Here is a 55,504-nt window from a genome sequence, read left to right as displayed (position 1 = left end):
CTGGAACACCGCCTGGACCGAGCGTCGGTAGTCGCGGCGGCCCGCCTTGTCGAGGCTGGCGAGGTCGCGGCCGGCGAACCGGATGCTGCCGCCACTCGGCTCCTCCAGGCCGAGCACCAGCTTGGCCGTGGTGGTCTTGCCGCAGCCCGATTCGCCGACCACGCCCAGGGTCTTACCCGGCTCGATCGCGAAGGAGATGCCGTCGACCGCACGCACGACGCCGCGGTCGCCGCCGAAAAATCCGCGGCGGGCGCGGAAATGCTTAGTGAGGTCGCAGGCTTGCAGGACAGCGGTCATGCGGCGCTGCTCCGAAGCGCGAGGGGTTCGGCGAGCCAGCAGCGCGCGCTGCGGCCGGGCTCAGTCTTGAACTCAGGCGGTGCCTCGGCGCGGCACCGTGTCATCACCGACGGGCAGCGCGGCGCGAAGGCGCAGCCGACCGGCAGGTTGGCGAGATCGGGCGGCTGGCCTTCGATCGCGGTCAGCCGCTCGCCGCCGTCGGTCATGCGCGGGATCGAGCCGAGCAGCGCCTTGGTATACGGGTGGGTCGGCGCGTTGAAGATGCGCGACACCGGCCCCTGCTCGACGACGCGGCCAGCATACATCACCGCGAGCTGGTCGCACATCTTGGCGACGATGCCGAGATTGTGGGTGATGAAGATCAGCGCCAGCCCGTGCTCGCGCTGCAGGTCGCGCAAGAGGTTGAGGTACTGCGCCTGGATGGTGAGGTCGAGGCTGGTGGTCGGCTCGTCGGCGATCAGCAGGCGCGGCTCGCAGGAGATGCCGATGGCGCCGACGATGCGCTGGCGCATGCCGCCCGACATCTCGTGCGGGAACTGCGAGACGCGGGTCTCGGGCGAGGCGATGCGCACCGACTTCAGGAGCTGCACGGCGCGCTGCCAGGCCGTGCGCGGCGAGGCGCCCTCGTGGACGCGGATCGGCTCGGCGACCTGGTTGCCGATCGAGAACAAGGGGTTCAGCGACGCCATCGGGTCCTGCAGGATCATGGCGATGCGCTTGCCGCGTACCCGGCGCATCTCCTCGTCGGATTTCTTCAGCAGGTCCTCGCCCTCGAACATCATGCGGCCGCTGACGATGTGGGCGGCCGGCGGCAGCAGGCGCATCATGGTGAGGGCGAGCGTGGTTTTCCCCGAACCCGATTCGCCCACGATGCCCAGCGTCTCGCCGGCGCCGAGGGCGAGCGTCACGTCGTCGACGGCGCGCACCACCCGCGTGCCCTGCTGCGACACGTAGTGGGTCGAAAGGTGCTCGAGCGAGAGCAGGGTTTGCCCGGCCATGGCTAGAGCTGCCGCAGTTGCGGGTCGAGCTTCACCCTGAGCCAGTCGCCCAGCAGGTTGGCCGACAGGACCATCAGCATGATGCAGAGGCCCGGCATCACGGTCAGCCACCAATACCCGACCAGCAGGCCCTTCTTGCCGTCGGCCATCATCAGGCCCCAGGCAGGCTTGGGCGGCGGCACGCCGACGCCGAGGAAGGACAGCGACGCCTCGGTGACGATCACCACGCCCAGCATCAGGGTGGCGAGCACGACCGCGGAGTTGATGACGTTGGGCAGGATGTGGCGCCACATGATGGTGCGGCTGGAGCAGCCGGCGACGATCGCGAGCCGCACGAACTCGCGCTGCTTCAGCGACAGCACCTCGCCGCGGATCACGCGGGCGTAGCGCGTCCAGTAGACCAGGCCGAGGATCAGGATGATGTTGAGCTCGCTGGGGCCGACGATGGCGGCGAGGAAGATGGCGAAGGTCAGCGCCGGCAGGGCGAGCCAGGTGTCGGTGAGCCGCATCACCACCTGGTCGGCCCAGCCGCCGAGATAGCCCGACAGGATGCCGAGCAGGGTGCCGATGCCGCCGGCGACCAGCACGGCGGTGATGCCGACGACCATCGACACCCGGGCGCCGTAGATCAGGCGGGACAGCACATCGCGCCCGACATGGTCGGTGCCCAGCAGGTAGGCCATGCTGCCGCCCTCCTGCCAGAACGGCGGGCGGAAGCGGCGCGCCAGGCTGCCGATCGTCGGATCATAGGGCGCCAGCACGTCGGCGAAGATCGCGACCAGGGCAATGAACACCAGGATCAGGACGGGGATCAGCGGGAAGCCCTTGAGGCGCCAGAAGGCGGTGGGCCGCGGCGTGCGGATCGCGGGGGCGATGGTGGTCTCGGGAGGGGTGATGACAGTCATCTGTCAGCTCTCCAGGCGGATGCGGGGGTCGATCAGGGCGTAGAGGATGTCGATCAGCAGGTTGACCAGGATGATCATGCTGCCGCCGATCACGACCACCGCCTGGACGACCGGGAAGTCGCGGAAGGTGACGCCCTCGTAGAGCAGCCGGCCGATGCCCGGCCAGGCGAACACCGTCTCGACGATCACGGCGACGTTGATCATCACGACGAGGTTGATGCCGGCCAGCGTGATCACCGGGATCAGCGCGTTCTTGAGCGCGTGCTTGCCGATCACCAGTGCCTCGGGCAGCCCCTTGAGGCGTGCGAGCTTGATGTACTCCGAGCCCAGGACCTCGAGCATCGAGGAGCGGGTCAGCCGCATGTGCGCGGCGGCGAAGTACCAGCCCAGGGTGAAGGCCGGCATCAACAGGTGCCAGACCGTGCCGGAGCCGGAGGAGGGCAGCCAGCCGAGCGACACCGAGAACACCAGGATCAGCACCAGCCCGACCCAGAACTGCGGCAGCGACAGGCCGAGCAGCGCGAACAGCTTGCCGGCGCTGTCCCAGAAGCCGTCGACCCGCACCGCCGCCAGGATGCCGCTCGGGATGCCGATCACCAGCGACAGGACCATCGCCACTGCCGCGAGCAGGAGCGAGTTGGGCAGGCGCTGGAAGTAGAGATCGAGGACGGGCGTGCGGTAGTAGAAGGACTGGCCGAAGTCGCCGGTGATGAAGCTCGCGACGAAGTGCCAGTACTGCACCCACAGCGGCTGATCGAGGCCGAACTGGCGGTGCATCGCCTCGATGTCCTCCTGGCTGGCGCCGGGCTCGGTCAGCAGGGCGACCGGATCGCCGGTGACGCGCACGAACAGGAAGATCGTCAGCGACAGCAGGAACAGCGACAGCAGCGAATAACCGATGCGGCGGAGGATGTACTGCTTCATGGCCGCTCCTACGCTTTGCCCTTGAGGGTGAGGTCTTCATAGGGCGCCGTGTAGGGGAAGCCCTCGATCAGCCCGAACCCCGATTCGCCGACCCGCGGGCCGACGCCCGAGATGAAGGCCTGCTGCCAGATCGGCGCGAAGATCGCCTTGTCGTGCACGAGCTGCTGCAGGCGGTGCAGGATCGCCTCGCGCTTGGCGCGATCGGTCTCCGCGGCCTGCTGGACGAACGCCGCGTCGATGTCCGGATAGCTGCCATGGACATAGGTGCCGCCCTTGACCACGAAGGCTTCGGCGCGGGTCGCGGCGTTGCCGAACGCGCCCGAGGCGCCCTGCACGACGTTCTTGAGCTTCTTCTCGGCGTAGGCCTTGAAGAAGGCGGCACGCTCGAGCGGCCGCAGCTTCATCCGGATGCCGACCTCGCGCAGGTTGTTGATCACGACCTCGCCGATGTTGGCGTAGGAGGCGTCGCAGTAGTAGTCGCCCGCCTCGAAGCCGCGGGGGTGGCCGGCCTCGGCCAGCAGCTTGCGGGCACGGGCCGGATCGTGCACCGGTGCGGGCGGCTGCCAGTAGAAGTCGAAATTCTCCGGGAACACGCTGTTCGTGAGGTGCGAATGGCCGAGTGTCAGCGCCTGGTTGATGGTCTTGTGGTCGATCGCCAGGCCGGTCGCCAGCCGCACGCGCTGGTCGTGCCACGGCGACAGGGCATCCCACTGGTCGGCGAAGTACAGCCAGAACGTGGCCGATCCCACCGCCGCCTTGACCGAGAGCCCGGGCGTGCGCGTCAGCTCGTCGGCCAGCTCGCCGCGGATCGAATAGGCGATGTCGATCTCGCCGCGCTGCAGCGCCGCCAGCCGGGTCGCCTCGTCGGGCACCACCTTGAAGACCAGCCGCTTGATCGCGGGCGGCTTGCGCCAGTAGCCCTCGAACGCCTCGCACACCAGCTCGACGCCGGGGTTGAAGGAGACGAACTTGTAGGGCCCGGCGCCGACCGGCGCCTTCTTGTGGCCGTCCTCGCGGACCTGCTGGACGTGTTTCCGGGGCACGATCCAGCCCGCACCGGTGGCGCTGGCATAGAAGGTCAGGAAGTCCGGCCACGGCACGTTGAGGCGGATCGTGAGCCGCTCGGCATCGTGGACATCGACGCAGGCCACGCGCTCCTTCAAGGTCTTGGCCGAGGCGCCGCGGTAGCGCTCGAGCGAGAACTTCACGTCATCTGCCGTCACCGGCTCACCGTTGTGGAACAGCACGCCCTTGCGCAGGGTGAAGGCGTAGCTCAGCCCGTCGGACGCGACGGTCCAGGCCTCGGCGAGGCATGGCGCCATCGGCTTGCCCGGCATCGCCTTCATCATCGCGTCGTGCAGGGCGTACAGCATCATGAAAGGCGTGATGATGCCGGCAGTTTCCGCCGGATCGAACCAGGTCGGCGCCAGCGAGACATGCGAGGCTATGGTGATCTGCCCGTCCGGCGCTGCCCGAGCCGTGTCCGGCACGATGCCCAGCGCGGCGGCGGCGGAGAAGCCGAGAACGCCGCGACGCGTGGGGCCGGGAGAGGGCGTCGCCATGGTCGTGTGCCCTGCTAGGCGCCGCCCTTCAGGCGGACGTCTTCGTAGGGCGCCGAGTAGGGATGACCGGCGATCAGGTTGAACGCCGCTTCCTCGACCCTGCGGCCCTGGCCGTTGAGGAAACCGAGCTGGAAGATCGGAGCGTAGACCGTGCGCTCGTGCACGAGCTGCTGCATGCGGTGCAGCAGCTCGGTACGCTTGGCGTTGTCGGCAGTCTGCGCCTGTTGGGCGAACAAGTCGTCGATGTCGGGATAGCTGCCGTAGACGTAGGTGCCGCCCTTGACGACGAAGGTCTCCATGCGGGTCGCGGCATTGCCGAAGGCACCGCTGCCGCCCTGGATCAGGTTGCGGTATTTCTTCTCACCGTACTCCTTGGTGAAAGCGGCGCGTTCCATCGGCCGCAGCCGCATCCTGATGCCGATCTCCGTGAGGCTGTTGATCGCCGCCTCGCCAAGATTGGAATAGGACCCATCGCAGAAGTACTCGCCGCCGTCGAAGCCGTTCTTGAAGCCGGCTTCCGCCAGAAGCTTCTTGGCTGCGGCCGGGTCGTACGGGATCTTCGGCGGCTGCCAGTAGCCTTCGTAGGCCTTGGGCACGATGCTGCCGGTGATCAGCGAATGGCCCAGGGTCAGCGCCTGGTTGATGCCGTCCCGGTCGAGAGCAAGGGTCACCGCCTTTCGCACCTTCTCGTTGGACCACGGCGATTTCGGGTCCCACTGGTCGGCGAAATAGACCCAGAACGGCGAGTTGATCACCACTGGCCTCAGCGTCAGGCCAGGCGTGCGCTGCAGCTCCTCGGCCAGCTCGCCGCGGATCGAGTAGGCGATGTCGACCTCGCCCCGCTTCAGGGCCGCCAGCCGGGTGGCCTCGTCGGGGATCACCTTCCAGATCAGTTTCTTCACGGTCGGCGTCTTGCGCCAGTAAGCGTCGAACGCCTCCATCACCAGCTCGACGCCGGGCGTGAAGGACACGAACTTGTAGGGGCCGGCCCCGATCGGCGCCTTCTTGAAGCCGTCCTCGCCGACGCTCTCGACGTATTTCTTCGGGACGATCCAGCCGGCGCCGGTGACGCTGGAATAGTAGAGCAGGAAATCGGGCCACGCCTGTTTCAGCCGGAACACGACCTTGCGCGGATCGGGCGTCTCGACCGCTGCGACGTGCTCTTTGATGAAGCCCGCCGCGTTGCCGCGATAGCGCTCGAACGAGAACTTCACGTCCTCGGCCGTCACCGGCGCGCCGTTGTGGAACTTGGCACCGGCGCGCAGCACGAAGGTGTGGGTCATGCCGTCGGCGGAGGGCGCATAGGATTCGGCGAGGCACGGGTCGGCCGGCTTGCCCGGCATCGGCTTCATCAGCCCGTCATGCAGGGCGTAGAGCAGCATGAACGGTGTGACGATACCCGGCGTCTCGGCCGGGTCGAACCAGGTCGGCGCCAGCGAGACGTGCGCGGCGTAGACGATCTTGTTGTCCGACCCGGCGCTGGCTGGTTTCGTTCCCAGGGCCACGACACCGAGCGCGGCAAGGCCCAGCATCTCGCGACGGGTGGCGTCATGTTGGCGCGGGAACGATCGCATGCGGGGACTCCCTGCTTGTTCAGCTCTTCTTGAGGGTCACGTCCTCATAGGGTGCGGAGTAGGCATGGCCCTTGATCAGGCCGAGGCCGGATTCAGCCACGCGCTTGCCCAGGCCGTTGAGGAAGGCGAGCTGCCAGATCGGCGCATAGACCGAGCGCTCGTGCAGGATCTGCTGGATCTTGTGCAGCATTGCCGTGCGCTTGTCCTTGTCGAGCTCGACTGCCTGCTCGGCGAACAGCGTGTCGATCTCCGGATAGTTGCCATAGGCGTAGGCGCCGCCCTTGACCGCGAAGGTCTCGAGCCGGGTCGCGGCGTTGCCGAACGCCCCCGACGAGCCCTGGATGATGTTCTTGAGTTTCTTGTCGGAGTAGGCGGCGAAGAAGGCGGCGCGCTCGAGCGGCCTGAGCTTCACGCGAATACCGGCCTCCTGCAGGTTGTTGATCACCGCCTCGGCTAAATTGGCGTAGGAGGAATCGCAGTAGTAGTCGCCGGCATCGAAGCCGTTGCGATGGCCGGCGTCGGCCAGCAGCTTCTTGGCCTTGGCGAGGTCGTACACCGGCGGCGGCGCCTTCCAGTAGAAGTCGAAGCTGTCGGGGATGATGTTGTTGGTGACCGGCGAATGGCCGAGCGTCAGCGCCTCGGAGATCGACTTGTAGTCGAGCGCCAGCCGCGCCGCCTCGCGCACGCGCTGGTCGTGCCACGGCGACTTGGGCTCCCACTGGTCGGGGAAGTACAGCCAGAAGGTGCCCTGGATGACCACGGGCTTGAGCGTCAGGCCCGGCGTCTTCTGCAGCTCCTCGGCGAGTTCGCCGCGGATCGAGTAGGCGATGTCGACCTCGCCGCGCTTCAGCGCCGCCAGCCGCGTCCCCTCCTCGGGAATCACCTTCATCACCAGCCGCTTCACCGCCGGCGGCTTGCGCCAGTAGCCGTCGAACGCCTCGAACACCAGCTCGACGCCGGGCGTGAAGGAGACGAACTTGTAGGGGCCGGCCCCGACAGGCGCCTTCTTGAAGCCCTCCTCGCCGACCTCCTGGACGTATTTCCTGGGCACGATCCAGCCGGCGCCGCTGGCCGAGGCATAGAAGGTCACGAAGTCGGGCCATGGTTTCTTCAGCACGAAGTGCACGGTGCGCTCGTCGGGCGTTTCGACGGCAGCCACGCGCTCCTTCATCAACGCCGCCGAGGTGCCGCGATAGCGCTCGAAGGAGAACTTCACGTCCTCGGCCGTCACCGGCGCGCCGTTGTGGAACTTCGCTCCCTGGCGCACGGTGAACTGGTAGCCGAGGCCGTCCGACGACATCTTCCAGGCCTCGGCCAGGCACGGCTCGGCGGCGTTGCCGGGCATCGGCTTCACCATCGCGTCGTGCAGCGCATAGAGCAGCAGGAAGGGCGTGATCATGCCCGGCGTCTCGGCCGGGTCGAACCAGGTGGGCGCCAGCGAGATATGCACGGCCCAGGTCAACTGACCGCCGGGGGCCTCGGCGAATGCCGCGCGAGGCGCGGCGAGTCCCAGCGCCGAAAGCGCCATCAAGGTGCGGCGGGTAAGCTCGGTACTCTGCGCCATGGTCTACTCCCGACTCTCTCGATCCGGGGGGCGCCGCAATACATGCGGAGAATACTCCGCCACTCCGGACGGCGCACGTCGTGCGCCCGGTTGCGCGAGTAAGCGTTGAGCTGAGCTACTGGTCCTTATCTAAGGCGATCGCTACTCCGTCTCCCGACCCGTGACCTTCCCGTTTCTATCGTCCGCTTCTGCGAACGGTGACCCATCGTGGGATCTTGCCGGCAACGTTAGGCGCAAGGCCGCGACCGGGCAACGAAATTCCGTCACCCGGTCTGAATCAAAGTTGCGAACGTGGGCGGTGTGTCAGGCGTCGAGGATAGGCGTGAAGCCGCCGTAGACCATGCGCTGGCCGTCGAACAAGGGCGGCTGGCTCTTGTCGGGCTGCATGCGCGGATCGGCCATCAGCTTGCCCCACGCCGCGTCGCGCACCGCCTTGGACGGCCATTCGACCCAGCCGTAGATCACGGTCTCGTCGTCCTTGGCCTTCACGGCGCGCTTGAAGTCGGTGACCTTGCCGTCGGGGATGTCGTCACCCCAACCGTCGAGCACGCGGGTGGCGCCATATTCCCGGAACAGCGCCGCCATCTTGGCCGCCCAGTCGCGGAACGCTTCCTTGTTGGCGATCGGCACCGGCATCAGCGTGCCGTCGACATAGCCGGGCTTGCCGCCCCCACCGTCATTGGGGCCGTCGTCGATCATGGCGTCGAAGCCGGCGAAGATCATGCGCTGGCCGTCGAACGGCATGTTCTTGCTCATCTCCTTCGTGTTCGGATCGTCCATCATCTTGGCGTTGGCGGCATCGCGCACCGCCTTGGACGGGTACTCGACCCACGAGAACAGCACGACCTCGTCGGACTTGGCCTGCACCGCGCCCTTGAAGTCGGTGACCTTGCCGTCCGGCACCTCGTCGCCCCAGGCCTCGACCATGCGGGTGACGCCGAGCCCCTTGAAGAGCTTCAGCGCGCCCTCGGCATGCTGGCGATAGATCTCCTTGTTGGCCGCCGGCACGGCGACGACGAAGCCTTCGATGTAACCCATGAGTCACTCCTGCCTTGACGATATGAGTTGATATCAACATAATTGTCGCGATGTCAAAAGGCAAATCCGTGTCCTTTGCCACGACCAAGCACGTGCACGATCATTGCTTGTGCTTCGCCGCCCAGCGCGCGGCGCGGGCGCTTGCGCGTCGCTTCGACGAGGCGCTGCGGCCGGTCGGGCTGACCAGCGGCCAGTTCTCGCTGCTGATGTCGCTCAACCGGCCCGAGCCGGCGACGGTCGGCGAGGTTGCGTCGCTGCTCGGCATGGACCGCACGACGCTGACCGCCAACCTCAAGCCGCTGGAGCGGGAAGGGCTGGTCGAGAGCATCGTCGATCCGGCCGACCGGCGCGGGCGATTGCTGGTGCTGACGGCAAAAGGAAAGACGAAGCTGAAAGCGGCGTTGCCGATCTGGCGGCATTCGCATGCGGAAGTCGATCGGCTGGTGCCGTCCGACATCGAGGGATTACGCGCGGGTTTGCGGGCTTTGTCCTAGTCCTGGTCCTGGTCCGTGTCGGGGTATTGCGCGGGTGCATCGCCCGAGGCGACGAGCAGTCGGGGGTAGCGCCGTCCTGGTGCCTTGCTGCCAAGCTTGAGCAACTCGACCTGGAAGCGCCACTCGTCGCCATAGTCGAACAAGAACAACATCTTCTTCCCGACCTTTGCGAATGCCCTCGACACCGGCGTCTGCGCCACACTGCCGGCGTCGCTGGTGCCACTCTCCATGTCGGCGAACAGCTCGTACTTCTGCGGCGACGAGTGATAGTTGCTATCGAGCTTGCTGTAGAAGCCGAACGCATGGTCGAAGTCGAACTCGAAGGCGGCGATGATCGCCTCGGCTAGGGCCGACAACGAGGCTGTACTGTCGATTTCGACGTCGCGATAGAGCTTAGGCTTCAGTGAGGCACGCAGGATGTGCGTCGTGCCGTCCGTCGTCGCGCCCGCTGATGGCGCGCCGACGGACGAAGCACTCCGGCGCGGCATGCTACTGCACGACCTCGAACAGGCCGGCGGCGCCCATGCCGCCGCCGATGCACATCGTCACCACGACGTTCTTGGCCTTGCGGCGGCGGCCCTCGATCAGGGCGTGGCCGGTGCAGCGCGCGCCGGTCATGCCGAAGGGATGGCCGATCGAGATTGAGCCGCCGTTGACGTTCAGCTTCTCGTTGGGGATGCCGAGCTTGTCGCGGCAGTACAGCACCTGGACGGCGAAGGCCTCGTTCAACTCCCACAGGTCGATGTCGTCCATCTTCAGCCCGAAGCGCTTCAAGAGCTTCGGCACGGCATAGACCGGGCCGATGCCCATCTCGTCGGGCTCGCATCCGGCGACGACCAGGCCCTTGTAGATGCCGAGCGGCTTGAGGCCGCGCTTGGCGGCTTCGGCGTCGCTCATCACCACCGCGGCCGAGGCGCCGTCGGAGAGCTGGCTGGCGTTGCCGGCGGTGATCCACTTGTCCGGGCCGCGCACCGGCTCGAGCTTGCTGAGGCCCGCCATGTTGGTGTCGGGACGGTTGCCTTCGTCCTTGGCGAGCTTGACCTTCTTGCGCGAGGTCTCGCCGGTCGCCTTGTCGGTGACGACCATCTCGGTCTCCATCGGCACGATCTCGTCGTCGAACTTGCCGGCCTGCTGGCCCGCCGCGGTGCGGAGCTGGCTCTGCACCGAGTATTCGTCCTGGTACTCGCGGCTGATCTTGTAGCGCTCGGCCACCGTGTCGGCTGTCTGGATCATGCTGTGGTAGATGCCGGGCACGTGCTCCTGCACCCACGGATTGACCAGGCGGTGCTTGTTGCCGCCCGGCGGCGACTGGATCAGCGAGACGGACTCGAGGCCGCCGGCCAGCATCACCGGCACCTTGTCGACCAGCACGCGCTGGGCGGCCATGGCGATGGTCTGCAGGCCCGACGAGCAGAAGCGGTTCACGGTCACGCCGGACACCGAGACCGGCGCGCCGGCGCGCATCGCCGCGACGCGCGCGAGGTTGGAGCCCTGGGTGCCCTCCGGCGCGGCGCAGCCCAGGATCACGTCCTCGATCTCGCCGAGCTCGACCTTGGCGCGCTCGGCGGCATGCTTGATGACGTGCGCGCCCATCTCGGCCGCATGCGTGTCGTTGAAGGCGCCTCGGAATGCCCTGCCGATCGGCGTGCGGGCGGTCGATACGATGACGGCGTCAGCCATTTTAACTTCCTCCTCAGAAAACTTTGTTGATGCCTTCCCCCTCCCGGCCTTCCCCGTCAGACGGGGGAGGTGGCCCGAAGGGGGAAAGCCCCACAGTTGATGTCAGACGCTAGAGAACTTCTTGCCGTCCTGCACCAGCTTCTTGAGCAGCGGTGCCGGCTCCCAGAACGGGTCGCCGGAGGCGTCGCGGTACTTCAGCAGGGCGTCGTGGATGGTCTTCAGCCCGACGACGTTGTCGGCCCACCACATCGGGCCGCCGCGATAGACCGGCCAGCCGTAGCCGTTGACCCAGATCACGTCGATGTCGAGCGCGCGCTGGGCCATGCCTTCCTCGAGGATCTTGGCGCCCTCGTTGACCATCGGGTAGAGCGCGCGCTCCAGGATCTCCTGGTCGGAGATGGCGCGGCGGGTGATGCCGAGCTTCTTCGAGGTCTCCTCGATGATCTTTTCGACCTCGGGATCGGGGATCGGCGTGCGGTCGGGCAGGTTGTACTTGTAGTAGCCCGCGCCGGTCTTCTGGCCGAAGCGGCCGAGCTCGCAGATCGCGTCGGCGACGTAGCCGGTGTAGCGCACGTTGCGCTTTTCCTTCTCCTTCTTGCCCTGGCGGATGCGCCAGCCGACGTCGTTGCCGGCGAGATCGCTCATCGCGAACGGGCCCATCGGGAAGCCGTAGTCGTAGACGACCTTGTCGATCTGCTGCGGCAGGGCGCCTTCCTCCATCATGTAGGCCGACTGCACGCCGCGCTGGCGCAGCATGCGGTTGCCGACGAAGCCCTCGCAGACACCGACCAGCACCGGGATCTTGCCGATCTTCTTGCTGAGCGACATCACGGTGGCGATGACGTCCTTCTCGGTCGCCTTGCCGCGCACGTTCTCGAGCAGCTTCATGACGTTGGCCGGCGAGAAGAAGTGCATGCCGATCACGTCGCCCGGCCGCTTGGTGTAAGCGGCGATCTGGTTGACGTCGAGGCCCGAGGTGTTGGTCGCCAGGACCGCGCCGGGCTTGGCGACGGCGTCGAGCTGCTTGAACACGCCTTCCTTCACTTCCATGGTCTCGAACACCGCCTCGATGATGACGTCGGCATCCTTGAGGTCGTCGTAGGAGAGGGTCGGCTTGATTAGCGCCATGCGCTTCTCGACGTCCTCGGCTTTCATGCCGCCACGCTTGGCGGTGTTCTCGTAGTTGGTGCGGATGGTCTTCAGCCCGCGGTCGAGCGCGTCCTGCTTCACTTCGAGGAGCGTCACCGGAATGCCGGCATTGGCGAAGTTCATGGCGATGCCGCCGCCCATCGTGCCAGCGCCGACGATGCCGGCCGTCTTGACCGGCCGCTGCGGCGTGTCGGCCGGCACGTCGAGCACCTTGGCCGCCTCGCGCTCGGCGAAGAAGTAATAGCGCTGCGCCGCCGACTCCTGCGAGGTCAGCAGCTCGACGAACAGCTCGCGCTCGCGCTTCATGCCCTCGTCGAACGGCAGCTCGACGGCGGCCTGCACGCACTTGATGATGCTCCACGGCGCCTTGAAGCCGCGGGCGCGGCGGGCGATCGCCTTCTCGGTCTCCTTGAACAGGTCGGGCGATTCCAGCGTCGCCGCGAGATCGCGCACGCGACGGCGCGGCGCGTTCTGCGCCACCAGCATCTGGGCGTGTGCCACGGCGCCGGCCAGCAGGTCGTCGCCCTCGACCAGCGCATCGATGATGCCCTTGCTCTTGGCCTCGGCCGCCGGGATGTGGCGGCCCGAGATGATGGCATCAAGCGCGTACTTCGCGCCCGTGAGGCGCGGCAGGCGCTGGGTGCCGCCGGCGCCCGGCAGGATGCCGAGATGGACCTCGGGCAGGCCGACACGCGTCGAGGGCAGGGCGACGCGATAGTGCGCGCCGAGCGCGGTCTCGAGGCCGCCGCCGAGCGGCGTGCCGTGCAGCGCTGCGACCACGATCTTGGGGCAGTTCTCCATCGTGGCGATGACGTCGTTCAGGTTGGCGCCCGACGGCGGCTTGCCGAACTCGCGGATGTCGGCGCCGGCGATGAAGGTGCGGCCGCCGCCGATCAGAACGATGGCATCGATGTTGGGATCGGCGCCGAACGCCTCGATACCTTCCTTGATGCCGTTACGCACGGCCGCCGCCAGCGCGTTCACCGGCGGATTGTTGACGGTGAGGATGCCGATGCGCCCCTGCGTGGAGCGAAGCACTGCGTCGGACATGACGTTTCTTCCCTTGATGATGACGGGCTTTGAAGCTGTCGGTCTTACCAATCCCGAGCGCCCCCGCCCAGCGACCGATGGTTTCGCTTTGCGGAGACGTGTGTATATGCACAGCCTAGCCGGCCCGGGATGCAGCCGCTATGCAGCGGCGCGCGAAAAGTTCTGGGGAGGACATGAGGATGTCGATCAAGCGTCGTGCGGTGCTGGGAGCCGGAATGGTCCTGGCGGCGCCGTCGATCGTGCGGGCACAGGGGACGTGGCCCAACAAGCCGATCACCATCGTCGTCAATTTCCCGGCCGGCGGCCTGACCGACGGCATCGCCCGCGCGTTCGGCCAGCACGTCCAGCAGGCGACCGGCCAGCAGGTCGTCATCGACAACAAGCCCGGCGCCTCGGGCAACATCGGCGCGGCGCTGGTCGCCCGCGCGCCGGCCGACGGCTACACCTTCCTGCATTCGGTCTCGAGCACGCTCGTCCAGAACCGGGTGATGTTCAAGCAGCTCGGCTTCGACCCGGACAAGGACTACACGATCGTGTCGGGCACCTCGTCGGGCGTGCTGCCGGTGGTCGTGCACAAGTCGACGCCGGAGGAGGTCAAGGACCTCAGGTCGTTCATCGCCTGGGCCAAGGGCCAGAAGATCAACTGGGGCTCGTGGGCGCTCGGCTCCTCGTCGCACATCTTCGCGCAGCGCCTCAACGAGAAATACGGGCTGTCGATCGAGGTCGTGACCTACAAGGGCGAGACGCCGATGTGGCAGGACATGGGCGCCGGCCAGCTCCAGGCCGCGATGGGCAGCCCGCAGGCGATGAACTCGCTGCTGGTCAAGCAGGAGGTGCGGCCGATCGTGGCGCCGTCCAAGGTGCGCTACGTCAAGCTGCCCGACGTTCCGACCTCGATGGAGCAGGGCTTCGACGACCCCGCGCTCACGGTGCGCGGCTGGCTGGCGCTGGGCGCGCCGGCGGCGACGCCGAAGGAGATCGTCAAGCGCATGTCCGACCTCTGGGTCGCGGCGGCCGATTCGGTGCCCGGCAAGAAGATGATGGAAAGCTTCGGCCTCACCGAGAAGCCGCTGAACCACGAAGAGGTGATGGCGGACTACGAGTACCTGAAGAGCGCCGTCATCCCGCTGATCGTCGCGCTCGGCATCAAGCCGGAATAGTCAGCGGCGGAACAGAGGCCAGCCGTCGGGGCTGCGGTGCTGCCGCCCCGGTCCGACGACGCGCGGCACGTGATAGAAGAGCGGCGGATAGATCGTCGGCTGATAGATCACGACCGGCTGCGGCGGCGGGACCGGAGGCTCGTACCACGGCGTCGGTGGCGCCGCGGTGCCGCGCAGGACCGTCACCTCTCCGGCGGACGCCGCGAAGGCCGGCGTGGCGGCGAGCAGCAGGAGCGCCAGCAGCCGCTTCATGACGACACCCGCTTGACCGTGTCGGCGAGCCAGCGGGCGATGCCGGTCATGCGTGCGTCCTCGTGCTGCTGGCCCATGACCTGCACGCCGACCGGCATGCCGCCGACGCTCATCAGCGGCACGGTGACCACCGGCGCGAACAGCATCGAGGACGGCGCGTTGAACACGAAGTCGCCGGTCGGCCGCGACGCCAGCGGCTGGCCGGGCTTGTCGCCCTCCCAGATCGGCGCGGGGCCGGGGCAGGCCAGCGTGATCGCGGCATCGGCGAGCGAAGCGACGGCGGCGTGGGTGGCCTGCGCCGCCTGACGGGCGAGCAGGTTGGTGCGGTACTGGTCGGGCGTCATCGCCTCGGCCCGGAGCAGGGTCGCCTTGGCGCGCTCGCTGAGGCCGTCGGGCGCGGCGTCGAGCATGCCGCGCTGGTACCAGCGGTTCTCCCAGCTCGTGATGCCGTTGCACACCGCGCGGGCGTTGGCGATGGCCTTCTCCAGCGCCTCGACGAACGGATGGTCGCCGCGACGGATCGGGGTAACGCCGGCTTCCTCGAGCCGGCCCAGCACCTTGGCGAAGCCCGCCTTGGTCGCGGCATCGACCTCGGGCCAGCCCTCGGTCTCGAGCACGATCAGCCGGTTGGGCCGGATCGCGGCCGGCAGCGTGTCGGGACCCATCAGGCCGAGCGCGCCGCGGTCGCCGCCGCAGCGCTTGGCGGCCTCGATCGCGACCTGCCACATATCCTCGAGGGAATTGGCGTGCGGGCCGTGTGTGCTCATGCTGGTCGCCAGCCGTTCGCCGCGATTGATGCCGCCCTGCGTCGGCTTGAGCGCGAAGTTGCCGCAATAGGCGGCGGGCCGGATGATCGAGCCGCCGACCTGCGTGCCGATCGCCGCCGGCACCATGTTGGCGCCGACCGCCGCCGCCGAGCCCGACGACGAGCCGCCCGGCGTGCGCTTGGAATCGAACGGGTTGGTGGTCGCCCCGGGATGCGAGCCGCCGAGCTCCGCCGTCACCGTCTTGGCGAGGATCACGGCGCCGGCCTGGCGCAGCGCCCATACCGCGGCGTTGTCGCGTTTGGGGAAGTTGCCCTTCATCGCCGCGCAGCCCATCTCGGTGGGCATGTCCTTGGTCTCGAGCAGGTCCTTGATCGCGATCGGCATGCCGTCGATCGACGACAGCGGCTTGCCGGCCTTCCAGCGCTCGGTGCTGGCGTCGGCGGTGGCGCGGGCGCCTGCTTCGTTCATCGCGGTGAAGGCCTTCACCACCGGCTCGCGTGCGGCGATGGTCTCGAGGCAGCGCTCGAGATAGGCGCGCGGGCTGTCGTTGCCGTCGGTGAAGCGGTGGGCGGCATCGTGGAAGGTCAGCGGCTTGTAGTCGGCGTACGGGATCATGTCTGGTAGCCTAAAGCATATTCCGTCCGGCTGTAATCAGCCGGACGGAATATGCCGTGTGTAGCCAGTATCACCCGTGCGCGCGTTTCCGGTCCGTTGGAAGCGCGAACGCTTCCAACGGACCGGAAACCGCTCTAGCAAGCATGAGGAGGGACGCCCATGGTATTCGCCGGCCTGAACTATCTTGCGATCATCCTGGCTGCGGCCGCGGGTTTCGTCTGGGGCGCAGCCTACTACACGACTTTGTCCAAGCAATGGCTGTCCGCGGTCGGCATCGCCAAGGAGCAGATGCGGATCGGCCGCTCGCCCGCACCCTTCGTCATCTCTTTCGTGGCGCTGGTCGTCATGGCGTGGGTGCTGGCCGGCACGCTCGGCCATCTCGGGCCGGGGCAGGTGACCGTGAAGAACGGCATCATCTCCGGGCTGTTCCTGTGGCTGGGCTTCATCGCTACCACGGTGTTCGTCAACAACGCCTATCCCGGGCGCAAGTACAGCCTGTCGGTGATCGATAGCATCCATTGGCTGGGTGTCGTCGTTATCCAGGGCGCCGTGATCGGCGCGATGGGTGTCTAGAGGCATGAAACGACCGCGCATCGAAGGCTACGCCGTCATATCGAAGGAGGGGATGATCGCCACCTCCGACGGTCACTTCCCCGAGGCGATCAAGATCCCGGCCGACCACGAGTTCTACCAAGGCTCGGTCGACAGGGCGTCGGCGGTCGTCAACGGTCGCCATTCGGCCGAGGGCGGCCCCAGGGAGAAGGAGCGGCGGCGCCTCGTGCTGACGCGCCGGGTCGACCTCCTCGCGCCCGATCCCGACAATCCCAATGCGATCCTGTGGAACCCTGCGACCGCGCCGTTCGACGAGGCATGGGCGCGGCTCGGCCTCGACGGCGGCGTGGCGGCGGTGGTGGGCGGCACCGACACGTTCGGCCTGTTCCTGACGATCGGCTACGACGTCTTCTACCTGACCAGGACCGAGGCCAGCGTGCCAAGAGGCCGGCCGGTCTTCCCGGGCGTCGGCACGACCACGACGGCGGAAGAGGTGATGACCCAGGCCGGCCTGGTCCTCAAGGGCACGCGCATGCTCGACGCCGCCGCGAACTGCCGCGTCGAGGAATGGGTGAAGGGCTAGACTAGAACTCGACGACCAGTCCGTCGTGCGCGGCTTCGAGGGCGATCTCGCTCTGGCGGCCGAGCAGCTCGGCGCTCATGTGGGTGACGATGGTGCGTTTGGGCCGGATGTCGCCGAGGCGCTTCGTCAGGGTCGTGTAGTCGATGTGGTACTTCATGACCTTGTCGAAGAAGTAGGCCTCGCAGATGAACAGGTCGGCGTCGCGCCCGGCCGGGATCAGCTCCTCGACCCATTCGGTGTCGCCGGAATAGGTCAGTACCTTGCCCTCGGTCTCGACGCGCAGCGCGTAGGACGGCGCACCGCTGTAATGCTTCATCTCGTAGGGCGTGACCTGCAGGCCGTCGAAACAGACGCGCTCGTGCAGCGCGAGCTCGCGGATGGTGGTCGTGAACTTGCGCTCGACCTTGGTCGAGCCCGCGAACATCGCCTCCATGATCGTCATCAGCCGCGCCTCGAAGCCGGGTGGGCCAGCCAGCGTCAGCGGCGCGGTGCGGCGGCTGACGAGCTGGGCATCGAGCAGGAAGAAGGGCAAGCCGCCGAAATGGTCGCCGTGCAGATGGCTCACCAGCACGGTCGAGACGACGTTGGGATCGACGCTCCATTTGCGGATCGCCACCATCGACGAGGCGCCGCAATCGATCAGCACGTTGCCGTGCTGCTGGCGCGTCAGATGGAAACAGGTGTTGAACCGCCCGCCGCTGCCGAAGGCATCGCCGGAGCCGAGGAACTGCAGCTTCATCGCCGAAGCTAGGGCGCCTGTTCCAGGCTCGACACCTCGTTGGTCAGCGTCGTGCGGTGCAGGTCGCGGACCTGGGTGTGGTCGTAGCGCCGGGCGCGATGCATGGTGGCGCGGTTGTCCCACATGACGATGTCGTGCGGCCGCCAGACATGGGCGTAGACGAACGCCCGCTGGGTCGCGTGCTCGTTGAGGTCGCGCAGGAAGGCGCGCGCCTCGGGCACCGGCCAGCCCTCGATCTCGCCGGCATGGCTCGACAGGTAGAGCGACAGCCGGCCGCTGCGCGGATGGCGGCGCACCAGGCGCTGGCGCACCGGCGCCCACTTCACCCGCTCGTCGTCGGTGAAGTCGGTGAAGCCCAGGATGCCGCGCGAAAAGATCTGGCTGTGGCGGCAGACCAGGTCGCGCACCTCGCGCTTGGTCGCCTCGTCGAGCGAGTCGTAGGCCGCGCGCATGTCGGCAAACTCGGTGTTGCCGCCTTCTCCCGGAATAATCCGCGCCGACAATATCGAATACTTGGCCGGCACATCCTTGAATGAGCTGTCGGAGTGCCAGAGCTGGTTGCCCAGCCCGAACAACCGGCGGCGGTCGTCGCGCGCCACCACCTTGTTGTCCTTGTCGACGTTGGAGATGTCGTTGACGTCCATGCTGAGCCGCCGCTCTTCCGGCTTGGCGATGTCGCCGGTCGCCGTCTCGAGCGGCCCCAGCGCGCGGCTGAAGGCGACCTGATGCTCGTCGTTGATGTCCTGGTCGCGGAACACCAGGACGCCGAACTGGTCCATGCCGCGATGGACGGCCTCGGCCTCGGCGGGCGACGGCACCTTGCGCCAGTCGACGCCGGAGACTTCGCCGGCGAAGAACGGGCGGTTGACGGGATCGATCGGTTGGATGTCCATGGCGTGATTTTAGCCTCCCGGCCCGTGCTTGGGGAGCGCCGACCACTCGCGAAACAGCTTTCCGCCCTGCTGGTCGAACTTGTCGCGCAGCACCTTGGTGGACTGGATGCGCTCGATCCGGAAATTCCGGTAGTCGGTCCGCAGTTCGCACCAGGCGCCGACCAGGGTGGCGTCGACGTAGTAGGCCATGGCGATCGGCCAGATCACCCGGTTGGTGCGCCGGCCCTGCTCGTCGGCATAGCCGATATAGAGCTTGCGGCTGTCGCGGATCGCGGCGCGGATTTCGGCCAGGTCGGCGCCCGGCGCCTCGGCCGCCATGCCGGGCGAGACGTAGACATGGGCGTCGGCGACGTGCGGCCGCAGGCGCTCGGGCACCACCACGCTCACCTTGGCCAGTACCGCCTCGGCGGCCTGCTGCAGGGCCGGATCCTTGACCCGCTTGAGCAGCCGGGCGCCGACGGCGATCGCCTCGACCTCGTCGATGGTGAACATCAGCGGCGGCAGGTCGAAGCCCTTGCGCAGGACGTAGCCGACGCCGGCCGCGCCCTCGATCGGCACGCGACGCGCCTGCAGGGTGGCGATGTCGCGATAGACCGTGCGCGGCGTGACCTCGAGCGCCTCGGCCAAGGCCGCGGCGGTCATCGGCTTCCTGGCCTGGCGCAGGGCCTGGATGATGTCGAAAAGGCGGTCCGAACGGGGCATGTCACTGCTGACATAACGCTGTCAGGAGACGGTTTCTAGGTTGGGGGCATCCACTTTTCGGGAGCGTCCCATGATCGAGATCGTCAAGCCGACCGTCCCCGCGCTGGCCAAGTTCGCCGAACGCAATGCCGTGCCCGCCTCGGCCGTCGTGCGGGCGGGAGAGTGGGTCTTCGTCTCCGGCATGCCGCCGGTGAAACCCGAGACCGGCGGCTACGACATCCTGCCGATCGACCAGCAGGCGCGCCGCTCGCTCGAGCATCTCAAGAGCTGCCTGGAGGCTGCGGGCTCGGGCCTCGACCGCGTGGTCAAGTGCACGGTCTACTGCTCGAACCCGAGCTACTTCGCGACCGTCAACGCGATCTACGCGGAGTATTTCGGGACGCATAAGCCGGCGCGGACCTTTTTCTGCCCGGGCGGCTGGTTCGGCCCGTTCGACATCGAGTTCGACTGCGTGGCGCTGGTGCGATGAGCGGCGGTCCGATGAACAGGGTCTGGCTCGGGACATTGTTGCTGGTCGCATCGGGAGCGGTTTATTCGACCGCAGGCCTGTTCACGCGGCTGATCCAGGTCGACGCTTGGACGCTGCTGTTCTGGCGCGGCCTGTTCGGCGGCAGCTTCCTCGCTGTCGTGGTCGTGCTCCAGGAGCGCGGCCGCCTGTGGCGTTCGATCCGCGCCATGGGCTGGGAGGGCGGGGCGGTCGCGATCTGCTCGGCGGTGGCGACGGTGTGCTTCCTGAATGCGATGCGCCTGACCGCCATTGCCGACGTGCTGGTGATCGACGCCGCGATTCCCTTCATCACCGCGGCGCTCGCCTGGGCGATCTTGGGCGAGCGCGAGAGCCTGTTCACGCTCGGCGCGACGGCGGCGGCTTTCGCCGGCATGGCGATCATGGCCGGACCGGCGATCGCGCACGGCCAAGTCGCGGGCGATGCGCTCGCCTTCGTCATGGCGACCCTGATATCGCTGGTGATCGTGCTGATCCGGCGCAAGCAGGGCATCAGCATGGTGCCGGCGGTCTGCGGCTCGGCCTTCCTGTGCGCGCTGATCGTATGGCCGTTCGCTTCGCCATTGCAGGTCGATGCCGGCAACCTCGGCCTGCTCGCCCTGTTCGGCACGAGCCAGTTCGGCCTGGGCTTGCTGCTGCTTGCCGTCGGCACACCGCTGGTGTCGGCGACGCGCGGCGCGCTGCTCGGCGTTCTGCAGACGCCGCTCGGCACGCTCTGGGTATGGCTCGCCTTCTCCGAGCAGCCGGCGACGCTTACCCTGATCGGCGGCATCGTCGTTCTCGCAGCCGTGATCATCGACATGCTGGCGCCTCACGCCATATCGACCAGCTCCATGGACTCGACGCGGTCGGGCTCGCCGGCATAGACGACCAGCGCCACGGTCTCCTGCGCGATCATGGCGCTGTGCGGCTGACCCTTGGGGTTGAGGCTGTAGCCGCCCGATCCGGCCGCCGGCTGGCCGCTCTTGGTGGCGCGGCCGCCCTGCAGGTTGAAGACGTGCTCGTCGCTGAGCGCGGTGGCAACGATCTTGATCAGCTTGCCCGGCGGCGGCGTGAAGCGGACCAGCCAGGCGATGCCGCCGCCGTCCGGGCGGCGGTCGCTCAGCACCTTGAGCTGGACGATGTCGCGGCCGTCCTGGACCGCAGCCGGGCCGTAGAACGGCACCGCCGACGCCCATTCCATTTCGGTATGATCGACTCGCTGCGTGGCCATGGCGCACCTCCGTTGAAGGAACGCCCGAGCCTAGGGAAGGGCTGCTGACAGCGTCGTGTCAGCAGCATTGGACCGCGGACCAGGAGGTCCGCGGTCCGAATGAATCAGGCCGTCGGCAGCTTGTAGCCCTGGAACTGCTTGCGCAGCTCGGTCTTGAGGATCTTGCCGGTGGCGCCGTGCGGGATGGCGTCGATGAACTGAACGTCGTCGGGCATCCACCACTTGGCGATCTTGCCGTTGAGGTACTTCAGCAGGTCGTCCTTGGTGACGTTGGCCTCGGGCCGCTTGACGACGATCAGCAGCGGCCGCTCGTCCCACTTGGGATGGGCGACGCCGATCACCGCCGCTTCGGCGACGCCGGGGCAGCCCATCGCCGCGTTCTCGAGGTCGATCGAGCTGATCCACTCGCCGCCCGACTTGATCACGTCCTTCGAGCGGTCGGTGATCACCACCGAGCCGTCGTCCTCGATCTTGCAGACGTCGCCGGTCATGAACCAGTCGTCCTCGAGGAACTGGCTCTGGCCGTCGCCCTTCATGTAGCCCTTCACTATCCACGAGCCGCGCACCACCATGTTGCCGGAGATGCTGCCGTCCTCGGGCAGGTCGTTGCCGGCATCGTCGATGATCTTCATCTCGCAGCCGAACACCGGCCGGCCCTGCTTGGCGGTGATCGCGAAGCGGTCGGCATCGGGCAGCTCGCGCTCGCCCTTGTTGAAGCGGGTCAGCGTGCCGAGCGGGCTCATCTCGGTCATGCCCCAGCCCTGGGCGACCTCGATCTGGTGCTCCTTCCAGAAGCGCTCGATCATGGCGTAGGGCACCGCCGAACCGCCGATCAGGCTGCGCTTGACCGACGACATCTTGAGCTTGTTCTGGGCGCAGTACTCGAGCAGGGCGAGCCACACCGTCGGCACGCCGGCCGACAGCGTCACCTGCTCCTTGTCGAGCAGCTCGTAGATGCTGGCGCCGTCGAGCTTGGGCCCGGGGAACACCAGCTTGGTGCCGCATATCGGCGCGGCATAAACGAGGCCCCAGGCATTGGCGTGGAACATCGGCACCACCGGCAGGATGGCATCGTTGGGCGTCAACGCCAGTACGGGCCCCGAGCACATCATCATCGAATGGATGACGGTCGAGCGGTGCGAGTAGAGCACGCCCTTCGGGTTGCCGGTCGTGCCCGAGGTGTAGCAGAGCGACGAGGCGGTCTTCTCGTCGAAGTCGGGCCACTTCAAGGTGCCGGGCTTGTCGGCGATCAGCTCCTCGTAGCATAGCAGGTTCGGGATCTTGCTCGCGGCGGGCATGTGGGCGCGGTCGGTCATGACCACGACATGCTTCACCGTCTTCAGGTTGCCCCACACGCCCTCGACGATCGGCAGCAGGTTGAGGTCCACGAAGATGACCTGGTCCTCGGCATGGTTGGCGATGTAGGCCACGTGCTCGGGCGCCAGCCGCGGGTTGATGGTGTGCAGCACGGCGCCGAGGCCGGAGATGCCGAAATAGAGCTCGAAGTGGCGGTGGGTGTTCCAGGCGAGCGTGCCGACCCGGTCGCCGTGCTTGATGCCCAGGCCCTGCAGCGCCTCGGCGATCTGCTTGGCGCGCTTGGCCGCGTCCCGGTAGCCGTAGCGATGGATCGGCCCTTCGACCGTGCGGGTCACGATCTCGACTTTCGGGTAGTAGCGGGCGGCGAAATCGATGATCTGCGAGATCAGCAGCGGGCGGTCTTGCATCAGGCCGAGCATGGCGTTTCCTCTGTTACGCACGCCGCTCCAGGTGAAGGCTTCTTAAGGGCACGAGCGGCTTCAAATCCGGTTCTAGACCGAGTCCCTGCCCGCCGGGAAGGGAAACGCAACCGTCCGTGACCGCCATGAGATTTTGCAGCACGCCTTCCCGCAACGGGTTGGCGTTGGCGTCGACCTCGAGCAGGCCGGGCCCGCGCACCGCCGCCAGCAGGTGCAGGGAATGCATCAGGCCGATGCCGCCGCCGAGATAATGCGGGCAGAAGGTGCGGCCGGCCGCCAGCGCGGCCTTCGCCACCGGCAGGCAGCCCGAGTGGCCGCCCCATTTGGCAGCGTCGGGCTGTACAAATCCGAAGAGGCCTCCGTCGATCATCGCCTGGAACGACCCGGCGCCGCGGACATTCTCGCCAGCAGCGAGCGGCGCGCGGGCCAGCGCGGCGACCTGGGTCCATTCCGCCGCCGGGCGGTCGGCCATCAACGGTTCCTCGATCCAGACCAGCGGGAAGTCGATGAGCCGCGGCAGCATCCCGGCGGCGGCGCGGAGGTCCCAGCCCTGGTTGACGTCGACCATCAGCCGCTCGTCGCTGGCGAGCGAGGAGGCGACCGGCTTCAGCGAGCCGAGGTCGGTGTCGGCGCCGAAGCCGATCTTGAGCTTGAAGGCGCGATGGCCCTCGGCGCGCATGTGCTCGACGGTGCGGAAGGCGGCCTTGCCGGGATTGATGCCCGAGGCATAGACCGGTACCGGCGAATCGTCCCGGCCGCCCAGCGACCGCCACAGCGGCAGGCCGCGCTTGCGCGCCCGCAGGTCATGGACCGCGAGATCGAGGCCGGCTAGCGCGGCCGAGAAGGCGCCGGCATCGCCGCTCTGGATCCTGAGCACATGCAGGTCGCGCTCGATCCCGGCCCACAGCGCCATCGGATCGTCGATCGGCTGGCCGAGCGCGCGCGGCGCCACGATGTCGGCGAACAGCAGCGCGCGATGCTCGGCGGCGGCATTGGGGAAGTTGCACCAGATCTCGCCCCAGCCGCGGGCGCCGTCAGAATCCTCGACAGCCACGAACACCGCGGCGCGCTCGGTCATGGTGCCGAAGGAGGTGCGCACCGGCTCCTTGATGGGCGTGCGGAAGACGTGCGCCTCGACGTGCGCCAATGTTGCGGAGTCCATCTATTTGCGCTCGGCGAAAGTCAGGCGGTTATGGAAGGGATCCTGGAGCTTCATGATCCGGGCGCCCCATTCGGCATCCTCGATGCCGGGACGGTAGTAGCGGTAGTTCTTCGCCGTGAGCTCGCGATGGAACGCGTCGAGGCCAGTCATGAAGAGCAGAACGCCGGCGCCGGGGCTGCCGTCGCCGTAATGCTCGCTGAGATGAAACGTCAGCCCGGCGCGCGATACCTCGGCGTAGAGTGGGAAGTCGTCGCCGAAGCGATGCTCCCAGTCCCAGGCGAAGCCGAGGAAGTCGACATAAAACTCGCGCGCCTTCTCGACCGAGAAGATGCGCAGGATCGGAACGGCCTGCTGGAACGCGATGCTCAATCGGCCGCCTGGGCCTGGTTGAGCACGTCGTAGTTCCGCTTCTGATACCAGATCATGTAGTCGGTGTAGTACGTCGTCGGATACTTCGGGAGCTTGTCCGGGCCGACGGTGGTCGGCACGGCGGCGACCGGCCAGTCGATGTTGCTGTCGCAGAAGAACGGGATGGCGTAGCGCTCGCTGCCGCTGCGGTTGATGGCGCGGTGCGGCGTCGCCAGGAAGACGTCGTTGGTCCAGCGCTGCAGCATCTGGCCGCCGTTCACCACGTAGGCGTCCGCAATCGCCAGCGCATCGATCCAGTTGCCGCTCTGGGTGCGGATCGACAGGCCCGGCACGTCGTTGGGCGCCAGCAGGGTCAGGAAGCTGGTGTCGGTGTGCGGCGCCAGGCCGAACTCGTCGACCACCGGCCCGTCCTGGTGCGGGTAGTGGGTCATGCGCAGCGAGTATTGCGGGTCCTGGAACGCGGCATCGAAATACTCCGCTGGCAGATCGAGGGCGCGGGCATAGATCCGCACCATCTTCTGGACCAGCCGCTCCATCGTCTCGTTGTAGTCGAGGATGATCTCGCGGAACCCCGGCAGGTCGGGCCAGCGGTTGAGGCCGCGGAAGCGCCGGTTGGCCAGCACGTCGGGATGATCCGGCGCCAGCTCGCGCTTAACGAAGAAGGCCTCGTTGAGGTTGGGTTTGGTACCGGCCTGCACGGTCGAGGTGCGCAGCGTGTTGCCGCGCATCGGCAGGTAACCCGTGCTGTGCGGGTCGATCTTCAGCGCCATCTTCTTTTCGACGGGCTGGGCGTGGAAGCGCTTCACCTGCTCGAAGGCAGCGCGGATCTTTTCCCGCGGCACCCCGTGGTTCACGATGAAGTAGAAGCCGATCTCGGTCAGGGCGAAGCGCAGCTCCTTCGCCGTGCGGTCGAGCGCGCCGGGCTCGCCCGCGAGATAGGGACCGAGATCGATGACGGGAATCGTTTCGGTGGAGGCCATGGACGCTACTCCTATTCTCCGGCGAGACTACTCCAGTACCGGCGATCCCCAAAGTCGTGTCATCCCGAGCAAAGCGAGGAATCTATGTGGATCAGTATAGATCCCTCGCTTTGCTCGGGATGACACCGTTTCTCGTCCGCTACGCGGTCGGCAGCTTGTAGCCTTTGAAGTCCTCGCGCAGGCGGGTCTTGAGGATTTTCCCGGTTGCGGTGTGCGGAATCGCTTCGACGAACTGCACGTCGTCGGGTAGCCACCATTTGGCCACCTTGCCGCTCAGGAACTCGATCAGCGCCGCCTTGTCGAGCTGGGCGTCGGGCTTCTTCTGCACGATCAGCAACGGCCGCTCGTCCCACTTGGGATGGGCGACGCCGATCACCGCGGCCTCGGCGACGCCAGGATGGGCCATGGCGGCGTTCTCCAGGTCGATCGAGCTGATCCATTCGCCGCCCGACTTGATCACGTCCTTCGAGCGGTCGGTGATCTGCATGTAGCCGTCGGGATCGAGGGTGGCGACGTCGCCGGTCGGGAACCAGCCGTCCCGCAGCACGTCGCCGCCTTCGCCCTTGAAATAGCCTGACGTGATCCAGGGGCCGCGCACGAGCAGATCTCCGAACGCCTTGCCGTCGCGCGGCAGTTCCTTGCCCGAATCGTCGACGATCTTCATGTCGACGCCGTAGGGCGGGCGGCCCTGCTTCAGCCGCACCGCGAGCTGCTCGGCGGCCGGCAGGGCGGCGTGCTTCTCCTTGGGATGGTTGACGGTGCCGAGCGGGCTCATCTCGCTCATGCCCCAGGCGTGCAGCACCTCGACGCCGTATTCCTTGTCGAAGGTCTCGATCATGGCCGGCGGCGCGGCCGAGCCGCCGATCACCGCGTACCTCACGGTCGAGAGCTTGAGCTTGTTGGCCTGCATGTACTGGATCAGCGCCAGCCACACCGTCGGCACGCCGGCGGTGAAGACGACCTTCTCCTTCTCGAACAGCTCGTAGAGGCTGGCGCCATCGAGCGCCACGCCCGGAAACACGATCTTGGCACCGACCATCGCCGCCGTGTACGGCAGGCCCCAGGCGTTGACGTGGAACATCGGCACCACCGGCAGCACCACCGAGCGCGCCGACAGGCCGAGCGTATCGGGCAGCGCCGCGCCATAGGCGTGCAGCACCGTCGAGCGGTGGGAGTAGAGCACGCCCTTCGGGTTGCCGGTCGTGCCGGAGGTGTAGCAGAGCGACGAGGCGGTGTTCTCGTCGAACTCCGGCCAGTCGTAGGTGCCGGGTTTGTCGGCGATCAGATCCTCGTAGACCAGCAGGTTGGGGATCTTGACGTCGGCCGGCACGTGCGCGCGGTCGGTCATCGCCACGATGTGGCGCACCGTCTTGAACTGGCTTTGCAGCTTCTCGACCAGCGGCAGCAGGTTGATGTCGACGAAAAGGATCTGATCCTCGGCGTGATTGACGATGTAGACGATCTGCTCGGGGAACAGCCGCGGATTGATGGTGTGGCAGACCGCACCCATGCCCGAGATGCCGTAGTAGAGCTCAAAATGCCGGTAGCCGTTCCAGGCCAGGGTGCCGATGCGGTCGCCCGGCTTGACGCCCAGCGCCAGCAGCGCCTCGGCGACCTTCCTGGAGCGGTCCCGCGCCTCTTTATAGGTGTAGCGGTGGATCGGCCCCTCGACGGTCCGCGACACGATCTCGGTGTCACCATGGTTCAGGGCGGCGTGTTCGATCAGCTGCTGGATCAGAAGCGGGCGATCCTGCATCAGGCCAAGCATTTCTTGCGGTTCTCCAAGTGTGAAATTCCAGCCGGAACCTAGCAGAAGCCAACCACTGGCGAGGGGCGGCATTCTGGCCTACGGTCGCTTCCGAGGGGCGGAGGCTGTATCCGATGACGCGTAAACCCATGCTGCTGCTGGCTTTTCCGGCCGCGGGGATCGCCTCCGGGGCATGGGGCCAGGCTGCGTCCAGCTTCGGCATGCAGGACAGCATGATGGGCTCGATGCTGCGGGGGTTCACCGACAAGCTCGACCTGATCCTCGCCAGCCTGCCGGCGCTGGGCGACTACCTCGCCGGGCTGCCGCTTCTCTTTAGCTGGCAGGAGGCGATGCTGCTGGTCGGCATCGTCGTGGCGGGCCTGGCCGCCGAATGGCTGCTGCGGGTCGCCGTGCAGCGCATGCGGGTCGGCATCTTCGAGCGCCATGCCGGCGAATCGCCGTTGCGCGCTTTCTTCCATGGTGCGCTGCTCGATGCCCTGGCGCTGCTGGCGCTGACGATCGCCGCCGCCTTCGTCGCCCGTCACGCCGGCGCGGCGCAGGGCATCTACGGCCAGCTCGCACACCAGACCCTGGTGGCGCTGCTCTACTGGCGGGCCTTCCATTTCGTGTTCCGCATCTGGCTGCGGCCGACCACGCCGGAGGGCCGCATCGCGCCGGTCGATGACGCCACCGCCAGCCGCCTGCTGATCGGCTTGAACGTCGTGATCCTGCTGCCGCTGCTGCTGCGCCAGATGGTGGCGTTCATGCAGACCACTGGGGCATCGCCGAAGCTCGTGTCGGCGGCGGTGATCCTGGCGGTGCCGGTGGTCGCCGCCGCGCTGGTCTACACCGTCTGGCACTGGCGGCACGAGATGGGCGCGTGGCTCGCCGGCCTGGTCAACCCGCGCTCGACCTTCGCGGCGATGAAGATCAGCTTCGCGCGCAGCTGGTGGGCGGCAGGCCTTGCCTTCTATGTCCTGGCCGGGGTGGCGGCGATCCTGGCGGCGGTCACCGAGAGCGCGGCGGCGATGCACGGCATCGCCCGCGTCGAATCGATGATGATCCTGCTGCTGCTGTTCGAGACGCTGATCCATCGCATGACCCACCACCTGTCCTTCGAGGTGCCGACGGTGGCCGATGTGGTGGCGGGCCTGGTGCGGCTGGCGCTGCGGCTGGTGGTGATCGTGATCGCGGCCGACGCCCTCCTGCTCGGCGCGCTCGGCATCATGGAGGCGTCGGAATGGGCGCCGCATGCCCGCGCCATCCGGCTGGCGGCGATCTCGACCTTCGCGGTCTACGCGATCTGGCGGTTCCTGAAGTACCGCATGGACCACTACATCGCCGACAATCCCCTGCCGTCGGCGGGCTTCGATCCCGACGCCGACGAGGACGCGCCGGCCGCCGCCTCGCGGCTGCGCACCATCATGCCGGTGGTGCGGGTTACTGTCGGCATCACCGTCCTGATCCTGGGCAGCTTGCTGGTGCTGTCGCAGCTCGGCGTCAACATCACGCCGCTGATCGCCGGCGCCTCGGTGCTGGGCCTCGCGGTGTCGTTCGGCAGCCAGTCGCTGGTCCGCGACATCGTCTCGGGCATCTTCTTCCTCGCCGAGGATTCGTTCCGGGTCGGCGAGTACATCGACGGCACCAAGGTCAAGGGCACGGTCGAGGGCTTCTCGGTGCGCTCGATTCGGCTTCGCCATCAGAACGGCCAGCTCCACATCGTGCCGTTCGGCCAGCTTACCCACATCACCAACTTCAGCCGCGACTGGACGACGGTGAAGTTCAACCTGGCCTTCGGCCTCAACACCGACATCGAGCTGTTGCGCAAGACGGTGAAGAAGATCGGCCTCGAGATGATGGCCGAGCCGCAGTGGCAGAAGGAGCTGCTGCAGCCCCTCAAGATGCAGGGCCTGGTCGACATCAAGGACGCCTCGCTGATCGTGCGCTTCAAGTTCACTGCCAAGCCGAAGAACCCGAGCATGGTCCAGCGCATGGCGATCCGGCGCATGTACGAGACCCTGCCCAAGCTCGGCATCGAGTTCGCCCGGCCGCCCTATGCGGCCTTCCCGTTCGGCGGCATCGATCCGGCGGCGCGGGCCGCCGCCCAATAGTCAGTTACTCCAAGGAGGAAACCGTGGAAAAACGCAAGCTCGGCAAGTCGGGCCTCGAATTTGCCCCCATCGCCTTCGGCGGCAACGTGTTCGGCTGGACCGCCGACGAGGCGACCTCGCACAAGCTGCTCGATGCCTTCGTCGATGCCGGCTTCTCCTTCGTCGACACCGCCGACGTCTATTCGCGCTGGTACCCCGGCAACAAGGGCGGCGAATCGGAGGCCATCATCGGTACCTGGCTGAAGAAGAATCCGGCCAAGCGCGACAAGGTCCAGATCGCCACCAAGTGCGGCATGGTGCCGGCCGAGGGCGCGCTGAAGCGCGACTTCATCAAGTGGTCGGTCGACGAATCGCTGAAGCGGCTGAGCACCGACCGCATCGACCTGTTCCAGTCGCACAAGGACGACAAGACGACGCCGCTCGAGGAGACGCTGTCGACCTACGGCGAGCTGGTGAAGGCGGGCAAGCTCCGCTTCATCGGCGCCTCCAACTACGAGGCGCCGCGGCTCGCCGAGGCGGCCAAGATCTCCAAGGAGAAGGGCCTGCCGCGCTACGAGAGCCTGCAGCCGCATTACAATCTGATGGAGCGGGGCCTGTTCGAGGGCGCGCTCGAGAACGAGTGCCTGAAGGAGGGGATCGGCGTGATCCCGTACTACTCGCTGGCCTCGGGGTTCCTGAGCGGCAAGTACCGCTCGGAGGCCGATGTCGGTACTAAACAGCGCGGCGCGGGCGTGAAGAAGTACATCAACCCGAAGGGCATGGCGGTGCTGAAGGCGCTCGACGACGCCGCCAAGAAGCACAATTCGAACCCGACCCAGATCACGCTCGCCTGGCTGATGCAGCGCAAGGCGATCACCGCGCCGATCGTGTCGGCCACCAGCCTGCAGCAGCTCAAGGACCTGACCGCCTCGCCCAACCTCAAGCTCGACGCCGCTGACGTCGCCGCCATCGACAAGGCCAGCGCGCCTTGATCTTTCGCCGGGGGCGCGCGACTCCGGTCGCGCGTCTTCCCGGCAACAACGTATGACGCGTCACTGGAGTGACGCGTCCCCAGCATAAGAGTCGCCGTCAATGCTCATCTTTCGCCAGCTCTTCGATCCGACGTCGTCGACCTACACCTACCTGCTGGGTTGCTCGGTCACCAAGGATGCGGTGCTGATCGACCCGGTGTTCGAGCAGGTGCGGCGCGATGCGGCCCTGATCGCGGAGCTGGGACTGAACCTCAAATGGTCGCTGGAGACGCATGTCCACGCCGACCACGTCACCGGCGGCTGGCTGCTGAAGCAGCGCGAGGGCTGCCAGATCGCGCTGGCCGAGGCGAGCGGTGCGGCGGGCGCTGACCGCCTCCTGAAGGACGGCGACCGCATCGAATTCGGCCGCCGCTCGCTCGAGGTGCGGGCGACGCCCGGCCACACCAACGGCTGCCTGACCTACGTGCTCGACGACGAGAGCATGGCCTTCACCGGCGACTGCATCATGATCCGCGGCTCGGGCCGTACCGACTTCCAGCAGGGCGACCCGCGGGCGCTCTACCGCTCGGTGCGCAGCCGCATCTTCTGCCTGCCCGAGACCTGCCTGCTCTATCCGGCGCACGACTATCGCGGCCTGACCGCGACCAGCGTCGCCGAGGAGAAGAAGTACAATCCGCGGCTGGGCGGCGAGGCTGGCGAGGGCGACTATGTCGGCTACATGAAGAACCTCGGCCTGCCGCATCCCAAGAAGATCGACGAGGCGGTGCCGGCCAACCTGCGCTGCGGCCGGCCCGGTAACGACAACGATGCCAACGCCCTGCACGACCCCGACTGGGCACCCTTGCGCTTCACCTTTTCGGGCGTCTGGGAAGTCGAGCCGCACTGGCTGGAGGAGCACCTCTCCAAGGTCCAGGTGCTCGACGTGCGCGAGCCCGGCGAGTTCACCGGGCCGCTCGGCCATATCCGCGGCGCGATGCTGGTGCCGCTGGGCGAGCTGGCGGCGCGGGCGGGCGAGATCCCCAAGGACAAGCCGATCGTCGCGGTGTGCCGCGCCGGCAGCCGCTCGGCGCACGCCACGGCGATCCTGCTCAAGGCGGGCTTCGGCGACGTCGCCAACCTGCCGGGCGGCATGCTGCGCTGGCGCGCCGAGGGCCGCGGCGTCGAGGGCGGCGCGCTCTAGAAACCAAAAGAAAGAGGAGGAAGTCGTGCCGCTTCTCTACAGAAAGCAGGGCCACACCGGAATCATGACGCTGAGCCGCCCGCAGGCGCGCAACTGCTGGGGCCAGGATTATGCCGACGGGCTGCTGCGCCATCTCGACGAAGCGAACGATGACGACGACGTCCGCTCGGTCATCCTGACCGGCGACGAGGCGGGCGGCGCCTTCTCGGCCGGCGCCAACCTGCGCGATCCCAACACCCACAACACCCGCTCGGCCGAGGCCTTCATCAAGCGTGTCGGCAAGGCGCGCAATTTCCCCTCCAACCTGGTGAGCGACTTTCCCAAGCCGGTGATCGCGGCGGTCAACGGCTATGCCATCGGCATCGGCTGCATCACCACTTTCTGCTGCGACCTGATCGTGGCGTCGGACAAGGCCGAATGGCGCCTGCCGCAGGTCGCGCTGGGCATCCTGCCGAACTACGGCGGCGCGACCCGGCTCGCCCGCCATGTCGGCAAGGGGCCGGCCATGAAGGTGGCGATGGGCTTCCCGCTCAAGGCCGAGGAGGCCTACCGCATCGGGCTCGCCCAGTGGCTGGTGCCGCACGACAAGCTGATGGAGCAGGCGCTCGGCGTTGCCGACCACATCGCGGGCCTGCCGCCGCTCGCCGTGCGCATGGTCAAGGAGTCGATGAACCGTGGCCAGGACATCCCCAACATCGCCGATGCCTCGCTGATCGACGCCTATCGCTTCATGGTGCTCGAGATGAGCGAGGACAAAAGCGAGGCGCACGAGGCCTGGCGCGAGCGCCGCAAGCCCAACTTCCGCGGACGCTAGCCGCTACTTCTCGCGCTTCAGCGTCTCGGGAGTGACGAGCAGCGTCGCCAGGGTGACGGCTGCGGCTGACGCGACCAGCCAGGCCGGCGCGAGCGCGTCGCCGGTGCGGGCGCTGAGCCAGACGGCAGCGAGCGGCGTCAGGCCGCCCAGGATGCTCCAGCCGATGTTGTTGCCGATCGCCAGCGCCGTGCAGCGGATCGCGGCCGGCGTCGTCTCGACCATCAGCGCGCCCTGCACGCCGAACTGGATCGACAGCGCCAGCACGAAGCCTGCTTGGCCGAGATAGACGGAGCCCGCCTGCATCAGCATGAAGAACGGGATCGCGCCGATTAGGCCGAGCGCGGCGCTCGCCATCAGCAGGCCGCGGCGGCCGATGGAGTCGGCCCACCAGCCGAACAGCAGCGACACCGGCGTGACCAGCAGCATGCTGACCGAGGTGACCGCGAAGGTGTCGGCGGGCGAGGCGTTTGCGACCGCCTGCAGCCATTCGGCGATGTAGATGAAGGCCGCCTGGAAGCCGACCGCGGCGAAGGCGGTGAGGCCGGCGATGCGTAGCACCAGCGGCAGGTGATGGCGCAGCACCTCGGCGAGCGGCGAGGGATGCTCGCCCGTCGGCTGCGGCAGGTCCTTGAGCGTGCGCCGCAGCCAGAAGCCGGCGGTGGCGACGATCAGGCTCAGCCAGAACGGGATGCGCCAGCCCCACTCTTGCAGCTCGGCCGGCGTCAGCAGGCTGGCGCAGGCGAGCGCGGTCAGCGAGGCGAGCTGGATGCCGACCGCATAGCCCGCGCCGTTGATCGCGCTGGCCAGCGCCCGCCGGCCCGGCGGTGCGTTCTCGACCATGAAGACGTTGGCAATCGCCGATTCGCCGCCGACCGCCAGGCCCTGGAGGATGCGCAGCAGCGTCAGCAGGATCGGCGCGGCGACGCCGATGCTGGCCTGGCCCGGCACCAGCCCCATGCCCAGGGTGGCGACGATCATGCCGCCGATCGACACGGTGAGCGCCGCCGAACGGCCGACCCGGTCGCCGACATAGCCGATGGCGATGCCGCCCAGCGGCCGCGCCAGGTAGCCGACGGCGAACACGCTGAACACCGCCAGGACCTGGGTCAGCCGGTCGTCGCCGCCAAAGAAGGTCGCCCCGATCTGGACGGCGAAGAAGCCGTAGATCGAGAAGTCGTACCACTCCAGCACATTGCCGACGACACCGGCGGCAATGACGCGGCGATGGCGCCCTATTGCTTCTCGATGTTCCAAAACACGGGGATCGGGCTGGTGACGATGCCGCGGAGCCGGCGGCTTGCGGTCGGCAGCGTGTACTGGCCGAGATGGATGTGCGTGCCGTAGGCGACGGCGCGGGCCTGCAGGTCGGCGGCGATCTTCCTGCGGCTCTCCGGATCGGGCGCGCGGGCGAAAGCGTCGCGCAGCTTCTCGACCTCGACGTCGCACGGCCAGCCGAAATTGGCCTTCTCGCACGAGGCGTTGACCATGCTGTTGGTCAGCGGGTTCATCATGTCGACCGACAGCCACGACGTCATGAAGCCGTTCCAGCCGCCATCGTTGGCCGGCGTCTTGCGCAGCCGGCGCGACACGATCGCCTGGAAGTCGAGCGGCACCATCTCCACCTTGAAGCCGCCCTTCTCGAGCAGGTCCTTGGCGATCGGCCCGGCATTGGTCAGCACCGCGATGTCGGTGGTGTGCAGCATCACGATCGGCGTGCCGTCATAGCCGGCCTCCTTCAGGAGCTCGCGCGATCTGGCGAAGTTACCGCGCACCAGCCCGTCCATGCCGGCGGCACTCTCCAGCGGCGTGCCGCAGACGAACATGGCGTCGCAGGTCTGGTAGTAGCGGCTGTCGCCGATCACGCCCTCGAGGAAGGCCTTCTGGTCGAAGGCATACATCGCGGCGCGCCGGATCTTCTCGCTGTTGAACGGCGGCACCACGGTGTTCCAGCGGAAGGCGTACTATGCGCCAATCGTGTTGTAGACCTTGAAGGTCACGCTCTTGTCGGCCTGCAGCAGCGGCTTCAGGTCGTGCGGCGGCGCCTCGATATAGTCGATCTCGCCGGCCAGCAGGGCGTTGACCGCGGTCTGGTGGTCGGGGATGGCCAGCCATTCGACGCGATTGACCTTGGCGACCTTGCCGCCGGCCAGGCCCGAGGCCGGCTCCTTGCGCGGCACGTAGTCGGGGTTGCGGACATAGACGGTCTTGTCGCCCGGCTTCCACTCGTCCTTCTTGAAGATGAACGGACCGGAGCCGATGAACTCGGCGATCTGCTTGCCGGGATCGGTGTCGGCGATGCGCTTGGGCATCATCAGTGGCGTCGAGCCGCCCGGCTTGGCGAGCGAATCGATCACCAGGCCGTACGGCTCCTTCAGCACCAGCTTGAAGGTCTTGTCGTTCACCACCTCGAAGGCCGAGACGAAGCTCAGCAGCTTGATGCCGGTGCCGTCGCGCGCGCCCCAGCGCTTGAGCGAGGCGATGCAGTCCTCCGACGTCACCGGCTTGCCGTCGTGCCACCTGAGGCCATCGCGCAGGCTGAAGGTGTAGGTTAGCCGGTCGTCGCTCAGGGTCCAGGTATCGACCATCTGCGGCTGCGGCACGAGCTTTTCGTCCATCGCGAACAGCGTGTCCCACACCATGTAGCCGTGGTTGCGCACGATGTTGGCGGTGGTCCAGATCGGGTCGAGGACCTTGAGATCCGAATGCATCACCGCCTTGATCGTCCTGGGCTGGGCCCAGGCAGGCACGACGAAACAGGCGGCGGCCACGGCCGCCGCAACGAGACGCAACTTCATCGGATCAGCTCTTCCAGGCTTCGGTGGCGCGGGCGCCGGGCGCGACCTCTTCGGCGGTCGGCGTCTTGACGTTCTGCATGTGCTGGTAGCGCTGGGCGGCGAACCACAGCGCGTAGTCGCCCATCGTGATCGGCGGATACTTCGGCGGATTGTCGACCGACTGGCACGACGGCAGGCACTCGATCACCGTGTCGTGGTCGGGGTCGCAGAAGAACGGGATGGCGTAGCGCATCACGCCCGAGACGTTGCGCACGCGGTGCGGCGTCGACAGGAAGCGCTCGTTGCTCCAGCGGTGGAGCATGTCGCCGCCATTCACCACGAAGGCGTCCTCGACATACGGCGCGTCGTGCCATTCGCCGTTCGGCAGGTTGATCGACAGGCCCTGCACCTTGTTGGGCGGCAGCAGGGTCATGAAACCCGAATCGGTGTGCGGCACCAGGCTCGCGATCTTGTCGTCCGCCGCGTCGATCAGCGGATAGCGCGACTGCCGCAGGATCATGTGCGGCTTCTTGAACGAGGCGTCGAAGAAGTCCGCCGGCAGGTCGAGCGCGATCGCATAGAGCCGCACCAGCTTCTGGCACAGCGCCTCCATGGTGCTCATGTACTGGAGCGTCTGCTCGCGGAAGCCCGGAAGGTTCTCCGGCCACTGGTTCTGGACATGGAAGCGGCGGCCCGCGATCACATCGGGGTCGTCGGCGGCACGGTCACGGCGCAGGAAGAAGGCTTCGTTCTGGCTCGGCTTCTTGCCCTGGGCGGCAGCATTGGGCGGCGCCTTCTCGGCGATCGGCATGTAGCCGATCGTGTGCTCGTTGACCTTGATCTTGAGCTTCTCTTCCATCGGCTGGGCATGGAAGCGGGCGGCGGCCTCGTACTGCGCCTCGATCAGCTCCTTCGGCACGCCGTGGCCGGCGAGATAGTAGAAGCCGACATTCTCGAACGCCCAGGCGAGCTCGGCGGCGGCTTTCTCGGCGGCGCCGGGCGTGCCGGCGAGGAAGCCCGAGATGTCGATCAGCGGGATCACGCCGCCGATCAGGACGGGCGGCGGCGCGGGGGCGAGATGCGGGCGCGGAATGATCTGGTCCACGGTGGACTCCTTTGACGCGATGTTTATCACGCCTGCAAAAGGCAGACCATCAGGCCCCTCGATTTAGACAGGCATGCCGAACCGCCAACGCAGGAATGCGATCACGTCGGCGGCGCAGCGGTCCGGCACCGCATCGCAAATATTGTGCGGCATGCCCTCGTAGGTGATGGCTTGAACGTCCGGTATGCGGTCAATCATGACGTCGTAGTTCTTGATCGAGCCCACGGTTTCGCCGCCCGGGATGACCAGCAGGGTCGGGCATTTGATCTCGGGCAGCCGCTCGCTCCATTCCTGCTGGCTCATGTAGCCCACGAAGCGCGCGATCCAGGCGGGATCGTTCTTGCCCGTCTCGTCGACGAACCAGTGGACGAGGCCCGCGGGCACTTTGTCGAGCGGCAGACGGTCGGCGATGGTCGCGGCGAAGAAGCCGCGCAGCCCTTCCTTGGCGATGCGCGGAATCCAGCTTGCGGCCTGGCTGTTGCGCAGGCCCGCGGTCGAGCCAAACAGCATCAGGCTCTTCACCTTTTCCGGAGATTTCATCGCCAGGTTCTGGGCGATGTAGCCGCCGGCCGAGTTGCCGACGATATGGCACGACCTGACCTTGAGATGCGCAAGCAGCTGCTCGACGTCGGCGACCAGCCGATCCATGTCGAGTGCCGAGGATTCCGGCGGCACCTGCGAGTCGCCGTGGCCGCGCAGGTCCAGCCGGACCACGCGATAGTGGCGGCAGAGGCTGGGCACCCAGCCATAGAAGCGTTTGGCGTGGCCGACAGCGGCGTGCAGCAGGAGCAGGGTGTCGGCCTGCCGCCACGGATCGGTGAAATCGTCGATGTAGTAGGCGAGCCTGATGCCGTCGCTGGTCGTGAACACGTCGACCGCCATGCGGTACTCTCCCCCAAGATCGACGAAAACGCTGGCAGCGGCCCCGGTGACTGTCAAACTGCCGGAATGATCATCGACCGCATCGAACCCATCGCGCTCCGAATTCCGGCGCGCGGCGGCAACGTCCTGTGCCTGACGGCGTGCCGCGTCGTGACGAAGGATGGCCTCGAGGGCTACGGCGAATGCCTGTCGCTGCGGCCGCCGATGCAGCGCGCGCTGTTCGCCACCATCCGCGACGCGATCGCGCCGCACTATGCCGGCAAGTCGGTCGACGACCGCGAGGCGCTGAACAAGGCGGCGCGCGTGCGCTTCGCGAGCTTCGGCCGGGCCGGCACGGTGCTGAACGCGCTGGCTGCGGTCGACATCGCGCTGTGGGACATCGCCGGCAAGGCGGCGAACAAGTCGGTGTCTGACTTGCTGGGCGGCGCCAAGCGCACCCGCGTGCCGGTGATGGCGAGCCTCGACAAGTACGACGATGCCAGGCGCACGCGGGCGCGGGTCGAGGAGGCGCTGGCGACCGGCGTGCCCGCGGTGAAGGTGCACGAGCATCGGCTCGAGGTGGCGGAGGAATCGCGCCGCGCCATTCCGATGGCGACGCCTTACGTCGTCGACTGCAACAACGCGCATACGGTGGCCGACATCGAGCGCGACGAGAAGCGCTGGGCGGCGATGAACCTCTTGTTCTTCGAGGATCCGCTGTGGCCGCCGGAGGAGCTGCTGTCCCTGCCGGCGATGCCCGGCATCGCCGTCGGCATGGGTGCCGATCTCGGCTCGACCGAGCAGATGGCGCTCTACACCAAGGCGCCGTCGATCGGCGTGCTGCAGCCCGATGTCTGCATGCTGGGCGGCTTGAGCGAGGCCAAGCGAACGCTGGCGATGCTTGCCGCGGCGAACAAGACGGCGGCGCCGCACACGCCGTTCGTCGGACCGGCGGCGCTCGCCTCGCTGCATCTGCTCGCGATCGCCGAAGGGGAGGGCTACTTCGCCACCGTCGAGGCCGACGATTCGATGGATCCCTACGGCTTCGGCCACACCCGCTGGAAGCCGGCGCTCGAGGTGCCGACCGGCCCGGGTCTCGGCTTTGATCCCGATCCGGGCTTCCTCGATCGCTACGACTATGCGAAGGAATGAGTAATCAAATCCTCCTCATTCATATGGGGAGGTGTCAGCGTCTTACGCTGACGGAGGGGTCATAGGCCACATCACGACTGCGGCGCATGACCCCTCCGTCGCCGTCTGACGGCGACACCTCCCCATATGATTGGGGAGGGGTTCGCTCTCGGAGGAAACTGCAATGCCATCGCCGCTTTTCGACCTTACCGGCAAGGTCGCCGTCGTCACCGGCTCGAGCAAGGGCATCGGCAAGGCGATCGCCATGCATCTCGCGCTGGCCGGCGCCAAGGTCGTGGTGTCGTCGCGCAAGGCGCCGGCCTGCGAGGAAGCCGCGGCCGAGATCAGGAAGGCCGGCGGCGAGGCGATCGTCATTCCCTGCAACATCTCCGACAAGGCGCAGGTCGAGAACCTGATCGCTCAGACGCAGAAGCAGCTCGGGCCGGTCGACGTGCTGGTCTGCAACGCCGCCTCGAACCCCTACTATGGGCCGAACGAGAAGCTGCCCGACGACGTGTTCATGAAAGTGATGCAGAACAACATCCTGTCGAACATGTGGCTGATCAACAAGTGCCTGCCCGACATGCGCGCCAAGAAGGACGGCTCGATCATGATCGTGTCGTCGATCGGCGGCGTGCGCGCCAGCACGGTGATCGGTGCCTACTGCATCTCCAAGGCGGCCGACATGCAGCTCGCCCGCAACCTCGCCGCGGAATACGGGCCGGACAACATCCGCGTCAACACCATCGCACCCGGCCTGATCACGACCGACTTCGCGCGCGCTTTGTACGAGGATCCGCAGAGGCGCGCGGCGCGGGAGGCCGCGACGCCGCTGCGCCGTCTGGGCGCGCCCGACGACATCGCGGGGCTGGCGGTGCTGCTGGCCGGCAAGGCGGGAGCCTTCATCACTGGCCAGACGTTGATCGCCGACGGTGGCAGCACGAGCGGCAGCTGAGTTTTTTGCCGGGCGCGCGGCATGGTCATCTGGACCGCGGACCTTCAGGTCCGCGGTCCAGAAGAAGATGACGCCCCCAGCGTCCGCATTCGTTGTGAGATGGACTGGTGCATGGCATGCACCAGTCCATGCAATCTCCGGCTCATTGGCCACTGATTCGCGCCGCGTTACGTGCATCTCCGAAGTGCCGCCTGTCCGCGGCACGCCTATGAGCGGAGGAGCACCCCCATGAAATCTGTCATCTCGTCTCTCGTCGTCGTCGCGGCGCTGGGCATGGCGCATGCGGCTGTCGCGCAGCAGGCCGCCAGCGACACCGACTATTGCCGCACGCTGGCACGCGCCTATCTCAGCCAGAACCCGGTCCAAGCGTCGCCGAACGTGATCGATGCCACGCTTCTCGACAGCTGCACCAGCAATGCACAGGGCACGACTGCGCTGCTGAAGCGCAAGCTCGCCGACCACGGCATCGATCTGCCGAAGTCGACGATGGCTGCCGGCCAGTAGCCGGTTGTCCTTCCGGCTCGCTTCCACTCCCCGAGCGGCCGGAGCGATCAGACTTTCGCCAGGGTCCCGGGAAACACCAGGCCGGGATCCGTCGGCGCGCGCGAGGCGCGCCGGGCGCGCAGCGTGTCGATCAGGGCGCGCAACGCCGACGGCACCTGGCGGCGCCCGGGATAGATCAGGAAATAGCCGTCGTACGAGGGCGACCAGTCCTGCAGCACGGCCACGAGCTGGCCCGCGCGCAGGAAGGACTCGGCCACGCCGTCGTTCATCCAGGCGAGGCCCAGCCCGTCGACCGCGGCGCGCAAGGCGAGGTCGCTGCTGTTGACCGTCACCGGCCCATGCACCGCGATCTTGCGGCGTGCACCCTCGCGCACGAACGGCCAGGGAAAAAGCGCGCCGTCGAGGCGATACTGGACGCAGTCGTGCACGCTGAGATCGTCCGGCGTGGCCGGCTCGCCGCGGCGGGCGAGATAGGACGGCGCGCCGACCACGACCGCCTTCCACGGATCCGAGACCCTCACCGCGATCATGTCGGCGGCGGCGAAATCGCGGATGGCGATCGCCGCGTCGAAGCCTTCGCCCACGACATCGACCGGCCCGTCGCTCAATTCGAGCTCGAGCTCGACGCGCGGATGCGCGGCGAGGAAGGCGCGCCACACCGGCGCGATGACGGCAGCGGCCGCCCCGACGCCGACATGCAGCCGCAACCGTCCCGAGGGGCTGGCGCGCTCGTGGTCGAGATCGGCCAGGCCCTGCTCGATGCCGGCGAAGGCCGGCCGCAAGGTATCGAACAGGCGCCGACCGCTGTCGGTCAGCGCGACGCCGCGCGTCGAGCGGTGCAGCAGCCGGACATCGAGCCGCTTCTCGAGCTGTTGCATGCAGTGGGAAAGGGCCGACCGCGTGATCCCCAGCCGGGCGGCGCCGGCGCGAAAACTCAACCCCTCGGCGACAGCAACAAAGGCAGCGAGGTCTGCCAACTCGGACCGTTTCATGGCAATCCCGGTTCGCCGGCCGTACTGGTGGCCGGCGCGTGACAAGTGGCATGTGGTCGTTCGTTGCAGGATGCGCCAGACACGTGCAGGTCTGTGCGTCTTCGGTGGAGTCGCAATGTCGTGATGGCTGCGGCCACCGGTCACATTCTCACGTGACGCAAGGCGCGGACTGACCTCGCGGCGTTGGCCGATGCGGGTGTGTCCTGCCGATCAGGCTCGCCGGTGCGGTCGCAGAGAGGCTGTATCTTTGCGAGGCGCGCGGCTTCAAGATAACGTGAAACGCACGATGAGCCTCTACCAGGTCCAGAAACTGATCTACCAGCTCAACCGCGATCCGCGGCAGCGCGAGCGCTATGCCGCCGAGCGCGACGCGGTGCTGGCCGAGTACGAGCTCAGCGACGAGGAGCGCCGCGCCATCGTAGGAGTAGGGGAAGCGGGGCCGGACATCGGCCTGCTCTACGTGCTGGGCGTCAACGGCCAACTGCTGATGCACTTCGCGGCCCTGCACAAGATCGAATGGACCGACTATCTCGAGCGCATGCGCCAGGGTCTGAAGCAGCACGGCCAGGTGCGCGAGGGCGTCTATGCCGCCACCGGCTATGAGGGCATCGACGCGCACGACGCCCGTCTGAAAAGTGAGAGGGAGGCTCGCTGATGCCCCTGGTCTATTGCGGCGCCTGCAGCCACGCGCCCGGCATCACCGCCCGCGCCGAGCGCGCCGACACCCAGACGCGCCAGGCGCTGCACGGGGCGCTCGGCCGGATGGGCGACGACATCCGCGCCACCCGGCCCGATGCGCTGATCGTGGTGGCGGCCGAGCATTTCGCGAACTTCTTCATGAACAACATGCCAGCCTTCGCGATCGGCATGGCCGACTCCTACGAAGGGCCGATCGAGGACGAGGCGTTCCTGCGCATCAGGCGCACCACGGTGCCGGGCAACAAGGCTCTGTCCCGCAAGCTGATCGAGCGCGTCATGCAGACGGTCGATGTGGCCTACGCCGAGGAATGGAAGTTCGACCACGGCATCTCGGTGCCCTTGCACTTCCTGACGCCGGACTACGACCTGCCGATCATCCCGGCCAACATCAACTGTCAGGGCCCGCCCTTGACGCCGCTCAAGCGCGCCTGGGCGTTCGGCGAGGCGTTGCGCGCGGCAGCCGACGCGTTGCCCGAGCGTATCGCGCTGGTCGCGACCGGCGGCATCTCGCATTGGCCCGCGACGCCCGACAGCGGCAAGATCAACGAAAAATGGGATCGGGAGTTTCTCGCGCGTTGGGCGGCCAACGATCGCGAAGCGCTACTGTCCTACAGCGACGCCGAGATCTATCGCGACGGCGGGCAGGGCGGCTTCGAGATCCGCACTTTCATCGCCGCCGCCGCGGCAGCCAAGGGCGCCAAGGGCACGATCGAGTTCTGCGAGCCGGTGCCGATCTTCGCGGTGAGCTGCACCGTGGCGCGGATGAAGATCGCAGCGTGAGCCATCCTCCCCATTCATATGGGGAGGTGTCGCGGTAGTCCGCGACGGAGGGGTCAGAAGCAGCAATCGTGGCGGGGCTCATGACCCCTCCGTCGGCGCATGACGCCGACACCTCCCCATATGAATGGGGAGGCCAGCTAAGCCGACGCCTTCCTGAAGGTCACGACCAGCACGTCGCGATAGGCGGGCTGCGCGGCATTCTCCGGTTCGACCGGGGTGACGCCGTGATAGCAGCGCGCATCGTCGACCAGCGCCGAATCGAGCGGGTCGGTCAGGGTGAAGCTGCCGAGCGTGCGCTTGTCGAGGTCATGGATGGTGGTCGTGCCGCTCTGGATGTTGCGGCGGGCGACCATCATCACCAGCACGTAGTCGACGCCGTCGCGATGCATGCCCTCGGGCGTCGGCTTGCCCTGCTCGCCGAGCCGCGCCTCGATGCGGAACTGATGGACCTCGATGTGCCAGCGCTCGGTCTCGGGCGCGAGGCGGCCGAACAGGGCTCGACAATAGTCAAGGATGGTGCTCATCGTGGCGCCGTCGCCGATCGCGTCGGTGATCGGCTCGAACCAGCGCTCGATGCCGCCGTTCAGGGTGTTGTAGTCGAGGCCCTGGTAGTGCGGCTGGTGCGGCCCGCGCTCGATCGCGCCGCCTTTTCCAGCCTCGGGGCGGCCGGCGCGCCACACGCCGAAGCGACGGCGGCGGTAGCGGCCGCCATCGGCCATGTAGGTGTCGGTGGAGAGATCGTTCCAACTCTCGGCGAAGGCCGGCCAGTCGGCGAGGGTGCCGAAGCGGCCGAGCGCGGTGCGCATGTCCGACGCCTCGACGAAGGCATAACCCGCGCGGGCGATCGCACTGCGAATCCCCGTGGCGTTCTGCAGTCCGGTACCGATCTCGCTCATGTCATCAGCCTATCATCGCTCACCCCTTGTGGGGCAAGCAGGCGGCATGAAGGATTCTAGGGTTTGGCGCGGGCTTTGCATTTTCGCTGAGCCACCGCCTCTTGGGGAGAAGCCATCCATGCTGCGCCGCCATCTCATTGCCACTGCTGCCGCGTCCTTCGCCGCGCCCGCCATCGTCTCACGCGGCGTCCTTGGCCAGAACCTGCGCAAGGTGAAGATGGGCTCGGCCTTCACCACCACGACCAACGCCGCCTTCCTGATGCCCAAGCTCCTGAAGGAGGAGGGCATCGATCTCGAGCTGGTGATGTTCCCGTCGCTGGTGCAGCGCATGCAGGCGGTCGCCTCCGGCGATGTCGATATCGGCAATGGCGGTCTTTCGGCCACCATGCAGGTTGCGACCAAGGGCTTCCCCATGCAGGTGCTGGCCAACGGCTGCGACGGCGGCTGGATGGTGCTGGCCCAGCCGTCGATCAACAGCTTCAAGGACCTGGTGGGCAAGAAGGTTGCGGTGCAGAACGGCTCGATCGGCCTGGTCTCGCTCAACTGGAAGCTCAAGCAGGAGGGCGTGTTCGGCAAGGTCGAGATGGCCTTCATGGACAACCAGGACCAGCCGATCCCGCTGATGCGCGGCGATGTCGGCGCGATCTGCTGCTTCGAGCCTTATGCGGCGCTTGCCGAGCAGAGCGGCTGGGGCAAGCGGCTGTGGGTGCCGTACGATTCGCCGATGGGCAAGACCAACCTGGGCTTCGTCGCCTCGGAGAAGTTCACCAAGGCCGAACCGGACCTCACGAAGAAGATGGTGCAGGCGCATGTCAAGGCGACGAAGGAGATGGCAGCCAACACCGCGATCGCCATCGAGACCACGATCAAGCAGTTCAAGATGCCCAGGGAAGTGGCCGAGCTCTCGACCAGGAACCTGTTCTTCTCGGCCGAGTCGGGCGCGCCCTTCATCGGCGGCCTGAAGTCGCTCGCCAAGATGATGATCGACGACAAGATGCTGGAGAAGGAGCCGGACTGGGGCAGCTTCCTCAATCTCGGCAACGTTTGATGCGGCTCCAGCGCGCGCTGGGGCTGCTGCCCCTCGCGCTCCTGTTGCTCGCCTGGCATCTGGCGGTGCAGGCCAAGGTCTACCCGCCGGTCCTGCTGCCGCCGATTGCGAAGGTGCTGGCGGTGTTCGTCGACGACCTGCCGACGGTCGTCGACCATGCCTTGTCGAGCATCGGTCGCGTGATCGCCGGCATCTCCTGTTCGTTCGCGGTGGCGGTGCCGCTCGGCCTGATGATCGGCCGCTACCGCTGGCTCGACCTCCTGACCGACTGGTCGATCCAGATCTTCCGGTCGGTGCCGCCGATCTCGCTGATCCCGCTCGCCATCCTGTTCCTCGGCATCGGCGACAAGCCGGCGATCTCGCTGATCTTCCTGTCCGGCCTGTGGCCGCTCTTGATCAACACCATCTTTGGCGTGCGCGGCATCGAGCGCACGCTGATCAAGGTCGCGCGTGCCGCCCGCGCCGCTGAGTTCCTGGTGATGAAGGACATCATCTTGCCGGCCGCGCTGCCGGCGATCTTCACCGGGCTGCGGCTCGCGGTCGGCGCGGGCTGGCTCACCGTCGTGACGGCCGAGATGATCGCAGTGAAGTCGGGCTTGGGCTACATGATCCTGAACGCGCAGCTCACCTTCCGCTCGGACCTCATCATCGCCGGCATCATCGTCATCGGCGCCATCGGCTTGCTGGCCGACCAGCTGGTGCGGCTGGCCCGCAGTTACGTCTGTCGCTGGCAGGAGGGCCTCACGGCCTCGCCCGAATGAACCGCTTCATCGAATGTGCCGGCGTCGGCAAGATCTATCCAGTCAAGACCGAGTCGGTGGAGGCGCTGCGCGGCATCGACTTCACCTGTGATTCGGGCGACTTCGTCTGCCTGCTCGGCCGCTCGGGCTGCGGCAAGTCCACCCTGCTGCAGCTCGTGGCGGGGCTGGAGGAGCCGACCGCGGGCAACATCGCGGTCGCCGGCAAGACGCTGGACGGGCCGTCGCCCGCGGCTGCCATCGTCTTCCAGGACCATGGCCTGTTCCCGTGGATGACGGTGCGCAAGAACGTCGAGTTCAACATGAAGGCGCGCGGCGTGGCTGCGGGCGAGCGTACGGCGACGGCTGCGCAGTTCATCGAGATGACCGGCCTGACCGGCTTCGGCGACCGTTATCCGCACGAGCTGTCGGGCGGCATGCGCCAGCGGGTCGGCATCGCGCGAGCGCTGACGACCGGGCCCAGGGCGCTGCTGATGGACGAGCCGTTCGGGGCGCTCGATGCGCAGACCCGCGGCAAGCTGCAGGACGAGCTGCTGTCGATCTGGGAGAAGCAGCGCACCACGGTGCTGTTCGTGACGCACTCGATCGACGAGGCGCTGCTGCTGGCCGACCGCATCCTGGTGTTCACCCCGCGGCCGGGCCGCATCGCGGCAGACATCAAGGTGGACCTGCCGCGTCCGCGCGCGCCACAATCGGAAGCCTTTTCGGCGCTGGCCCGCGAGCTGCGCGGGCTGATCGGCGCCGATCGCGACTTCGATTGAGGATGCCATGCCGCACGCGACGACCGACGACGGGGTGAAGCTCTATTACGAGGAGGTGGGCAGCGGGACGCCGATCGTGTTCGTGCACGAGTTCGCTGCCGACCACCGCTCGTGGGAGGCCCAGATGCGCTTCTTCGGCCAGCGCCATCGCTGCATCACCTACAGCGCGCGCGGCTATCCGCCGTCGGACATCCCGGAGAAGCCGGCCAGCTACTCGCAGAATCGCGCCACCGACGACATCCTGGCGGTGATGAAGCATCTCAAGATCGACAAGGCGCACGTGGTCGGCCTGTCGATGGGCGGCTTCGCTTCGCTGCATTTCGGCCTGCGCCACCCGGCCCACGCGCTGTCGCTGGTCGTGGCGGGCGTGGGCTACGGCGCCGAGCGCGACCAGCAGGCCAAGTTCCGGGCCGAGGTCGAGGTCGTGGCCAAGTCGCTGCTCGGCGAGGGCATGCCGGCCTTCGCCGAGAAGTACGCCTACGGTCCCACGCGCGTGCAGTTCGAGAACAAGGACCCGCGCGGCTTCGCGCAGTTCAAGAAGGAGCTCGGCGAGCATTCGGCGCTGGGCTCGGCCAACACCCAGATCGGCTGCCAGGGCCAGCGGCCGTCGCTCTACGACCTGGTCGAGGGCATGCGCAAGATGACCACGCCGACGCTGATCCTGACCGGCGACGAGGACTGGCCGTGCCTGACGCCGTCGGTGCTGATGAAGCGCGAGATCCCGACCTCGGCGCTGGCGGTGATGCCCAACTGCGGCCACACCATCAACCTCGAGGATCCCGACCAGTTCAACCGGATCGTCAACGAGTTCATCGTCCAGGTCGAGACCGGCCGCTGGCCCCAGCGCGACCCGCGCGCGCTCGCCAACTCGATCACCGGGATGAAAAACTGACCAAAACCTGTGGATAACGCCTCGGGATGCGTAGCCATTATGGGCAATGGAACGCCGTGCGCCGCTTGATTCACTTACGGAAAAACTGCGTCCAATGCCCAAATTAGGAGTCTGTGCGCGCCAGGGCAGAATCGCGCGCATGACGCCGCTGCTCTGCGTGTCCTCATCTGCGTTGCGCGTCTCGACCGGAAGAAGAAGGAGTGAATCCAGGGGGAGGGTGTCGTGGATTCCTGGACTTTCGGCCGAAAAGGCTGATCCGCCAAAGGGTTGGCAGTCCAGGCCGGCTGGACTGTTCTGGACTACGCCGTCAGCCCGCCGTCGCAGACGAACTCCGAGCCGGTCGAGAAGCCCGACTCGTCGCTCAGCAGGAAGAGGATCATGTTGGCGACCTCTTCCGCCTGGCCGAGCCGCCCCAGCGGATGCAGGGTCTCGAGCCACTGCCGGCCGCTCATGTTGTCGATCGTGCCCGAGAGCCGCGGCGCGATCATCGGCGTGTCGATGTAGCCCGGATGCACCGAGTTGCAGCGGATGCCGTACTTCATCTGGGCGCAGTGCAGCGCCACGTTCTTGGTCAGCGAGCGCACCGCGCCCTTGCTGGCGCAGTAGGCCATGGCATAGGAGGCGCCGCGCAACCCGAGCACCGAGGAGATGTTGACGATCGAGCCGCCGCCGCCCTGTTCCTTGATCGTCTTGGCCATCGCCGGGATCGCCTGCTTGCAGCCGAGGAAGGTGCCCATCGAGTTGATGTCGTTGACCCGGCGATACTCCTCGAGGCTGCAGTCCTCGATCGAGTTGCGCACGCCGACACCGGCTGCGTTCAGCAGACCGTGCAGGCCGCCGAAAGTCTCGACCGTCGTCGTCACGGCCTTTTGCCACGCCGGCTCGTCGGTGACGTCGAGCGGGACGAAGGCCACGGCCTTGCCGAGCTCTTTCGCGAGCGCTTCGCCCTTGGCTGCGTCGCGGTCGGCCAGCACGGCCTTGCCGCCCTCGGCGATCACCCGACGCGCGGTCGCCGCGCCGATGCCCGAGGCGCCGCCGCTGATCAGGACGACCTTGTTCTCAACGCGTGCCAAAGAGGCCTCTCCTGGTAAGTCCGCTGGTCAGCCCGCCGTCGGCCACGAACTCCGCGCCGGTGACGAAGGACGAGCGGTCCGAGGCGAGCCACAGGATCAGCTCGCCGAGATCCTGCGGCTCGGCGATGCGGCCGATCGGATGGTGCTCGCCGAGCATCGCCTTGCCCTTGTCGCGGCCCACCGCCTGCCACAGCGGATTGAAGATCGGGGTGTCGACGCCGCCGGGATGCACCGAGTTGCAGCGGATGCCGTACTGCTTCTCGGCGCAGTACAGCGCCACGCTCTTGCTGAGCAGCCGCACCGCGCCCTTGGCCGCGCAGTAGGCCGTCGGGCCGGCCGAACCGATCAGCGCTGCCACCGACGAGACGTTCACGATCGAGCCCTTGGGCGCCGGCTTCCGCGGCCCGGTCTTCTTCATGCCTTCGATGGCGTACTTGCAGCCGAGGAACACACCTTCGGAGTCGACGGCTTCGATCCGTCGCCACTGCTCGACCGTGGTGCTCTCGACGGTGCCCCAGCCGCCCGTGATGCCGGCGTTGTTGACCAGGATGTCGAGGCGGCCGTCGCGGGCCACCACGTCGGCCAGCAGCGCCTTCCACGAGTCCTCGGCGGCCACGTCGTGGTTGAAGAAGCGGCCGGGCGCGTCCTTGGCGGCCGGCTGGATGTCGGCCGCGACCACCGTCGCGCCGGCCTCGGCGAGCAGCGCCACCGTCGCGGCGCCGATGCCCGAGGCGCCGCCGGTGACGATCGCCACCTGTCCCGAAAGTTCACTCATGTCGGCGCCGACCATAACGACTGCGCGGCGCTTGCCAAGCCCGCAGACGGGCCGTGCTCATGGCTCGGGCTTGCAAACCAGGTCCACGGCCCGGGGCGCGAAGGTCGGCCAATGCTCTTCCGTCGAGCCGCTTGGCCAGGCGCCGCGCTTCAGCCGGTCCTCCATGATTGGCACGAGCTGCTGGAGCACGACCCAGGCGCGCACCCGAACGCCCGTCGCGGTGGTGTGGATGGCATCGCCGAACAGCTCGGGGTCGCGCGGCATGTCGCGCGCGACGTCGATGAACGGGACACCCCGCTGTCGGGCGTACTTCTCGAACACGCGGTTCTGGAAGAGAGCGAGTCGCTCCATGTCGCGGTAGCGCCAGGGCCAATAAGCCCTGTTCAGGTTCTCCCAGATGAAACGGCCGCGCAGCGGGTCGACGACCATGCCGTCGTGCACCAGCCAGACGAACGACGAAACGGCGAGCTCCGCGCCGACCCCGCGCAGGGTGGCCCGCATATCGTCGAGATCGCGCAGGATCGTGGTCAGGCTGACCGGCAGCGACGGATGACGCAGGTCGGGGTCGGCTTCGTCCAGTCCCGGCGGCCATTCGATCGTGTAATCGGGCTTTGCCGGTTCCCGTCCGTTGCCGCTGTCGTCGATCAGGGTCAGGGCCGCCCGCAGCCGCACGGCGATCTCCGAGTAGCGCGCCAGCGTCGCGAGCCAGGAGGGCGGCTCGACCGGCAGAGTGGTCCGGCCTTTCAGGCCGCCTTCGGCGCCGCGTGCGATCGACGACAGGTCGAACTGGTTGGCGCCCTCGTAATACACGACGAGGTCGGGCCGCATCGGCGCCACCTCATCGCGTACGATCGCCGCGACATCCGTCGACGTCATGCCTTCGCGCCCGGCGTTCAGGCTCTGGAAATCGAGGTCGAGCCCGTGCGCGGCCGCCCACAGGCCGAGCCAGTGACCGAGCAGCTCGGGATAGGAGTAGGGCGTCTCGTGCGCCTCGGCCGTGGTCGATGCGCCGACGAACACGATCCTGATCGTGCCCGGCTTCTTGTGCCGCAGCGGCGGCCCGCGCCAGCCGATCGCGTTGGTGACCAGTCCCGCCGGCGTGGTGACGTTGGGCATATAGCGGTAGATCGGCCGGTCCGTGCCGTTCGCCGGGTCGAACAGATAGAGCCGATGCGACGGCATCCCGGCGAGCAGCGGATGGCGGCAGGGCTCGGCGGCGAACATCGCGTTCCAGGCCCTGAACATGTCGTCCGGCAGCAACCTGCCGTACGACGTCGGCGCGGGAGGAGTCGACCGGTAGGCGTCGATGGCGCGCTGCCATTCCGCAGGCGGCATCCCGCGGTTGGCCAGCGGCGGCGGGCTCGTCGCGAACCAGCTTCGCGAGACACCTTGAGCCAACGGCAGGTCCTGCGGCGACACCGCCTTGACCGCCAGGCTGCCCGACACCAGAGGCATGGCGAACAGCGGTTGCTCGTCCTGCCAGCGGGCGATGCCCTCGGCGGCGGCCGCGCTCAGAACGAGCGCGCCGACGACGAGGGCAAGATTCTGAAGATGCTGCCTCATGAACGGCGCGCGTCTGCGACGGGCGCCGCGTTGGCCTCAGAAGCCGAGCGGCTGGGTGACGCGGGTCCACTTCCCGCCCTTGACCTCGGCGAGGAACGAGGAGTTGGCGCCCTGGCGGATCTTCGGCCCGAAGGTGACCGGCGGGCCGTTGAAGATGTCGGCGTAGTTGTTGATCTTCTCGAGCCCGGCGATGAAGGAATCGGTCGTGAGGTTCTTGCCGGCGTTCTTGAGGCCCTGCACCGAGATGTCGGCGGCGACGTAGCCGTAGACCGCACCGATGTTGGGATCGACATTGAACCGCTTCTTGTAGTCCTCGACGAACTTCTTGACCGTCGGCACCGGCGAATCGACGTACGGCATCTCGGTCAGGCCCATGGCGAAGAAGCCGTCCATGCCCGGCGCCGCGCCGACGAACGAGTCGTAGGAAGAGGCCGCCCCGAGGAAGATCACGTCGTTCCAGCCGGCCTTGCGTGCCGTCGTGTAGGGCACGATCGAATCGCGCACGATGGTGCCCATCGCGATCAGCTCGCACTTCGCCTCGCGTAACTTGGTGATCGGTGCGGTGAAATCCTGGTCGGTCGGCTTGTGAGCCGTCGTCTCGGCGATCTTGATGCCGAGCTTCTCGGTCTGCTCCTTGGCGCCTTCCAGGATCTCCTTGCCGAAGTCGGTATCCTGGTACATCACGCAGACGGTCTTTACGCCCTTGTTCTTGACGAAGTAGTTGATGCCGGACCGGATCTGGTCGACGTACGACGCCGCCCCATAGAACTTCAGCTTCTCGAACGGCTCGTACATCGAGCGCGCGGCGGAGAGCGGGAAGAGGTTGGGCACGCCCGCCGCGAACTGGTCCTTGAAGCAGGCGTTGTTCATCGGCGTGCCGAGCGGGCCGACGAAGGCGAACACCTTGTCGCGGTTGATCAGCTTGTTGCAGGCCTGCACCGCCTTCGGCACCTGGTAGGCCTGGTCCTCGACGATCACCTTGAGCTTGCGACCCTCGATGCCGCCCTGCTCGTTGGCCTCCTCGAACCGCATCTTGACGCCGTTCGACGAGCTGACGCCATAGGTCGCGGCCGGACCCGAGAGGTCGGTGTGCATGCCGAACACCACCTCGCTGGCGGTGACGCCGCGCTGCTGCGCGTATGCGCTCGAGGCCGCGGCAACCGCCACGGCAACTGCTATTCCGATTGTCGTCCTGGCCATCTGCTTCCTCCTCTAGCTTACCTCGGCATACATGCCGTCGATCATCGTCTTGTATTTCTCGCTGACGAACTTGCGCTTGAGCTTCATGGTCGGGGTGACCTCGTCGTCCTCGGGCGTGAGCTGCTGCTCGATCAGCCGGAACTTCTTGATCGTCTCGACGCGGGCGAAGGCCGAATTCACCCGCTCGATCTCCGTCCAGATCAGGTCCTGCACCTCGCGCGTTCGGCAGAGCGAAGTGAAGTCGGTGAAGGGCACGTTGGCGTCCTGGGCGTGCTTGGACACGCTGTCGTAGTCGATCATCACCAGGCAGGACAGGAACTTGCGCTTGTCGCCGATCACCACTGCGTCGGAGATGTAGGGCGAGAACTTGAGCTGGTTCTCGATCTCCGACGGCGTGATGTTCTTGCCGCCCGCGGTGATGATGATGTCCTTCATGCGGTCGGTGATGCGGACATAGCCCTCGTTGTCCTTGAGGCCGACGTCGCCGGTATGCAGCCAGCCGTCGCGCAGGGTCTCGGCGGTCTTCTCCGGCTGGTTCAGGTAGCCCATGAAGACGTGCGGACCCTTGAGCAGGATCTCGCCCTCGGGCGAGATCACCAGCTCGGTGTTGGGCGCGGTGACGCCGACCGTGCCGAGCTTGATGCGGTCGGGCATGCCGGTCGCCAGGCCGCAATTCTCGGTCTGGCCATAGACCTCGCGCATGTCGACGCCGAGCGCGCGGTACCACTTGATCAGGTCGGGCGCGATCGGCGCGGCACCGGTGCCGGCGAACTTGATGCGGTGCATGCCGATCGCCCGCTTGATGTTGTCCAGCACCAGCCAGTCGGCGGCGCGGTAGGCGAGCTTCAGCATCGGCGAGGGCGTACGGCCGTCGAGCTCGGCCTCGGCGACCCTGAGGCCGATGCCGATCGCCCACTTGTACGCCGTTCGGCCGGTCCAGGTCGCCTCCTTCATGCGGATGGCGATGCCGGAATAGAAGCGCTCCCAGATGCGCGGCACGGCGAAGAAGGTGGTCGGCGCGACCTCGCGCACGTTCGCCGGCACCGTCTCGACGCTCTCGGCGAAGTTGGCGATCGCCCCGGACCTGAGCGGCAGGAAGGTCGTGAAGGTGCGCTCGGCGATGTGGCAGAGCGGCAGGAAGGCGAGCTGCTCGTCGTCGGTGCCGAGCGGAATGAAGGCGTCGGCGTTGCGCAACTGGAAGATCACGTTGCGGTGGCTGATCATCGCGCCCTTGGGCGGTCCGGTGGTGCCCGAGGTGTAGACCAGCAACGCCAGCTCTTCGGGTGCGGAGGCGGCGACCCGCTTCTCCCATTCGTCGGGATGAGCGGTCTGATGCTCGCGGCCGGTCGCCATCAGCTCGTCGAACGACATGACCAGGGGATCGCTGAAGTCGGCCAGCCCCTCCATGTCGAAAACGAAGACCTTCGCGATGCTCGGGCAGCGCTCGCGCACGTCGAGGAACTTGTCGAGCTGCTCCTCGTTCTCGACGAACAGGAAGCGGGTGCGGCTGTCGTTCAGGATGTAGTCGACCTGCTTGGCCGAATCGGTGGGATAGATGCCGTTGGTGACGCCGCCCGCGCCGGCCGTGCCCATGTCGGCGTAGAGCCACTCCGGCACCGTCTCGGCCAGGATCGACACGACGTCGCCGCGCTTCAGGCCGAACCTGACCAGGCCCATGCCGACGGTGCGCGAGCGTTCGCCGTACTCGCGCCAACTCGTCGCGCGCCAGATCCCGAGATGCTTCTCGCGGAAGGCGGTGCGCTCGTCGCGCGCCTTCACCTGATGCCAGAACAGCCTGGGAATCGTGTCGCAGCCCTCGACCTCGATCCGCCCGTCAAAGCCATCCATGCGCGAGTCTCCTTAACGCCCGGTTGTCACCGCCACGTCTTGCGCTTCTTCCAGCGCCGCTTGCCGCGGGCGCCCTGGTCCTTGATGCCGAGATAGAACTCCTTGATGTCTTCCTTTTCCAGCAGGCGCCGGCAGGTGTCGGCCATGACGATGCGGCCGACCTCCAGCACGTAGCCGTAGTCCGCGGTCTGCAGCGCCATGTTGGCGTTCTGCTCGACCAGCAGGATGGTGACGCCGCGCTCGCGGTTGATGCGCACGACGATCTCGAAGATGTCCTTCACCAGCTTCGGGCTGAGGCCGAGCGACGGCTCGTCGAGCAGCATCACCTTGGGCCGCGCCATCAGGGCGCGGCTGATCGCCAGCATCTGCTGCTCGCCGCCCGACAGCGAGCCGGCGCGCTGGTCGGCGCGCTCCTTCAGCACCGGGAAGTAGCCGAACACCGCCTCGAGGTCCTGAGCCACGCCGTCCGAATCGCGGCGGGTGTAGGCGCCCATCGCGAGGTTCTCGCGCACCGACAGGAAGGGGAAGACCTCGCGGCCCTCCGGCACGTGGCTGATGCCGAGCCGCATCACCTTGTCGGGATCCATGCGCTGGATCTCGCGGCCGTCGAATACGACATTGCCCTTCTGCGGGTCCATCACGCCGCACACGGTCTTGAGCACCGTCGTCTTGCCGGCGCCGTTGGCGCCCAGGATGGCGACGATGCCGCCGTGGGGGACGTCGAACGAGACGCCGCGGATCGCCATGATCGGCCCGTAATAGGTCTCGATGTTGCTGACCTTGAGGATCGGCTCAGCCATGGGCGGCCTTTTCCTCCCCATTCAGATGGGGAGGTGTCGCGGTAACCCCCGACGGAGGGGTCATGGGCGACGGCACGCTGATGCTTCTGACCCCTCCGTCAGCGTAAGACGCCGACACCTCCCCATATGAATGGGGAGGAGAAGAGAGCGACGCTTTCTTCGGCATAGTCACCCTCCCAAATACGCGCGGACGACTTCGGGATGCGCCTGCACCTCGGCCGGCGTGCCGGTGGCGATCGGTCGGCCGTAGTTCAGCGCCATCACCCGGTCGGACACCGCCGAGACCAGGCTCATGTCGTGCTCGACCATCAGCACGGTGATGCCGAGCAGGTTCTTGATGTCCTGGATCCAGAACGCCATGTCCTCGGTCTCCTCGACGTTGAGGCCGGACGATGGCTCGTCGAGCAGCAGCAGCTTGGGATCGGTGCACAGCGCGCGGGCCAGCTCGGTGACCTTGCGCACGCCATAGGGCAGGTTGACGATCAGGCTGTCGCGATATTGTTGCAGGTCGAGGAAGTCGATCGCCTTCTCGACCGCCTCGCGATGCTCCATCTCCAGGCGCCGCACATACGGCAGGAACAGGAGCTCGGAGAAGAAATCCGAGCGCTTGTGCGCATGCCGCGCCAGCAGGAGGTTCTGCAGCAGCGTCGCATGCTCGAACAGCTCGATGTTCTGGAAGGTGCGGGCGATGCCCAGCGCCGCGATCAGGTGCGGCGGTACGTTGGTGATGTCGCGCCCGGCGAAGGCGAGCTTGCCGCCGCTCGGCTCGTAGATGCGGCTCACCAGGTTGAAGATCGTCGTCTTCCCGGCGCCGTTCGGGCCGATGATGGTGAAGACCTCGCCCTGCTCGACGTCGAAGCTGACGCCGTCGACGGCCTTGATGCCGCCGAAGTTGATCGAGAGGTTGTCGGCGCTGAAGAAGCTCATCGCAGCCGCTCCGACCGCATGTACGTCTTCTGGCGCTTGAAGGTCGATGCCTTGTACATCGGGAAAGTCGAGAAGAAGAGCTTGATCTTGAGCCAGCGCCCGTACATTCCGAGCGGCTCGAGCAGGATCACCAGCACCAGGATCAGGCCGAAGATGCCGGCCTCGACGCCGGGCTTCTTGAGGAACTCGCCGATCGCGGTGCCCAGCATGCCGATCACCCTGAGCCCGGTGTTCGCGGCGAGCTGGTTCATGCTGTCGGGGATGCCGTCGCGCAGGATGGCGATCAGGGGCGGCAGCAGCGCCACGAAGATCGCGCCGAACACCGCGCCGTGCAGGGAGCCGAGGCCGCCGACGATCACCAGCAGCAGGAACTGGATCGACAGCAGGATGGTGAAGATGTCGGGCGCGAGGTAGCCGATCTTGTGCGCGAACAAGGCGCCGGCCAGGCCCATCACCGCGGCGGAGTAGGCGAAGGCCATCGACTTGTAGATCGCGAGGTTGACGCCCATCGATTGCGCGGCGATCTCGCTGTCGCGGATGGCGACCCAGGCGCGGCCGGTCGGGGCGCGCAGGAGATTGCGCGTCAGCCACAGCACGATCACCAGGAAGAACAGGCAGAGGAAGTAGAACGACCGGCCGTCGTCGAAGGCGAAGCCGAAGATCACCGGCACGTCGACCTTCATGCCGGCGAAGCCGTGGGTCACCGATTCCCAGCGGCTGAACACCTCCTGGATGATGACCGAGAAGGCGAGCGTCGCGATCGCGAGATAGATGCCGGTCATGCGCAGCGCCGGCAGACCGACGATCAGGCCGCAGGCCGTGGTGATCACGACCGCAAGCACCACGGCCACGATCCAGGGCGCGCCGTGCATGATG

54 protein-coding genes and 1 pseudogene (2 of these 55 only partly in view) are annotated in these 55,504 nt (G+C 67.1%); 19 read left to right on the top strand and 36 right to left on the bottom strand.

The features are described from left to right. The 8 genes from J0J01_RS22820 to J0J01_RS22785 form a co-directional block, all read right to left on the bottom strand. Positions 1-297: the start of a dipeptide ABC transporter ATP-binding protein gene (locus J0J01_RS22820; protein ID WP_296384888.1), read on the bottom strand. Its footprint begins 666 nt before the window's first position; only the first 297 of its 963 coding nucleotides appear in the window; the start codon lies at positions 295-297; its stop codon lies off the left edge, out of view. After that, positions 294-1,295, bottom strand: coding sequence for an ABC transporter ATP-binding protein (locus tag J0J01_RS22815; protein WP_296384886.1), 1,002 nt, complete (start codon positions 1,293-1,295; stop codon positions 294-296). The genes J0J01_RS22820 and J0J01_RS22815 overlap by 4 nt, the downstream gene beginning before the upstream one ends. A 2-nt stretch (positions 1,296-1,297) precedes the next feature. Further along, positions 1,298-2,200: an ABC transporter permease gene (locus tag J0J01_RS22810; RefSeq protein ID WP_296384885.1), complete on the bottom strand. Its 903-nt coding sequence runs from the start codon at positions 2,198-2,200 to the stop codon at positions 1,298-1,300. Positions 2,201-2,203: 3 nt separating this feature from the next. Beyond that, positions 2,204-3,124: an ABC transporter permease gene (locus J0J01_RS22805; RefSeq protein WP_296384881.1), complete on the bottom strand. Its 921-nt coding sequence runs from the start codon at positions 3,122-3,124 to the stop codon at positions 2,204-2,206. A gap of 8 nt (positions 3,125-3,132) precedes the next feature. Further along, the gene (locus J0J01_RS22800) at positions 3,133-4,686 is read right to left on the bottom strand and encodes an ABC transporter substrate-binding protein (RefSeq protein WP_296384879.1); all 1,554 of its coding nucleotides are present in this window, start codon (positions 4,684-4,686) and stop codon (positions 3,133-3,135) included. Between the two features lie 14 nt (positions 4,687-4,700). After that, positions 4,701-6,260 carry an ABC transporter substrate-binding protein gene (locus J0J01_RS22795; protein ID WP_296384877.1) on the bottom strand — a complete coding sequence of 520 codons (1,560 nt, stop codon included), beginning with the start codon at positions 6,258-6,260 and terminating at the stop codon, positions 4,701-4,703. A gap of 19 nt (positions 6,261-6,279) precedes the next feature. Beyond that, entirely contained in the window at positions 6,280-7,824 is a 1,545-nt protein-coding gene (locus tag J0J01_RS22790) for an ABC transporter substrate-binding protein (RefSeq protein ID WP_296384876.1), read from the bottom strand. Between the two features lie 303 nt (positions 7,825-8,127). Next, complete coding sequence (locus J0J01_RS22785; RefSeq protein WP_296384875.1) at positions 8,128-8,862, bottom strand: DUF1428 domain-containing protein; 735 nt, start codon at positions 8,860-8,862, stop codon at positions 8,128-8,130. Positions 8,863-8,912: 50 nt separating this feature from the next. Between J0J01_RS22785 and J0J01_RS22780 the strand changes: the two genes are divergently transcribed. Further along, positions 8,913-9,356: a MarR family winged helix-turn-helix transcriptional regulator gene (locus J0J01_RS22780; RefSeq protein ID WP_296384874.1), complete on the top strand. Its 444-nt coding sequence runs from the start codon at positions 8,913-8,915 to the stop codon at positions 9,354-9,356. Here the strand turns inward: J0J01_RS22780 and J0J01_RS22775 are convergent. The 3 genes from J0J01_RS22775 to J0J01_RS22765 all read right to left on the bottom strand — a co-directional run bounded on the left by J0J01_RS22775 (position 9,353) and on the right by J0J01_RS22765 (position 13,235). Beyond that, positions 9,353-9,844, bottom strand: coding sequence for a hypothetical protein (locus J0J01_RS22775; protein WP_296384872.1), 492 nt, complete (start codon positions 9,842-9,844; stop codon positions 9,353-9,355). The two genes, J0J01_RS22780 and J0J01_RS22775, sit on opposite strands and share 4 nt — an antisense overlap. A gap of 1 nt (position 9,845) precedes the next feature. Next, on the bottom strand, positions 9,846-11,036 hold the full coding sequence (locus tag J0J01_RS22770; RefSeq protein ID WP_296384870.1) for an acetyl-CoA C-acyltransferase: 1,191 nt from the start codon (positions 11,034-11,036) through the stop codon (positions 9,846-9,848). A 102-nt stretch (positions 11,037-11,138) separates the two neighbouring features. Beyond that, positions 11,139-13,235 carry a 3-hydroxyacyl-CoA dehydrogenase NAD-binding domain-containing protein gene (locus J0J01_RS22765; RefSeq protein ID WP_296384869.1) on the bottom strand — a complete coding sequence of 699 codons (2,097 nt, stop codon included), beginning with the start codon at positions 13,233-13,235 and terminating at the stop codon, positions 11,139-11,141. A 179-nt stretch (positions 13,236-13,414) separates the two neighbouring features. Here J0J01_RS22765 and J0J01_RS22760 point away from each other — a divergent pair, with 179 nt between their 5' ends. Further along, complete coding sequence (locus J0J01_RS22760) at positions 13,415-14,395, top strand: tripartite tricarboxylate transporter substrate binding protein (protein ID WP_296384867.1); 981 nt, start codon at positions 13,415-13,417, stop codon at positions 14,393-14,395. Here the strand turns inward: J0J01_RS22760 and J0J01_RS22755 are convergent, their stop codons facing one another. Together J0J01_RS22755 and J0J01_RS22750 are read right to left on the bottom strand one after the other, a co-directional pair. After that, positions 14,396-14,647, bottom strand: a complete 252-nt coding sequence (locus J0J01_RS22755; protein ID WP_296384865.1) for a hypothetical protein — start codon at positions 14,645-14,647, stop codon at positions 14,396-14,398. It lies immediately after the preceding gene. Next, positions 14,644-16,029, bottom strand: a complete 1,386-nt coding sequence (locus J0J01_RS22750) for an amidase (RefSeq protein ID WP_296384863.1) — start codon at positions 16,027-16,029, stop codon at positions 14,644-14,646. Before J0J01_RS22750 ends, J0J01_RS22755 begins: the two co-directional genes overlap by 4 nt. 159 nt (positions 16,030-16,188) lie before the next feature. Between J0J01_RS22750 and J0J01_RS22745 the strand changes: the two genes are divergently transcribed. Both J0J01_RS22745 and J0J01_RS22740 read left to right on the top strand, forming a co-directional pair. Further along, complete coding sequence (locus J0J01_RS22745; RefSeq protein ID WP_296384861.1) at positions 16,189-16,602, top strand: DUF1761 domain-containing protein; 414 nt, start codon at positions 16,189-16,191, stop codon at positions 16,600-16,602. 4 nt (positions 16,603-16,606) lie between these two features. Further along, complete coding sequence (locus J0J01_RS22740) at positions 16,607-17,164, top strand: dihydrofolate reductase (RefSeq protein WP_296384860.1); 558 nt, start codon at positions 16,607-16,609, stop codon at positions 17,162-17,164. Between the two features lies 1 nt (position 17,165). Here J0J01_RS22740 and J0J01_RS22735 read toward each other — a convergent pair whose 3' ends face one another. The 3 genes from J0J01_RS22735 to J0J01_RS22725 are packed head-to-tail and all read right to left on the bottom strand — an operon-like array spanning position 17,166 to position 19,498. Further along, on the bottom strand, positions 17,166-17,903 hold the full coding sequence (locus J0J01_RS22735; RefSeq protein ID WP_296384858.1) for an MBL fold metallo-hydrolase: 738 nt from the start codon (positions 17,901-17,903) through the stop codon (positions 17,166-17,168). A gap of 8 nt (positions 17,904-17,911) precedes the next feature. Further along, the gene (locus J0J01_RS22730; protein ID WP_296384856.1) at positions 17,912-18,796 is read right to left on the bottom strand and encodes a TauD/TfdA family dioxygenase; all 885 of its coding nucleotides are present in this window, start codon (positions 18,794-18,796) and stop codon (positions 17,912-17,914) included. 9 nt (positions 18,797-18,805) lie between these two features. Beyond that, complete coding sequence (locus tag J0J01_RS22725; protein ID WP_296384853.1) at positions 18,806-19,498, bottom strand: YafY family protein; 693 nt, start codon at positions 19,496-19,498, stop codon at positions 18,806-18,808. Between the two features lie 70 nt (positions 19,499-19,568). Here J0J01_RS22725 and J0J01_RS22720 point away from each other — a divergent pair, with 70 nt between their 5' ends. Both J0J01_RS22720 and J0J01_RS22715 read left to right on the top strand, forming a co-directional pair. Then, complete coding sequence (locus J0J01_RS22720) at positions 19,569-19,967, top strand: RidA family protein (protein WP_296384851.1); 399 nt, start codon at positions 19,569-19,571, stop codon at positions 19,965-19,967. Between the two features lie 11 nt (positions 19,968-19,978). Continuing rightward, positions 19,979-20,869, top strand: a complete 891-nt coding sequence (locus tag J0J01_RS22715; protein ID WP_296384849.1) for a DMT family transporter — start codon at positions 19,979-19,981, stop codon at positions 20,867-20,869. Here J0J01_RS22715 and J0J01_RS22710 read toward each other — a convergent pair. From J0J01_RS22710 to J0J01_RS22685, 6 genes are all read right to left on the bottom strand, one after another. Next, entirely contained in the window at positions 20,815-21,216 is a 402-nt protein-coding gene (locus J0J01_RS22710) for a hypothetical protein (protein ID WP_296384847.1), read from the bottom strand. The genes J0J01_RS22715 and J0J01_RS22710 overlap by 55 nt on opposite strands. A 104-nt stretch (positions 21,217-21,320) precedes the next feature. Further along, positions 21,321-22,952 carry a 3-(methylthio)propionyl-CoA ligase gene (locus tag J0J01_RS22705; protein WP_296384845.1) on the bottom strand — a complete coding sequence of 544 codons (1,632 nt, stop codon included), beginning with the start codon at positions 22,950-22,952 and terminating at the stop codon, positions 21,321-21,323. Between the two features lie 13 nt (positions 22,953-22,965). After that, a complete protein-coding gene (locus J0J01_RS22700) occupies positions 22,966-24,114 on the bottom strand; it encodes a mandelate racemase/muconate lactonizing enzyme family protein (protein WP_296384841.1) in 1,149 nt (382 codons plus the stop codon). After that, a complete protein-coding gene (locus J0J01_RS22695; protein WP_296384839.1) occupies positions 24,115-24,483 on the bottom strand; it encodes a glyoxalase superfamily protein in 369 nt (122 codons plus the stop codon). Then, positions 24,480-25,463 carry a 2-oxoglutarate and iron-dependent oxygenase domain-containing protein gene (locus tag J0J01_RS22690; RefSeq protein WP_296384837.1) on the bottom strand — a complete coding sequence of 328 codons (984 nt, stop codon included), beginning with the start codon at positions 25,461-25,463 and terminating at the stop codon, positions 24,480-24,482. Before J0J01_RS22690 ends, J0J01_RS22695 begins: the two co-directional genes overlap by 4 nt. Before the next feature lie 139 nt (positions 25,464-25,602). Then, positions 25,603-27,231, bottom strand: coding sequence for a 3-(methylthio)propionyl-CoA ligase (locus J0J01_RS22685; protein ID WP_296384835.1), 1,629 nt, complete (start codon positions 27,229-27,231; stop codon positions 25,603-25,605). 113 nt (positions 27,232-27,344) lie between these two features. Between J0J01_RS22685 and J0J01_RS22680 the strand changes: the two genes are divergently transcribed. From J0J01_RS22680 to J0J01_RS22665, 4 genes are all read left to right on the top strand, one after another. Continuing rightward, entirely contained in the window at positions 27,345-29,321 is a 1,977-nt protein-coding gene (locus tag J0J01_RS22680) for a mechanosensitive ion channel domain-containing protein (RefSeq protein WP_296384834.1), read from the top strand. 23 nt (positions 29,322-29,344) lie between these two features. Then, positions 29,345-30,292, top strand: a complete 948-nt coding sequence (locus J0J01_RS22675) for an aldo/keto reductase (RefSeq protein WP_296384832.1) — start codon at positions 29,345-29,347, stop codon at positions 30,290-30,292. Between the two features lie 100 nt (positions 30,293-30,392). After that, on the top strand, positions 30,393-31,472 hold the full coding sequence (locus J0J01_RS22670; RefSeq protein ID WP_296384830.1) for an MBL fold metallo-hydrolase: 1,080 nt from the start codon (positions 30,393-30,395) through the stop codon (positions 31,470-31,472). Positions 31,473-31,497: 25 nt separating this feature from the next. Continuing rightward, positions 31,498-32,286, top strand: coding sequence for an enoyl-CoA hydratase-related protein (locus tag J0J01_RS22665; protein ID WP_296384828.1), 789 nt, complete (start codon positions 31,498-31,500; stop codon positions 32,284-32,286). A gap of 3 nt (positions 32,287-32,289) precedes the next feature. On the opposite strand, the gene J0J01_RS22660 is transcribed toward J0J01_RS22665, so the two are convergent. The 4 genes and pseudogenes from J0J01_RS22660 to J0J01_RS22645 form a co-directional block, all read right to left on the bottom strand. Further along, positions 32,290-33,540 carry an MFS transporter gene (locus tag J0J01_RS22660; RefSeq protein ID WP_296384825.1) on the bottom strand — a complete coding sequence of 417 codons (1,251 nt, stop codon included), beginning with the start codon at positions 33,538-33,540 and terminating at the stop codon, positions 32,290-32,292. Next, positions 33,519-34,871: pseudogene (locus tag J0J01_RS22655) on the bottom strand (ABC transporter substrate-binding protein). The gene J0J01_RS22660 and the pseudogene J0J01_RS22655 overlap by 22 nt, the downstream one beginning before the upstream one ends. Before the next feature lie 214 nt (positions 34,872-35,085). Continuing rightward, the gene (locus tag J0J01_RS22650) at positions 35,086-36,165 is read right to left on the bottom strand and encodes a 2-oxoglutarate and iron-dependent oxygenase domain-containing protein (protein ID WP_296384823.1); all 1,080 of its coding nucleotides are present in this window, start codon (positions 36,163-36,165) and stop codon (positions 35,086-35,088) included. A 63-nt stretch (positions 36,166-36,228) separates the two neighbouring features. Beyond that, positions 36,229-37,047: an alpha/beta fold hydrolase gene (locus tag J0J01_RS22645; RefSeq protein WP_296384822.1), complete on the bottom strand. Its 819-nt coding sequence runs from the start codon at positions 37,045-37,047 to the stop codon at positions 36,229-36,231. A gap of 66 nt (positions 37,048-37,113) precedes the next feature. Here J0J01_RS22645 and J0J01_RS22640 point away from each other — a divergent pair, with 66 nt between their 5' ends. From J0J01_RS22640 to J0J01_RS22630, 3 genes are all read left to right on the top strand, one after another. After that, on the top strand, positions 37,114-38,178 hold the full coding sequence (locus tag J0J01_RS22640; RefSeq protein ID WP_296384820.1) for an enolase C-terminal domain-like protein: 1,065 nt from the start codon (positions 37,114-37,116) through the stop codon (positions 38,176-38,178). A gap of 163 nt (positions 38,179-38,341) precedes the next feature. Next, positions 38,342-39,112 (top strand): SDR family oxidoreductase, encoded by a 771-nt coding sequence (locus J0J01_RS22635; protein WP_296384819.1) that lies wholly within the window; start codon positions 38,342-38,344, stop codon positions 39,110-39,112. Between the two features lie 228 nt (positions 39,113-39,340). Further along, on the top strand, positions 39,341-39,616 hold the full coding sequence (locus J0J01_RS22630; RefSeq protein WP_296384817.1) for a hypothetical protein: 276 nt from the start codon (positions 39,341-39,343) through the stop codon (positions 39,614-39,616). A 47-nt stretch (positions 39,617-39,663) separates the two neighbouring features. Here the strand turns inward: J0J01_RS22630 and J0J01_RS22625 are convergent, their stop codons facing one another. Beyond that, positions 39,664-40,608 carry a LysR family transcriptional regulator gene (locus J0J01_RS22625; protein ID WP_296384815.1) on the bottom strand — a complete coding sequence of 315 codons (945 nt, stop codon included), beginning with the start codon at positions 40,606-40,608 and terminating at the stop codon, positions 39,664-39,666. A 286-nt stretch (positions 40,609-40,894) separates the two neighbouring features. On the opposite strand from J0J01_RS22625, the gene J0J01_RS22620 reads away from it, so the two are divergent. Continuing rightward, positions 40,895-41,263, top strand: a complete 369-nt coding sequence (locus J0J01_RS22620) for a hypothetical protein (RefSeq protein WP_296384813.1) — start codon at positions 40,895-40,897, stop codon at positions 41,261-41,263. After that, entirely contained in the window at positions 41,263-42,087 is an 825-nt protein-coding gene (locus J0J01_RS22615) for a hypothetical protein (RefSeq protein WP_296384810.1), read from the top strand. The genes J0J01_RS22620 and J0J01_RS22615 overlap by 1 nt, the downstream gene beginning before the upstream one ends. A 137-nt stretch (positions 42,088-42,224) precedes the next feature. Here the strand turns inward: J0J01_RS22615 and J0J01_RS22610 are convergent, their stop codons facing one another. Further along, positions 42,225-42,983, bottom strand: coding sequence for a 2OG-Fe dioxygenase family protein (locus tag J0J01_RS22610; RefSeq protein WP_296384808.1), 759 nt, complete (start codon positions 42,981-42,983; stop codon positions 42,225-42,227). Between the two features lie 118 nt (positions 42,984-43,101). On the opposite strand from J0J01_RS22610, the gene J0J01_RS22605 reads away from it, so the two are divergent. Genes J0J01_RS22605 through J0J01_RS22590 form a run of 4 tightly spaced genes read left to right on the top strand, consistent with a single transcriptional unit; the run spans position 43,102 to position 46,442 of the window. Then, complete coding sequence (locus J0J01_RS22605) at positions 43,102-44,031, top strand: ABC transporter substrate-binding protein (protein WP_296384806.1); 930 nt, start codon at positions 43,102-43,104, stop codon at positions 44,029-44,031. Further along, complete coding sequence (locus J0J01_RS22600) at positions 44,031-44,792, top strand: ABC transporter permease (protein ID WP_296384804.1); 762 nt, start codon at positions 44,031-44,033, stop codon at positions 44,790-44,792. Before J0J01_RS22605 ends, J0J01_RS22600 begins: the two co-directional genes overlap by 1 nt. Further along, positions 44,789-45,550: an ABC transporter ATP-binding protein gene (locus J0J01_RS22595; RefSeq protein ID WP_296384801.1), complete on the top strand. Its 762-nt coding sequence runs from the start codon at positions 44,789-44,791 to the stop codon at positions 45,548-45,550. The genes J0J01_RS22600 and J0J01_RS22595 overlap by 4 nt, the downstream gene beginning before the upstream one ends. A gap of 7 nt (positions 45,551-45,557) precedes the next feature. Next, on the top strand, positions 45,558-46,442 hold the full coding sequence (locus tag J0J01_RS22590; RefSeq protein WP_296384799.1) for an alpha/beta hydrolase: 885 nt from the start codon (positions 45,558-45,560) through the stop codon (positions 46,440-46,442). A gap of 299 nt (positions 46,443-46,741) precedes the next feature. Here J0J01_RS22590 and J0J01_RS22585 read toward each other — a convergent pair whose 3' ends face one another. The 8 genes from J0J01_RS22585 to J0J01_RS22550 all read right to left on the bottom strand — a co-directional run. Continuing rightward, complete coding sequence (locus J0J01_RS22585; RefSeq protein WP_296384797.1) at positions 46,742-47,515, bottom strand: SDR family oxidoreductase; 774 nt, start codon at positions 47,513-47,515, stop codon at positions 46,742-46,744. Beyond that, entirely contained in the window at positions 47,502-48,290 is a 789-nt protein-coding gene (locus J0J01_RS22580; RefSeq protein ID WP_296384796.1) for an SDR family oxidoreductase, read from the bottom strand. Before J0J01_RS22580 ends, J0J01_RS22585 begins: the two co-directional genes overlap by 14 nt. Before the next feature lie 57 nt (positions 48,291-48,347). Next, positions 48,348-49,853: a hypothetical protein gene (locus J0J01_RS22575; protein WP_296384794.1), complete on the bottom strand. Its 1,506-nt coding sequence runs from the start codon at positions 49,851-49,853 to the stop codon at positions 48,348-48,350. 36 nt (positions 49,854-49,889) lie between these two features. Continuing rightward, positions 49,890-51,053 carry an ABC transporter substrate-binding protein gene (locus tag J0J01_RS22570; protein ID WP_296384792.1) on the bottom strand — a complete coding sequence of 388 codons (1,164 nt, stop codon included), beginning with the start codon at positions 51,051-51,053 and terminating at the stop codon, positions 49,890-49,892. 12 nt (positions 51,054-51,065) lie between these two features. Then, positions 51,066-52,901: an AMP-binding protein gene (locus J0J01_RS22565; protein WP_296384789.1), complete on the bottom strand. Its 1,836-nt coding sequence runs from the start codon at positions 52,899-52,901 to the stop codon at positions 51,066-51,068. A 26-nt stretch (positions 52,902-52,927) separates the two neighbouring features. Then, a complete protein-coding gene (locus J0J01_RS22560) occupies positions 52,928-53,701 on the bottom strand; it encodes an ABC transporter ATP-binding protein (protein WP_296384787.1) in 774 nt (257 codons plus the stop codon). 168 nt (positions 53,702-53,869) lie between these two features. Continuing rightward, complete coding sequence (locus J0J01_RS22555; RefSeq protein ID WP_296384784.1) at positions 53,870-54,628, bottom strand: ABC transporter ATP-binding protein; 759 nt, start codon at positions 54,626-54,628, stop codon at positions 53,870-53,872. Continuing rightward, positions 54,625-55,504 carry the 3' portion of a branched-chain amino acid ABC transporter permease gene (locus J0J01_RS22550; RefSeq protein ID WP_296384782.1) on the bottom strand. It continues 263 nt past the right edge of the window, so the window shows 880 of its 1,143 coding nt (coding positions 264-1,143); its start codon lies off the right edge, out of view; its stop codon occupies positions 54,625-54,627. The genes J0J01_RS22555 and J0J01_RS22550 overlap by 4 nt, the downstream gene beginning before the upstream one ends.

This window comes from Reyranella sp. (assembly GCF_017305915.1).
Classification (GTDB): domain Bacteria; phylum Pseudomonadota; class Alphaproteobacteria; order Reyranellales; family Reyranellaceae; genus Reyranella.
Note: the sequence above shows the minus strand (reverse complement) of the source record. Positions and strands in the feature narration are given on the sequence as shown.

Bases quoted from the DNA above. Each gene is read 5' to 3' on its own strand.
- J0J01_RS22815 (WP_296384886.1), bottom strand. From the start codon at position 1,295: ATGGCCGGGCAAACCCTGCTCTCGCTCGAGCACCTTTCGACCCACTAC.
- J0J01_RS22810 (WP_296384885.1), bottom strand. From the start codon at position 2,200: ATGACTGTCATCACCCCTCCCGAGACCACCATCGCCCCCGCGATCCGC.
- J0J01_RS22805 (WP_296384881.1), bottom strand. From the start codon at position 3,124: ATGAAGCAGTACATCCTCCGCCGCATCGGTTATTCGCTGCTGTCGCTG.
- J0J01_RS22800 (WP_296384879.1), bottom strand. From the start codon at position 4,686: ATGGCGACGCCCTCTCCCGGCCCCACGCGTCGCGGCGTTCTCGGCTTC.
- J0J01_RS22795 (WP_296384877.1), bottom strand. From the start codon at position 6,260: ATGCGATCGTTCCCGCGCCAACATGACGCCACCCGTCGCGAGATGCTG.
- J0J01_RS22790 (WP_296384876.1), bottom strand. From the start codon at position 7,824: ATGGCGCAGAGTACCGAGCTTACCCGCCGCACCTTGATGGCGCTTTCG.
- J0J01_RS22785 (WP_296384875.1), bottom strand. From the start codon at position 8,862: ATGGGTTACATCGAAGGCTTCGTCGTCGCCGTGCCGGCGGCCAACAAG.
- J0J01_RS22780 (WP_296384874.1), top strand. From the start codon at position 8,913: ATGTCAAAAGGCAAATCCGTGTCCTTTGCCACGACCAAGCACGTGCAC.
- J0J01_RS22775 (WP_296384872.1), bottom strand. From the start codon at position 9,844: ATGCCGCGCCGGAGTGCTTCGTCCGTCGGCGCGCCATCAGCGGGCGCG.
- J0J01_RS22770 (WP_296384870.1), bottom strand. From the start codon at position 11,036: ATGGCTGACGCCGTCATCGTATCGACCGCCCGCACGCCGATCGGCAGG.
- J0J01_RS22765 (WP_296384869.1), bottom strand. From the start codon at position 13,235: ATGTCCGACGCAGTGCTTCGCTCCACGCAGGGGCGCATCGGCATCCTC.
- J0J01_RS22760 (WP_296384867.1), top strand. From the start codon at position 13,415: ATGTCGATCAAGCGTCGTGCGGTGCTGGGAGCCGGAATGGTCCTGGCG.
- J0J01_RS22755 (WP_296384865.1), bottom strand. From the start codon at position 14,647: ATGAAGCGGCTGCTGGCGCTCCTGCTGCTCGCCGCCACGCCGGCCTTC.
- J0J01_RS22750 (WP_296384863.1), bottom strand. From the start codon at position 16,029: ATGATCCCGTACGCCGACTACAAGCCGCTGACCTTCCACGATGCCGCC.
- J0J01_RS22745 (WP_296384861.1), top strand. From the start codon at position 16,189: ATGGTATTCGCCGGCCTGAACTATCTTGCGATCATCCTGGCTGCGGCC.
- J0J01_RS22740 (WP_296384860.1), top strand. From the start codon at position 16,607: ATGAAACGACCGCGCATCGAAGGCTACGCCGTCATATCGAAGGAGGGG.
- J0J01_RS22735 (WP_296384858.1), bottom strand. From the start codon at position 17,903: ATGAAGCTGCAGTTCCTCGGCTCCGGCGATGCCTTCGGCAGCGGCGGG.
- J0J01_RS22730 (WP_296384856.1), bottom strand. From the start codon at position 18,796: ATGGACATCCAACCGATCGATCCCGTCAACCGCCCGTTCTTCGCCGGC.
- J0J01_RS22725 (WP_296384853.1), bottom strand. From the start codon at position 19,498: ATGCCCCGTTCGGACCGCCTTTTCGACATCATCCAGGCCCTGCGCCAG.
- J0J01_RS22720 (WP_296384851.1), top strand. From the start codon at position 19,569: ATGATCGAGATCGTCAAGCCGACCGTCCCCGCGCTGGCCAAGTTCGCC.
- J0J01_RS22715 (WP_296384849.1), top strand. From the start codon at position 19,979: ATGAACAGGGTCTGGCTCGGGACATTGTTGCTGGTCGCATCGGGAGCG.
- J0J01_RS22710 (WP_296384847.1), bottom strand. From the start codon at position 21,216: ATGGCCACGCAGCGAGTCGATCATACCGAAATGGAATGGGCGTCGGCG.
- J0J01_RS22705 (WP_296384845.1), bottom strand. From the start codon at position 22,952: ATGCTCGGCCTGATGCAAGACCGCCCGCTGCTGATCTCGCAGATCATC.
- J0J01_RS22700 (WP_296384841.1), bottom strand. From the start codon at position 24,114: ATGGACTCCGCAACATTGGCGCACGTCGAGGCGCACGTCTTCCGCACG.
- J0J01_RS22690 (WP_296384837.1), bottom strand. From the start codon at position 25,463: ATGGCCTCCACCGAAACGATTCCCGTCATCGATCTCGGTCCCTATCTC.
- J0J01_RS22685 (WP_296384835.1), bottom strand. From the start codon at position 27,231: ATGCTTGGCCTGATGCAGGATCGCCCGCTTCTGATCCAGCAGCTGATC.
- J0J01_RS22680 (WP_296384834.1), top strand. From the start codon at position 27,345: ATGACGCGTAAACCCATGCTGCTGCTGGCTTTTCCGGCCGCGGGGATC.
- J0J01_RS22670 (WP_296384830.1), top strand. From the start codon at position 30,393: ATGCTCATCTTTCGCCAGCTCTTCGATCCGACGTCGTCGACCTACACC.
- J0J01_RS22645 (WP_296384822.1), bottom strand. From the start codon at position 37,047: ATGGCGGTCGACGTGTTCACGACCAGCGACGGCATCAGGCTCGCCTAC.
- J0J01_RS22640 (WP_296384820.1), top strand. From the start codon at position 37,114: ATGATCATCGACCGCATCGAACCCATCGCGCTCCGAATTCCGGCGCGC.
- J0J01_RS22635 (WP_296384819.1), top strand. From the start codon at position 38,342: ATGCCATCGCCGCTTTTCGACCTTACCGGCAAGGTCGCCGTCGTCACC.
- J0J01_RS22630 (WP_296384817.1), top strand. From the start codon at position 39,341: ATGAAATCTGTCATCTCGTCTCTCGTCGTCGTCGCGGCGCTGGGCATG.
- J0J01_RS22625 (WP_296384815.1), bottom strand. From the start codon at position 40,608: ATGAAACGGTCCGAGTTGGCAGACCTCGCTGCCTTTGTTGCTGTCGCC.
- J0J01_RS22620 (WP_296384813.1), top strand. From the start codon at position 40,895: ATGAGCCTCTACCAGGTCCAGAAACTGATCTACCAGCTCAACCGCGAT.
- J0J01_RS22615 (WP_296384810.1), top strand. From the start codon at position 41,263: ATGCCCCTGGTCTATTGCGGCGCCTGCAGCCACGCGCCCGGCATCACC.
- J0J01_RS22610 (WP_296384808.1), bottom strand. From the start codon at position 42,983: ATGAGCGAGATCGGTACCGGACTGCAGAACGCCACGGGGATTCGCAGT.
- J0J01_RS22605 (WP_296384806.1), top strand. From the start codon at position 43,102: ATGCTGCGCCGCCATCTCATTGCCACTGCTGCCGCGTCCTTCGCCGCG.
- J0J01_RS22600 (WP_296384804.1), top strand. From the start codon at position 44,031: ATGCGGCTCCAGCGCGCGCTGGGGCTGCTGCCCCTCGCGCTCCTGTTG.
- J0J01_RS22595 (WP_296384801.1), top strand. From the start codon at position 44,789: ATGAACCGCTTCATCGAATGTGCCGGCGTCGGCAAGATCTATCCAGTC.
- J0J01_RS22590 (WP_296384799.1), top strand. From the start codon at position 45,558: ATGCCGCACGCGACGACCGACGACGGGGTGAAGCTCTATTACGAGGAG.
- J0J01_RS22580 (WP_296384796.1), bottom strand. From the start codon at position 48,290: ATGAGTGAACTTTCGGGACAGGTGGCGATCGTCACCGGCGGCGCCTCG.
- J0J01_RS22575 (WP_296384794.1), bottom strand. From the start codon at position 49,853: ATGAGGCAGCATCTTCAGAATCTTGCCCTCGTCGTCGGCGCGCTCGTT.
- J0J01_RS22570 (WP_296384792.1), bottom strand. From the start codon at position 51,053: ATGGCCAGGACGACAATCGGAATAGCAGTTGCCGTGGCGGTTGCCGCG.
- J0J01_RS22565 (WP_296384789.1), bottom strand. From the start codon at position 52,901: ATGGATGGCTTTGACGGGCGGATCGAGGTCGAGGGCTGCGACACGATT.
- J0J01_RS22560 (WP_296384787.1), bottom strand. From the start codon at position 53,701: ATGGCTGAGCCGATCCTCAAGGTCAGCAACATCGAGACCTATTACGGG.
- J0J01_RS22555 (WP_296384784.1), bottom strand. From the start codon at position 54,628: ATGAGCTTCTTCAGCGCCGACAACCTCTCGATCAACTTCGGCGGCATC.